Raw genomic sequence first — 56,964 nt, forward strand, 5'->3', positions numbered from 1 at the left:
CGATGCGCCGCGCCGCGACCGGCAGCGCCTCGATCTTCAGCAGTACGGCGTCGCGCAACGCCGGCGGTGTCCCGGAGCTCCGGCCTTCGGCCAGCATGCGGGCCAGTTCCTCGATCGCGAACGGCACCCCGAGCGTCAGCGGCCACAGATCCGGCGGGTCGGGCAGCAGATGCTTGGCCAGCAGCGCGGTCTCCTCGGCGTCCAGCGGCGCGAGGGACAGCTGGGAGTGCCGGATGTGCGGCGGCAGGTGCGAGCGGAACGCGGCGACGGGGAAGGTGGCGTCCTCCGGGCGGAAGGTCAGCAGGAGGTTGGCCTCGGCGGGCAGGCAGCGGGTGAGGAAGGCCAGCAGTTCGCGGCTGTCGGGATCGATCCAGTGCACGTCCTCGACGACCAGCGTGATCGGCTGGAGCGCCTCGATCAGCGACAGCACAGCCCGGAACAAACGATGCCGCTCGACCTGCGGGTCCTGGACAGGAGGCGGGTCGAGCGGCAGGAGGTGGGAGAACTCCGGTAACAGGGGGCGTAACGCCCCGGTGACCGGGTTGAGGCCGGGCGGGAGTTCGGCGTCGCGCAGGGCTTCCACGATCGGGCCGAACGGGAAGCGCATGGGGTGGCAGTTGCCGACCAGCAGGGGGCTGGACAGTTCGTGGAGCAGGCGCGTCTTGCCCACGCCCGCCTCGCCGTCGATCAGGACGACCGCGGGTGGGCGGGCGAGAACGGCCGACACCTGGTCGAGTTCTCGCTCTCGTCCCACGAAAGGCATCCGCACCCCCAACATCACGGTGTCAGTGGATTTTTCACCATTAGTTGGGGACTGTCCAGATCCGTTTACGTCACCGGGATCCACGCCTTCTCGGCGAGCGTGGCGGCGTCGTTGACCTGGACGCCTTCGTAGGAGACGGTCCAGAGCTCGTCGCCGATCACCATCGCCCGCTGGATGCCGGGCTGGTAGGAGTACTCCTTCTGCGTCTGCTTCGGGTGCTTGACCATGCCGAGCTTGCTGACGCCGCTCTGGTCCACCTTCATCACCATGGCGCCGGTGGTGTTGTCCTTGTAGCCGGACAGCGGGATCACCGTCAGGCCGGTCTTGGGCCAGTACAGGAAGGCGTGCGGGTCCCACTCGGCCTCGGAGCCGGAGTCCTTCTGGAACATCTGCGACAGGCGGCGCGGGCTCGCCGGGTCGCTGACGTCGAACAACGACAACTGGGTGCCCAGCGTGCGGCCCTTGTCGCTGGCCTCCTGGCCGACGCCGATGAGCCGGCCGTCGCCCGCCGGGTGCAGGTAGGCGGAGTAGCCGGTGATCTTCAGCTCGCCCGTCACGCGCGGGGCGGCCGGGTCGCGCAGGTCCAGGGTGTAGAGCGGGTCGACCTGGCGGAAGGTGACCACGTAGCCGACCGGGCCGATGAAGCGCACCGAGTAGATGCGCTCGCCCTTGCCCAGGCCGCCGACCTCGCCGACCTTGGCCAGGGTGTCGGCCTTGAGCACGTAGACGCTGCTGGAGCTGGTCTTCTGGTCGGACTGCGTGGTGGCCACGCGCAGGTTGCCCTCGAACTCCGACAGCGAGTACTGGTTCAGCAGGCGGCCGGGCACCTTGCCGGAGGAGACGTACCTGGGCGCGCCGGCCTGGCCGACGTCGAAGCGGTGGAGTTCGGTCTCCTCGGGCGGGATCACCGGGGTGGGCCGGGCCGACACGGTGGGGTCTACGGGCGGCGCGTCGCTGGGGGTGGCGCTGGGAGTGGCGGTGGGGGTGGGCTCGGTCGGGGAGGGCTCCTCGGCGGGCGCCTGGGCGGTCGAGGCGGTGTCCGGGGAGGCGGCCGGGGTGGGTGGCGGCTCGACCGGGGTGTCCTCCAGCATCACCGGTCCGCTCGGCCACCACCAGCGCGGGTTGCTCGCCACGTACAGCGACTGGCCGGTGCCGTAGACGGTGTCGCCGTCGGCGGCCAGGCTGATCGGGTCGGTCCCGGCGGCCGTCACGCCCTGGGCCAGGTCGAGGCTGTGCACGGTCAGCAGCGAGGTGCCGGTGTAGTCGGCCGGGTGGCTGACCCGCTCGCAGGCCACCGAGTCCTTCTTGACCGTGCCGTTCTCGTCGGTGATCTCGATCTTGGGCAGCCAGGCTTCGACGGGGGCCTGCCGTACGACCTCTTGGTTGATCTTCTTGAGCTGTTCCTCGCCGATGCGGTCCTTCGGCTGCGGGAACTTGATGTCCGGCTGGCTGCGGGTCACGATGCGGACCGTCGAGCCGACCATGCGGGCGTCCACGTGCTCACCCTGGGGGCGTACGGTGCTGAGCACCTTGGGCTTGCCGGACAGGTCGACCAGGATGTACGCGGTCTGCATCTGGGGGGCGAAGCTCTTTTCCAGCATCGCCATGCCGCCGCGGTAGATCACCAGCACGCGGTCGCCGGAGATGAGCAGGTCGCCGCTCATGAAGCCGCCCGGCTGGTCCTGCTTGACCAGTTCGAGCTCGGCGGTCACCTTCTTGGTCGCGGTGTCGATCACGCGCAGCTTGCCGTTCGTGACCGTGAAGACGCGGTTGCCGTCGGTCTTGACCAGGTCGGGCTCGTCCACGCCGGCCTCGTGCACGTTCGTCGTGGAGTGCTCGGGCGTGGCCTTGGCGGTCATGGCGGTGTCCGACTGCATCATCTCGCGCGCGCCGAACGGCTGGATCCCCGGGCCGAACCCCCACGGGCCGACGTTCTCCGCCGCCTTCTGGCGCAGCCCGGCGAGCATGTCGTCGCAGCTGGAGTAGGCGACCAGGCGCACGTCCTTGCTCAGATCCAGCGGCGCCGGCTCCGGCGTCTGGGCGGTGGAGGTGCAGGCGGCGGTGGCCGTCGCCAGGGCGGCGACGGTCAGTGCCGTGCGGATCAGCGTCTTCATGTCCTCCATGACGGATGACCGGGCGAAGCGGTTCAGGAGCCTCGTGTCGGATTGATGGTGAAACTCGGGCTGAACTCCACGTCGTCGGAGACGTCCAGCAGCTTGCGGCTGAGTTTGCCGTCGAAGCCGACCACCTGGATCTCGTCGCGCGGCGCGTCGTCCTGCTCCCAGCAGAACAGGTTCGTGTTGTCGTACCAGCCGAGCACCTTGTCGCAGGCGGAGGTGAACCTGCGTACCTGCTTGCCGGTGTCCGCGTTCCACAGGCAGTGGTCACCGTCGTCGCCGCCCGGGCAGTTGGTGACGAACGTGCCGCCGTCGGGGGAGAAGACGTCCTGCGTGCCCGAGGGCAGCTCGCCCACCCCGGCGAAGTCGCGCACGGCCTTGCCCGAAGGGCCGAAGAGGCGCAGCCCGGCGTCCTTGCCGTAGACGGCGATCACGCCCTTCTCCTGGGCGTCCCATCCGTAGCCGGACTCGCGGACCTGCGTGTCGCTGACCTTGCTCATGCGGGCCTTGCCGCTCGCCACGTCGACGATCGCGAAGCCGAGGTAGATCCAGTCGCCGCCGATCTTCTTCTCGAGGTTGAGCAGGATCCGCTTGCTGTCCTTCGACCAGCTCGCGATGCTGCTGATCTCGGGGCGGCGCACGGTCTTGACCGTGGTCCTGCCACCGCCGGCCCGGTCGGTGATCACGATGTAGTCGTAGCCGTCGGAGGTGTAGTTCTGGCCCCGGCTGGCCATCATCGTGCCGTCGGGCGACAGCAGGGTCTCCTCGTTGTCGCCGTACTTCTGGAATCTGCCGTCGAGGCCGTCCCTGGCGTAGTCGACCCAGTTCTTGGCGCCCTTGTCGTAGATCTCGTAGGAGGTCAGCGTGATCGGGTCGGTGGTGCTCTCGTACAGGTAGAGGCTGGCGCCGGGCAGCTTCGCCCGCTTGATCTCGGCGGGGGGCGTGCTCTTGGTGCTCGGGCGCTTCTTGGCGCTCGGCGTCGGTGACGGCGAGGACGCGGTCGTCCCGCCCTGACTCCACGGTACGGCCAGCGCCACGCCCCCCAGAAGCAGGAGCGCCACGCCGATGGAGATCCCGATGAGCAGCGGCGCCCGCCGCTTCCGCCTGGACTCGTTGGTCGGCGCCGCCCCCCAGTGCGGCGGTCCGCCCATGCCCGGGGCGCCCAAGTTCTGGGCGGCCTGGCCCGGCGCCGACTGGCTCGGCGCCGCCCAGCTCTGTCCAGGACTTCCCGGCCCGGTGGCGAAAGGCCCCTGGCTTCCGGAAACCTGGCTGCCGTGACCCTGGCTTCCTGGACCCGTCGGGTAGGGCGGCTGCTGGGGGTGGATGGTGGCCGCCGCCGCGCCCTGCGCCAGCATGCCCCCGGCCGACGGCACCGGATGTTGCAGCAGCCGCATCATGACCTGCTCGGCGGTGGGCCGCAGCGCGGGGTCTTTCTGCAGGCAGGCGCCCACCACCTCACGCAGCGCCCCGTCCAGCGCCCCGAGGTCGGGCGGCTGGTTGAGCACCCGGTTGATGACCGCAGGCATCGTGTCGTTGCCGAACGGCGGCCGGCCCGTGGCGGCGTAGACCATCGTCGCGCCCCACGCGAACAGGTCGGCGGAAGGCCCGACGGGCTGCCCCATGAACTGCTCGGGCGGCATGTACGACGGCGTCCCCACCGCCATGCTGGTCAGGGTCGAGGTGGCGTTCAACGCGCGGGCGATGCCGAAGTCGATCACCCGCGGCCCGTCCGAGCCGATGATGACGTTGGCCGGTTTGAAGTCGCGGTGGACGATCCCGGCCTGGTGGATGGCGGCAAGCGCGGTGGCGGTGCCGATGGCCAGGCGGTGCAGCGCCGACCCGGCGCGCGGTCCCTGCTCCTGGACGATCCGGTGCAGCGACGGCCCGTCGATGAACTCGCTGACGATGTAGGGCCGCTCGTTCTCGACGCCCTTGGCCAGGACCGTGGCGGTGCAGAAGGGGGCGACCTGCTCGGCGACCTGCACCTCGCGCATGAACCGCTCGATGCTGACGGAGTCGCCGGCCAGCTCGGAGCGTAACCACTTGACGGCCACGTGCGTGCCGGCCGGGTCGTTGGCGAGGTAGACGACACCCTGCCCGCCCTCGCCCAACCGGCCCAGCAACCGGTACGGTCCCAACCCTTCTGGGTCCCCTGGTCTGAGCGGCGAGAAAGACGGCATGATTCGAATTCTGGCCTCATATGGGGATGGACGACAAAACTACCGGCCAGTAGCTATCCGGAATATCATTCGGTCATGCATGTGACCCGGCAGATCACCGCCCCTTTCACCGGCGAGCAGATCGCCGAACTTCCCATCTCCGACGGCGACCACGTACGCGCCGCCTACGAGAAGGCGAGGCAGGCGCAGACGGCGTGGGCCGCGCTGCCGGTCGCCGAGCGCGCCCGCCCGTTCCTGCGCCTGCACGACGAGATACTCAACCGCCGCGACGAGATCCTCGACATCGTCCAGAACGAGACGGGCAAGGCCAGGAAGCACGCGTTCGAGGAGGTCCTCGACGTGGCCGGCTGCGCGCTGCACTACGCCCGCCGCGCCGCCCGCCTGCTGGCGCCCAAGAGCCGCAAGGGCATCTTCCCCGTGGCCACCCAGGTCACCGAGCTGCGCCAGCCCAAGGGCGTCGTCGCCCTGATCACCCCGTGGAACTACCCGCTCTCGCTGGGCGTGACCGATGCCGTCCCGGCGCTGCTGGCCGGCAACGCGCTCGTCCACAAGCCCGACACCCAGACCGCGCTGTCCACGCTGTGGACCGTCGACCTGCTGGCCGAGCTCGGCATGCCGCGCGAGATCTGGCAGATCGTGCTCGGCGAGCCGGCCGACATCGGCGACGCGTTGCTCGACGGCGCCGACTACGTGGCGTTCACCGGCTCCACCCGCGGTGGCCGCAAGATCGCCGAGGAGGCGGCCAAGCGGCTCATCGGCTGCTCGCTGGAGCTCGGCGGCAAGAACCCCATGATCGTGCTCGACGACGCCGACCTCGACGTGGCCGCGCACGGCGCGGTCCGCGCCTGCTTCACCAACGCGGGCCAGCTCTGCCTGTCGATCGAACGCCTCTACGTGCACGAGTCGCGCTTCGACGACTTCGCCGGGCGCTTCGCCAAGCAGACCAAGAACCTCAAGCTCGGCGCCGGCTTCGACTGGTCGGTCCAGATGGGCTCGCTCACCTCCCGCCGCCAGCTCGACACGGTCAGCGCGCACGTGGACGACGCGATCGTCAAGGGCGCGACCCTCCTGGCCGGCGGCAGGGCCCGTCCCGACCTGGGCCCGTTCTTCTACGAGCCGACCATCCTCACCGGCGTCAGCGAGAAGATGGAGCTGTGCGCCAACGAGACCTTCGGCCCCGTCGTCGCCCTCTACCCGTTCACGAGTGACGAGCACGCCGTGGCCCTGGCCAACGACACCGTCTACGGGCTCAACGCGTCCGTCTGGACCCGCGACCTGGCCAGGGGCCGATCGGTCGCCGCCCGGCTGAAGGCCGGCACGGTCAACATCAACGAGGGCTACGCCTCCGCGTACGCCTCCTACGACGCGCCCATGGGCGGCATGAAGACCTCCGGCCTCGGCCGCAGGCACGGCGCCGAGGGCCTGCTGCGCTACACCGAGGCGCAGACCGTGGCCTCCCAGAGCACGCTGCTGGGTTTCGAGGCGCCCTTCGGCCTCGGCAACGACACCTGGGCCGAGATCATGGCCACCGCGCTCAAGACCATGCGGAGGCTGCGGCTCAAATGAGCGACTTCGACGTCCTGGTCATCGGCTCCGGCTTCGGCGGCAGCGTCTCGGCGCTGCGGCTCACCGAGAAGGGCTACACGGTCGGCGTGCTGGAGGCGGGCCGCCGCTTCACCGCTGCCACGCTGCCCAAGACCTCCTGGCGGGTACGCGACTTCCTGTGGGCGCCGTGGCTCGGGCTCAAGGGCATCCAGCGCATCCACGTACTCGGCGGCGACCGGGGCAACCGCGTGATGGTGCTGGCCGGGGCGGGGGTGGGCGGCGGTTCGCTGGTCTACGCCAACACCCTCTACGAGCCGCTCGGCCCTTTCTTCGCCGACGCGCAGTGGGCCGGCATCACCGACTGGAAGGCCGAGCTCGCGCCCCACTACGACCAGGCCAAGCGGATGCTCGGCGTCGTCGTCAATCCGACCACGACCCGCGCCGACGAGATCATGAAGAAGGTCGCCGCCCGGATGGGCGTGGCCGACACCTTCCATCTCGCCCCCGTCGGCGTCTACTTCGGCGAGGACGGCGTCGACCCCTATTTCGGCGGCGCCGGCCCCGCGCGCAACGGCTGCGTGGAGTGCGGCGAGTGCATGACCGGCTGCCGCCACGGCGCCAAGAACATGCTCACCGAGAACTACCTCCACCTCGCCGAGAAGGCCGGGGCCCGGGTCTACCCGGAGTGCACGGTCACCTCCGTCCGTCCGCGCCCCTCCGGCGGTTACGTGGTGGAGGTCCGCAAGACGGGTTCCGTACGGCTCCGCCGTACCTTCACCGCCCGGCAGGTGATCTTCGCGGCCGGTACCTATGGCACCCAGCGGTTGCTTCACAAGCTGCGCGACAACGGCGCGCTGCCCCGGATCTCCGCCCGGCTCGGTGTGCTGACCAGGACGAACTCCGAGGCGCTGCTCGGCTTCGAACGCCTGGCCGCGCACGGCGAGAAGCTCAACGGCGGCGTGGCCATCACCTCCTCGATCCACCCCGACGCCGAGACGCACATCGAGCCGGTGCGCTACGGCAACGGTTCCAACGCCATGGCGCTGCTGCGCACGCTGCTCGTGGACGGCGGCCAGAACCGGTGGCGGGTCTTCGGCCGTGAGCTGGCCGCGCAGCCGCTCAAGGCGCTGCGCCTGCTCAACCTGCGGCGCTGGTCGGAGCGGAGCCTCATCGCCCTGGTCATGCAGGCCAAGGACAACTCGATCTCGGTGACCCGCACCCGCTGGGGGCTGCGCGCCGCGCCGGGACACGGCGAGCCGAACCCCACGTGGATCCCCGCGGGCCACGACGCGGTACGCCACGCGGCCGAGGAGATCGGCGGCCTGCCCGGCGGCTCCTGGCTGGACCTGTTCGACATCCCGGCCACCGCGCACTTCCTGGGCGGCTGCGCGATCGGCACCTCGGCCGAGCACGGTGTGATCGACGCCTACCACCGCCTGTACGGCCACGAGGGGCTGCACGTGATCGACGGCTCCGCCATCTCCGCCAACCCGGGCGTCAACCCGTCGCTGACCATCACCGCCCAGGCCGAGCGGGCGATCGCGCTCTGGCCGAACGCCGGTGAGCCGGACGCCAGGCCGCCTTTGGGCGCGCCGTACACGCGGCTGGAGCCCGTCGCGCCGCGCGCTCCCGCGGTGCCCGCCACCGCCCCGGCCGCGCTGCGCCTGTACGGAATATCCAGGCGGCCCGGCATGTCGTAACGCGGTATGCGGATCCAATACGTGGGCGGCCCGACCGCCATTCTGGAGATCGGCGGGCTGCGCCTGCTGACCGATCCGACCTTCGACCCGCCCGGCCACTATCCCGTCGGTAGCGGGCTGACCAAGACAGACGGTCCCGGCGTGGCGGTCGCGGAGATCGGCGCGATCGACGCCGTCCTGCTCTCCCACGATCAGCATCCCGACAATCTCGACACCTCCGGACGCGAGCTGCTCGCGTCGGCGCCGCTCGTGCTGTCCACGCCGAGCGCCGCCACGCGGATCGCCGCCCAGGCGCTGCCCAACTGGAGCGAGGTGGAGCTGGGGCCGCTGACGATCACCGGCGTGCCCGCCCAGCACGGGCCCGACGGCACCGAGCACCTGGTCGGCGAGGTCACCGGGTTCGTACTCAGGGGCGACGGCCTGCCCACCGTCTACGTCAGCGGCGACAACGCCTCACTCGACGTCGTACGAGAGATCGCCGGGCGGATCGGCGAGGTGGACGTGGCGGTGCTGTTCGCCGGAGCCGCGCGCACCCCGCTCATCCCCGACGCCGACCTCACCCTCGGCAGCCGCGACGCCGCCGAGGCCGCCCGCATCCTGGGCGCGAAGCACGTGGTGCCGCTGCACTTCGAGCACTGGGCGCACTTCTCGCAGGGGCGGGCGACGCTGGCCGGGGCGTTCGCGGACGTGGACGGCGTGCAAGTGCTCGCCCCCGGAGAGTGGGCCGTCACAGGATCGTCTTGAGCAGCCCCAGCGGCGGCGAACCGAGGTCGAGCATGGCCTTGTGGAAGCGCTGCAGCGTGAAGGCCGGGCCCCACTCCTTGCGCGCCTGCTCGCGCAGGTCGAGGATGAGCAGCTTGCCCCACGTGTAGCGGCCGTAGGTGGGATCGAAGGACGCGCGGCGGGCCTCCGACAGCGCGGCGGGCCCGGACAGGTGGGTGTCGGCGGCGAAGCGGCGGGCACCCTCCTCCACCGTCATCTGCCCGGTGTGCACGCCGATCGCGCAGGCCAGCCGGGTCACCCGTACCAGAGCCTCCAGCCAGACGCCGATCTCGAAGCGCGGGTCACCGGCCTCGAAACCCTCCTCGACGCAGACCTCCTCGACGTAGTGGGCCCAGCCCTCGGCGAACGCCATCGACTGCAGCAGCCTGCGCACGTCGCCCTTCGCATGACGCAGCGCCCGGCCGTGGGAGAAGTGGCCGGGCGCGACCTCGTGCACGTTGATCGCGGGCAGCGTGGTGTGGCTGAACACCTCCAGCCACTCCTCCTGCTCCTCGACCGGCCACGAGGCGTCGGGCGGGGTGATGTAGTACCAGCTCGGGCCCTCGGGCTCGCCGGGGGAGTTCCAGCACATCATCGCCATCGCCCAGCGGCGCGACTCGGGCGCGAGGCCGACCAGGCACTCGCCGTCGTGGTAGGGCACGAGGTCCTTCTCGCGGGTGAACGCGATGGCCTTCTCGGTGCCGATCCTGGCGGCCTCGATGACGCCGTCGGCGCCGGGGTGCTGCCTGACCAGCTCGCGGGCGACGTCCAGCGGGCTGCCGTTCCCGCCCAGCTTGGCGACGGCCTCGGCCAGCAGCGTGTGGAGGCGGTCGCGCTCGGCGTCGGCGCGCTCGGCCAGCCGTCCCAGGTCGACGTCGATGCCCTCGGTGCTGCCCATCAGCCGGGCCAGCGCGGGTCCACCCAGCGAGGCGTCGGGGTCGCCGACGGCGGCGGCACGCTCGACGTGCGCGACCAGCAGCCGGTGGGCGTCGAGCGCGGCCGCGTCGGTGACGCCCGCGGCCAGGCCCTTGACCGCTCCGGCCAGCGCGGTGGCGACCGGGGCGCTGACCTGGTCGAGCGCGGCGATCGCGCCATGAACCGCCGCCGGCCACTCCGCCAGGTGAGCGGCCCTGGCGGCGGCGCGTTCCGCCTCCGGGGCGTAGTCGCGGTCGTAGCAGGCCAGGTCGAGGTTGGACAGGTGCGGCAGCGGGTTGCGGCGATGGAGCTCAAGCTCGCCGAACTGCACGCGCAGCCCGGTCTCGAAGACCGCGAGGTGTTCGGCGTCGTAGGGGTCGTCGGGCGGCGTGCCCTCGCCCAGGCGGGCCAGGCCGGACCGGACGCCCTCGGGGGAGAGGTCCTGAATCCGGCCGTCGTACTCGTGCCTGCCGCCCATCTCGCGGGCCTCGGCCATGATCAGATCGGTGACAGCGCGGAGCCGGGGATCGAGTTCGGTCATGAACTCGACGCTAACGCACACCCTTGATCTTCAGTACGGCCAGCGAGGCGATCAGCGAGACCACGATCCCGACCAGGAAGAGGGTGGTGTAGCCGCCCATGGTCACCAGGAAGGCGGCGAGGGCGGGGGCGGCGATCTGCGGGCCGGCGTTGGCGATGTTGAGCACGCCCATGTCCTTGCCGACCTCTTCCTTGTTCGGCAGCACCTTGGTCACCAAGGCCATGTCCACGGCCATGAAGATGCCGAAGGCGACGCCGTGCAGGACGTTGTAGACGAGCATGCCCTCGAAGGACGGCATGAGCAGCGGGATGCCCAGCGTGATCGCCGAGGCCAGGCCGGCGATCAGCGCGAACATCCGGAACCTCGCCACCTTGTCCGACAGCGGGCCGATCAGCACCACCGCCAGGAACGTCGCGACCTGGCCGACGAGCATGAGCATGCCCATCTTGGCGACGACCTCGGTCTTCGGGATCTTGATGAAGTCCTCAAGCAGGAAGAGGTTGAAGGTGAAGATCATCATGTAGCCGAGCATGATCCCGAAGCGCCCGACGAACGCCCACAGGAAGTCCCGGTGGCGCAGCGGCCGCACGAACGCCGCGACGAACTCACCCAGGTTGAACGGCTGGCGCGGCAGTTCCGTGGACGAGCGGTCGGGGCTGGCCAGCACGATGAGCAGGGCCGCGGCGACCAGAACCCCCATGACCACGTAGTACGCGCCGCCGTCGGCCAGTTGCGGCATGCTCATGAACATCAGGGCGGCGGCGATCGTGGCCACCGGCGTGCCGAGGCCGAACAACGCGGAGAAGGTGCCGTAGCGGCGGGCCGGGACCCGGTCGGGCAGGATCGCGGTGATCGCGGCCTGGTAGCCGTTCATGATGAGCTGCACGCCGGCCCAGCTGATGCCGAGCATGAGCACGCTGGCCGCGTTGGCCTGCAGCAGCAGCGCGAGGACGCCGATCGCGACGCAGCCGAGGATCCAGGGGGAGCGGCGGCCGAACCGGGAGCGGGTCCGGTCGGAGATCTGGCCGAAGATGGGGTTGGCGATGGTGGCCATGAGCGGGCCGATCGAGTTGGCCAGCCCGAGCGCGGCCACGTCGTTGGTTCCCGTGATCAGCTGGACGTGGCGGGGCAGCAGGAACGCGCCCACTCCGATCCAGAGGAACATGACCGCGACGTTGGCGAGGGGGAGCGTGAGATAGAGCGGGCCGAGACGGAATCCGCGATCCTCATCTGCCGTGGGGGCTTTGCCCTGAACATGGGTCATCGACCAGGACCTTTCCAGCTGTGGTGATACGTATCACCGATGATTGCTCTGGACTGTAGGTCGCCGGTCCCCGCGTGACAAGACGCGCGGCCAAGTTGTTACGAGCTGGATCTGACGATCAGGCGTGGGCCGTAGATGCTGATGACCGTCCCGGGCTCCGCGGTGCGGTCGCCGCGGACCAGTTCGTCGATGTAGGCGGCCATTCCGGCCGGGGTCGCCGTGGTGTCGAAGTGGACGCTCGTCAGGCGGGGGCGTACCAGGGAGGCGAGCAGCAGATCGTCCGCGCCGACGATCGCCACGTCCTCCGGGACCCGCACGCCGGCGTCCTGCAGCGCGCTCATCAGCAGCAGCGCGTACTCGTCGTTGTAGGCGAAGATGCCGTCGGGCAGGTCGTGCCTGGTGGCGACCGCGCGGGCGGCCTCCTCGGTGAAGGCCAGGTCGATGCGCTCGGCGTCAGGCGCCACCTGGCGTACGCCGCGCAGGCGGCCCATGCCCATGAGGTCGACGCCCTCCTCGCGGGGGACGATCGCGGCCAGCCGACCGCGTCCGCGTTCGGCCAGGTGGCGGGCGGCGCAGGCGCCCACCGCCTCGTGGTCCATGACCACCGCGGGCACCAGCGGGGACGGGCCGTCGGCGAAGCCGATCACCGTCCGCGTGCCCGAGGCGCGCAGCAGGTCCACCGAGGCCTTGGTGAGCCGGTCGGCCTCGACGATGACCGCCGTCGGGCGCAGCCCGGCCCACACCTTGGCCGCCGGGACGCCCTTGAGGTGGCGCTCGCCGTACTGGACGAGGGTGTAGCCGCGCGGCCGGAGCTCCTCGCCGAGGTCGTCGAGCAGATCGCGGACGAGCCCGCCCGTGCGGGCGGGGGACAGCGGGACCAGCACGATGCCGCTGCGGCCGGTGCGCAGGGTGCGGGCGCTGGCGTCGGGCACGTACCCGAGCCGGGCGGCGGCGTCGCGCACGCGCTGCCTGGTCTCCTCGCTCACCCGGGCGTTGGGGTTGTCGTTGAGCACGTAGGAGACGGTGGCCTGCGAGACGCCGGCGGCCCTGGCCACGTCCACGCTGGTCGGCGGTCGGTTTGCGGTCACACTCTTGTCCCGTCCATCGGTCGGATGCTATCAAGCGCTTATACGTATAACTATCCGGCGAGGCGAGTATGAAGCTGCACACGCGCGAATGGGGCACCGGCGACCGGGTCGCCCTGTTGATCCATGGCATCATGGCCGACTCCCGGTGCTGGTGGCGAGTCGGGCCAGCGCTGGCCGAGCGCGGGTACCGGGTCGTCGCCGTCGACCTGCCCGGCCACGGCGCCAGCCCCAGGGCCGAGCACTACACGCCCGAGTCGCTGGCCGCCGCCGTCCTGGAATCGGCCCCGCTACGGCCCGCGCTCGCCATCGGCCACTCGCTCGGCGGCCTCACGCTCGGCGCCGCCGTCGAGCGCCTCATGCCCGGCCGGGCGATCTACTCCGACCCCGCCTTCCGGCTGCCCGTGCTGGAGGGCGGTATCCCGATGACCGACCTGATGGCACAGGCGTCCAACGCGACGGCCGAGGAGATCGCGGCCACGCACCCGGGCTTCTCGGTCGAGGAGGTGTCCGTCGAGGTCGAGATGCTCAAGGGCTGGGACCCGCAGACGGCACTGTCCTTGAGCGGGCTCGCCGGTACGGACTTCACGCCTGGGCCGGTGGTGCCGTCGCTGGTGCAGGTGGCTGATCCGTCGTTTTTGGTGTCACCGGAGTTCCAGGAGGAGCTGGTGGGGAAGGGATTCGAGGTGAGGGTGGTCAAGGGCGCCGAACACACGATCCACCGGCACCTGTTCGAGGACTTCTTGACGGGGTTGGACGGCTGGCTCTGAAACTCCCGGCAGCGCGGAACCCGGAGCCCGCGCTGCCGGGCCCCGCTCCGCCATCCGCACCACGTCGTATCTCCCGGGCCGCACGGTCTCAGCCTCCGCCACCCGCCCACCCCGCTTCCACCGCGCCGCACTTCCCGGGCCGCACGGTCTTTCGGGGAGTCGCCCTCACGTGGCCCTTCCCGTCGCCGGTTCCGGTTTGTGGTCCCGCTCCCGTGGGTCTCACCCCGCTTCGGCTGCCGCTTAGTCCTGCGCGTTGGGTGGGGTTAGGCGGGTGATCTCGTCCAGGAGGTGTTCCAGGTGGCTGTCGTCGGTGGCCGGGTTCATGACGGTGACGCGGAGGTGGCGGATGCCGTTCAGGATGGTTGAGGTCAGGTAGAAGGTGCCGTCGGCCATCATGCGTTCGCGGATCTCGGCCGGGTCGGCCGTGCCGTACCGGAAGCAGACGATGTTGCTTTCCGGCTCGTACGGCAGGGCGAACCCCGGTCGGCGGCGAGCCAGCTCCCAGAAGCGGTGGGCGGTGGCGTAGCGGCCGGCCACGAAGTCGCCGAGGCCGCGCTCGCCCCGCCAGGCGAGGTTCAGGAAGATCTTGAGGCCGAGCTCGGCCTTGGTGCACTCGACGGTCCTGCCGATCAGGTCGAAGCCCTGGTCGCCGTAGAAGATGTAGCTGGCGTCCTGCTGGAAGGCGGCGTCCAGGGCGCCTTCGCGGCGGACCAGGACGGCGGCGGCCAGGGAGGACGTGCGGAGCATTTTGTGGGCGTCCCAGATGAGGGAGTCGGCCAGTTCGACGCCGTCGAGCAGGTGGCGGTGGGCGGGGCTGAGGAGGGCGGAGGCGCCGTGGGCGCCGTCCACGTGGAACCAGATGTCCCGGTCGCGGCACCATTGTCCGACCGCGCGCAGGTCGTCGTGCAGGCCGGTGCTTGTGGCGCAGGCGGACGCCACCAGTGCGATCGGCCGTTGTCCGGATATTTCGGGGAATCGCCCTACGGCCAGGCGGCCCAACTCGTCGGTCGGGAGCTCCACCACCGCCTTCTGGCCCAGGCCCATGATCGAGGCGGCCCGCGAGACCGAGTAGTGCGCCGACGGCGGAGCCAGGATCACCAGGTCGGCGGGGGTACCGCTCGCCCACGCCTCGGGTGCGGCGTGCGCGCGGGCGGCCAGCAGGGCGGTGAGGTTGGCCAGTGAGCCTCCGTGGGTCAGCACGCCGGCGCCGCGCGGGAAGCCGGCCTTCTCCAGCATCCACCGGACCACCTCGAACTCCACCGTGGCCGCCGCCGCGCCCATCTCGTAGATGGCCATGGGGTTGTTCGTGGCGCCGTGGATGAAATCGGCCAGCGCGGCGGGAAAGTCGGGAGAGGCGACCTGATGGGCGAGATAGGCGGGGTGGTGGAGTCGTGTCCCCTCGCTCAGGAAGGCGTGAAGGAAGTCCTGGTACGTCTCCGTGCTCAGCCCGCCCTCCCGGATGAGCTCGGCCAGGCGGAGCTTCCCGGCGATCTCCGCCGGCGGCCGCTGCCGGACCACGGGCACCTGGCCGCGCTGGCTCTCTTCGACGTAGGCGGCGAGTTCACTCACGGTGACGGCGGCAGCTTTGGTAAAAGCCTCAACATCCCACATAACTCGAAATATCCGCGCTCAGCAGGACGTGTGGCTAGATTTACCGAATATGAGGGATCAATCGGGGCATGCAGCCGAACTCGATTCGATCGACCTGGCCATTCTGGCCGAGTTGCAGAACGACGCTCGGCTGCCCAACAAGGACCTGGCCGAAAAGCTCGGCGTGGCACCCTCCACAGCCCTGGAGCGGGTACGCGCGCTGCGCCGCCGTGGCGTGATCACCGCCTTCCGCGCCGACGTCGACATCGCCCGCCTCGGCCGCCCGCTTGAGGCCCTGCTGGCGCTGCGCGTACGCCCGCACACCGCCCAGCTCGCCGACCCGCTGCGCCGGTTCGTCCTGAGCCTGCCGGAGACCATCACGCTGTTCAACGTCGCCGGCCCCGAGGACTTCCTCGTGCACGTGGCGGTCGCCGACGCCACCAGCCTGCACCGGCTCGTCCTGGAGAAGTTCCTGGTCCGGCCGGAGATCGTGCACCTGCAGACAACCTTGATCTTCAAGACCGAAAAACAGGCGGTGCAACGGCCCTCCGAACTGTGAGAATGTCCGCCATGTCCCTCCGGATCACCACGCTGGCCGAGCGTCCCGAGTTCGCCGAGTCGTTGTGGGACATGGACACGGCCTGGCCGGAGTTCATGTTCAACGACCCGATCGCGGACCTCTTCTACGCGGTCGCCACCACCCACTACGCCGAGTACATCCTGGTCGCCGACGACTCCGACGAGCCCGGCCGGATGGTGGCGCGCGGCTGCATGATCCCGTTCAACTCCCGCGACGGCGAACTGCCCGACGACGGCTGGGACGCGGTCATCAGGCGCGGCTGGCTGACCAGGGACAGGGGCACGAAGCCCGACGCCGTCTCCGCCCTGGAGATCACGATCAGAAAGGACCTGCTCGGCGCGGGGCTGTCCCGTCACATGGTCGCCGCGATGCGCGAGCGGGCCGCGCGCCTGGGCTACTCCGAACTGCTCGCGCCGGTCAGGCCCAGCCAGAAGCACCTGGAACCGCGCACCCCCGCCACCGAGTACGCCTTCCGCACCCGCGAGGACGGCCTGCCGTACGACGCCTGGCTGCGCGTGCACGTCCGCGCCGGCGCGACGGTGGAGAAGGTCGCCCACCGCTCGATGACGATCTCCGGCACACTCGGCGAGTGGCGGGATTGGACCGGCCTGCCGTTCGACGCCGAAGGCCCGGTCGAGGTGCCGGGGGCGCTCGTTCCGGTGCACTGCGATGTCACCCACGATCACGCGGTTTACGTCGAACCGAACATCTGGGTGCGCCATTCGCTCTGATAACGTTCTTGGTGCCAAGCGAGCGCTCGGGAGGCTGGCGTGCGGGAACTCTCCGGCAAGGTCGCAGTGGTCACCGGCGCGGCGAGCGGCATCGGTCGCGCCCTCGCCGTCCGCCTGGCCGAAGAGGGCATGAGCCTGATGCTCGCCGACGTCGACCCGGGCGGGCTGGCCGAGACCGCCGCGCTGGCCGGGCGCGGCAGGGTGCTCACGCAGATCACCGACGTCTCCGACGACGCCGCCGTCCAGCACCTGGCCGCGCGCACGTTCGGCGAACTCGGCGCCGTCCACGTGCTGTGCAACAACGCCGGTGTCTTCCAGGGCGGCCACATCTGGAACCGCACCACCGAGGACTTCGCCTGGCTCCTGGGCGTGAACCTCTGGGGAGTGCTCCACGGCATCCAGGCCTTCGTCCCCCGCATGATCGAACAGGACACCGAAGGCCACATCGTCAACACCGTCTCGGTGGCGGGGTTGTTCGCCGCGCCGTACACGGCGGGCTATGCCGTCAGCAAGTACGCGGCGTTCGCCGCGTCGCAGACCCTCGCCCAGGACCTCGCGATCACCGGCTCCAAGCTGAAGGTGACCGCGCTGTGCCCCGGCGCGGTGCGCACCCAGATCAACACCTCCGAGCGGGTACGGCCCGCCGACCTCCTCGTCGGCCGCACCCGCGACGACTACGCCGCCCAGGGCATCATCGACGCCATCATGGAGCGGGGCATCGACCCCGCGGACGTGGCCAGGCAGGTGGTCGAGGCGATCCGCGAGGAGCGTTTCCTCCTGCTGACGCACCCCGAGTACGCCAAGGGGCTGCGTGACCAGCTCGAAGCCCTGCTCGACGGTGCCCTTCCGCCGCTGCCCGGCTACGAGTGACCGCCGCGCCGTCCGCAGCGGGGCGGGGTGTGGGGGCCGATACACTGGGTGTACCGCATTCGCTGTTGGAGGGTCTGTCTCGTGTCTGAGTTCGACACTGTGCTCGTGGTCGACTTCGGTGCGCAGTATGCGCAGCTCATCGCCCGCCGCGTGCGCGAATGCCACGTCTACTCGGAAATCGTCCCCTCGTCGATGCCTGTCGAGGAGATGCTGGCCAAGAAGCCCAAGGCGATCATCCTGTCGGGCGGGCCTTCTTCGGTCTATGCCGACGGGGCGCCGGCCGTACCGGATGGGCTGTTTGAGACGGGTGTGCCGACGTTCGGCATTTGCTATGGCTTCCAGGCGATGGCACGTTCCCTCGGCGGCGACGTCGCCCGCACGGGCGTGGCCGAATACGGCGGCACCGCGCTCGACGTGCTCAGGGAGGGCGTGCTCTTCGCGGGCCTGCCCGACAAGCAGAAGGTGTGGATGTCCCACGGCGACAGCGTGGCCGCCGCGCCCGCCGGCTTCGTGGTGACCGCCTCGACGTCCGAGACCCCCGTCGCCGCGTTCGAGGACACCCTCCGCGGCCTGTACGGCGTGCAGTTCCACCCCGAGGTCCTCCACTCCGAGCACGGGCAGGCGGTGCTCAAGCACTTCCTCGACGCGGCCGGATGCCGTCCGAGCTGGACCATGCTCAACATCGTCGAAGACGCCGTCGAAGCGGTACGCCAGCAGGTCGGCGAGGGCCGCGCCATCTGCGCGCTGTCCGGCGGCGTCGACTCCGCCGTGGCGGCCGCCATCGTGCAGCGCGCCATCGGCGACCGGCTGACCTGCGTCTTCGTTGACCACGGCCTGCTGCGCAAGGGCGAGGCCGAGCAGGTGGAACGCGACTTCGTGGCCGTCACCGGGGTGAAGCTGCGCGTGGTGGACGCCGCCGACCGCTTCCTGAAGGCGCTGGACGGCGTGACCGACCCGGAGGAGAAGCGCAAGATCATCGGCCGCGAGTTCATCCGCGTCTTCGAGGACGAGCAGCGGGCCATCATGGCGGACGGTCCCGTTGACTTCCTGGTGCAGGGGACGCTCTACCCGGACGTGGTCGAGTCGGGCGGCGGCACCGGCACCGCCAACATCAAGTCGCACCACAACGTCGGCGGGCTCCCCGACGACCTGCAGTTCCAGCTCGTGGAGCCGCTGCGGACCCTGTTCAAGGACGAGGTACGGCGGGCGGGCGAAGAGCTCGGACTGCCGTCGGCGATGGTGTGGCGGCAGCCGTTCCCGGGGCCCGGGCTGGGGATCCGGATCATCGGGGCGGTGACCAAGGAGCGGCTGGACCTTCTGCGCGAGGCCGACGCGATCGCCCGCGAAGAGCTGTCGCGGGCTGGGCTGGATCGGGAGATCTGGCAGTGCCCGGTGGTGCTGCTGGCCGACGTACGGTCGGTGGGGGTGCAGGGGGACGGGCGCACCTACGGCCACCCGGTGGTGCTGCGACCGGTCACCTCCGAGGACGCGATGACCGCGGACTGGGCCAAGGTGCCTTACGACGTGCTGTCGCGTATTTCTACCCGGATCACGAACGAGGTCCGCGAGGTCAACCGGGTGGTGGTCGACGTGACCAGCAAGCCCCCGGGCACCATCGAGTGGGAGTAAGGGCCAAAAGCGAGGTGCTCGCGTAGCTCGCGCGCTTGTCCAAAAGCATGGTGCTCGCGTGGCTCGCGCGTCTGGTCAAGGGCGAGGTGCTCGCTGCGCTCGCGCGTTTTCCTGAGGCCCCACCCGTTGCCCAGTTGGGGTGTTGACCGGCTGGACCCCACCCTGGCCAGAGGTGCTCGCTCCGCTCGCCCGCCTTCCTAAGAGGTCCTAACAAAATGATCTAGACCCGTGTCCGGTCGCGACGCCCACTTGCCGCAGGGATCACCTACTGGCGTCGTCTCTTCGGCTGATCTAACGTGACTGGCTATGGTCAGGGCCTGGTGGGTGCTCGGCGTGGTCATGGTGGTAAGCGGCGTTGCGCTCGGCTTCTTCTTCCCCAACCCTTGGGGCTGGGACGGCCACAGTTCACTGACCTGTGGAAGCGCCTTTCTCGGCGATGGCTATCAACCAAGTGACCCCCGGTGCCCAACTCGCCGGTTGCTATCAGGGGGCCTTGCAGCGTTCCTCATCCTTGCAGGCGCGATCCTGGCCTGGACAAACTTCCGAGCACGGCATCGGGCAGTGAGGACTGGCCTCTAGCCCCCTTGGCAGGAAGATCAGCGGACAAGACGTCGCCAGCAGATGATCGCGGCGGCGAGGGCCATGAAGGCCTCGTGGATGTCGTCGCGGATCTCCCAGCGGATGCGCAGGCGGCGGAACCAGTGCAGCAGCGCGATCGTCTGCTCGATTACCCACCGGTGGACGCCCAGGCCGGAGCCGTGTTCGGTACCCCGGCGGGCGATGACCGGCTTGACGCCGGTGGCCCAGACCAGCCGCCGGTACGTGTCGTGGTCGTATCCCCGGTCGGCGTACAGCACCTTGGGGCGTCGGTGGGGTCGGCCGCGCCGCCCGCGCACCGGTGGGATCGACCGCAGCAGCGGCATGACCTGGGTGACGTCGTTGCGGTTGCCGCCGGTCAGGCTGAGGGCCAGGGGGATGCCGTTGCCGTCGGCGATGACGTGGTGCTTGGAGCCCGTCTTGGCGCGGTCGACCGGGCTCGGACCGGTTTTGGGCCGCCCTTCAGCGCTCGGACGTGGGAACTGTCGATCACCGCCTTGGACCAGTCCAGCCGACCGGCGGCGTGCAACTCCGCCAGCAGCAGTTCGTGCAGCTTCTGCCACACCCCGGCGGCATGCCAGTCCCGCAACCGGCGCCAGCAGGTCATCCCCGAACCGAATCCCAGCTCCTGCGGCAGGAACTCCCAGGCGATCCCGGTGTAGAGCACGAACAAGATGCCCGACAGCACCTTGCGGTCGTCAAGACGCCTACGCCCGGGGTGATCAGCCCGGCGGGGCACCACCGGCAACAGCGGCTGGATCCGCGCCCACAACTCATCCGGCACGATCCACAGCGGCTGAGTGCCCTTCTTCACACCGTGATCAATTTCGAGACGATCACCAGTATTCCTAGATCATTTTGTTGGTAGTTCTAAGGCCCCACCCGTTACCCAGCCAAGTGGTTGGGCAGCTGAAGCCCACCCAACCAGCGGAACCCTTCCAGCGGAGGCGGAGGACTGGTTGAAGGGCAACTTCCTCAAGACCGAACTCGAACTCGGTCACTGCCTGCGTCCGCCGGCGAGTGCGACCTCTACCTGACCTGCGCCAAAGTTTCGTCACCACTCCCGACCACACCCCACGCTTACGGGCCCGGTTGGACGCCGACAAGCGGGGCTGGGCTCGCGAGGTCGAATGGCATCAGGCCGTGGTTCGGCGGCTCGAAGCGCTCCTTGCTGGCCTCGTACAAGGCCCTCATCCTGACGATACCTTCGCCGCCTGCCGTAAACGGTGATCGAGAAGGGGGTTTGTCGGGGTCGAATGCGAGACTCCGCGCATGAATCTCCTGCTATCAGGCGGCCAACGTGAATACGTCTGAGCGGTTCACCCTCCAGCCGACCAATGAAGGGTGGCGAAGCGCGCGGATCGCTCGCGGAGAGCTCAGTGACCAGCGGTTCCAGCTGCCGGCCGGTGTGACCGATGTGATCTTCGACCGCGCACGGCTGGTGAACGTGGACTTCACCGAGACGCGGTTCCCCTGCTTCATCGCCAATGGCAGCGCGTTCGACGGATGCGACTTCTCCGGTGCCGCCTTCGAACAGCTGTTGATGGGCAGCACCAGCACGGGCATCGGCGGACAAGAGTGGGACGGCGCCATGTGGCCGCAGACCACCTTCCGCAACTGCACCTTCCGTCGCACCCGCCTCGCGGAGCGAACCTTCTTCGGCAACGTGCGGTTTGAGCGGTGCGTGTTCGACCGATCTCGGCTGCGAGATCATACGGCCACTTTCGAGGCCGAGTTCGTCGATTGCGTCTTTCTCGGCCGCGTGCGAAACATGAACTTCTGGGGCCGCCCGGCCGATCGCGACCAGGCCGTACTCGGCAGGGGCCACAATGACTTCACCGGCAACGACTTCACCGGCGCCGAGCTCGACAACGTTTCCTTCCGCCACATCGACCTGCGGGCCCAGCGCTTCCCCGGTCTGCCCAGCTACGCGCTCCTCGACCGGATCGCCGAGCGGGCGAGTTCGGTGCTGCCGCTGGTCGACAGCTGGCCGGACGAGAAGCACCGCCAGGAGGCCCGTTCCGCACTGGAGTTCCTCGCCGACACGGCGCGCGCATGGACCGACGATCAGGCTCTGGTAAGCCCGGCGAGTCTGGGCCGCAAGCTCCCGCCCGCCCTCCGCGAAGAGCTGTTCGCCGCGTTCAGACGCACATCCAGCGATACATCCCGTGGCTGAGCCGCACCGCCTCGCGGGCCAGGTCCCGCAAGGCGGTGATGCGTTCGATCTCGTACTCGTTGAGCAGTTCGTCCTCGGCATACTCACGCAGCCGAGCATCTTCTATGGCGGCGAGCGCGGCGGCCGTCTCCGGCATCACCCGGTCCACGCCCGATTCCTCACCGTCGTCCACGACGACCTCGCTGTCGCCGAACTCGCTGACGTCGCGCCCGCTGAGCTCGGCCACCAGGTCGCCAAGTTCGTCGATCCAGCCCTTGCAGTCGACATACGGCAGCTTCACATACCCCGGCCCGCTGGACAGAGCCCGCTCGGCCGACTCATCGGAGTCCGCCGTGAAGTAGTCAACCAAGACGCCCATGGTCGAACACCTTATCGATCAAGCCAACCTGAGGACAGAGACCGCCTCAGGATCGCTTGGCGTGCAGGTCCTGCACGACGGCGGCTGCCGCCGCATGGTCGGCGTCCAGCTGAACATGCAGGAGGCCTGGCACCGGCCAGCCCGCAAGATCGCTTTCGGCAACTGCGCCAGCGCTACCGCGAGGGCACAAAGGACCAGCTCGGCGCGCTCGGGCCGGCGCTCAACGCGGTCATTTGGCGACATCGACGCGCCGTCCAGCTGCGTGAGCAGGGCTTCCCGGTAACCGAACAGACGTGCGCCAGGTTGTCGCCGATCGCTTGGTACCACTTCGCCGCGCCTTAACTCGCGCTGAGATCACCGCCACCCTGCGCGTCTTCCACGAGGGGCGAGCAGCCCGCCCGAACGCCATGAGGGAGAACCTGCAGCGGCTGTTCAGCAGCAGTGCTGCAGGTAGGCCTGGAGTTCGGCCAGGGCGGCGGTGCTGGTCTGTTTGTCGGCCCGGTAGAGCACGGTCTTGCCGTCTTTGCGCGAGGTGAGGATGCCTCCGCGGCGGAGTTCGGCGAGTTGTTCGCTGGCGCGGGGCTGGGCCAGGCCGGTGGTCTCGGCGACCTGGCCGACGGTGAGTTCGGCGCCGTGGGCGAACAGCAGCATGACACGCTGGCGGACGGGGCTGGCCAGGGCTTTGAGGAAGGCGTGCACGGCCGGGCTGAGCTCGGCCACCTCCTGCCCGAGCGCGGCGCCGTCAGCGGGGGCCGGGCAGCAGGACGCGCCGCTCGTCTCCGGGCCGGGGGTGTCCGGCACGGTGTCCTGTGTGGCGTTCTGCTGCGTCATGCTCCTCCTCGTCCGATCAGATCCCACCATCATATCGCTGCTTTGACATATCTGAAATTAGCGATATATGTTCCGGTGTCATGACTCAAACCCCTGAACCCGTCGTGATCGTCGGCGGCGGTCAGTCCGGCCTGGCCGCCGCCCGTGCCGCCCTTCAGACCGGGTTGCGCCCGTTGATCCTGGAAGCCTCCGACGCGGCGGAAGGCTCCTGGCCGCGCTATTACGACAGCCTCACCGCGTTCTCACCGGCCCGCTTCAGCGCGATGCCGGGCCTGGACTTCGACGGCGACCCCGACCGCTACCCGCATCGCGACGAGGTCGCCGGCTACCTGCGCCACTACGCCGCCCTGCTGGACGCCGAGATCCGTACCGGCACCCGGGTGCGGGCCGTTGAGAACGCCGGCGACCGGCGCCCGGGTGCATTCGTGGTGCGTACCGAGAACGGAGAGGAGATCGAGGCCGCGGCAGTGGTGGCGGCGTCCGGCTCCTTCGCCCGTCCGGTCCGCCCCGACCTGCCCGGCGCCGGCACCTTCGCCGGCCGGGTGCTGCACGCGGCCGACTACCGCGACGCGAACGATCTGGCCGGGCAGCGGGTGGTGGTGGTCGGTGGCGGCAACTCCGCCGTGCAGATCGCGTACGAGCTCACCGGGACGGTGGAGCGGGTGAGCCTCGCCTCGCGGGCCCCGCTGACCTTCCTGCCACAGCGGCGGGACGGCCGGGATGTGCATCACCGGCTGGTCTCCAGCGGCTTCGACGACCTGCCGCCCGCCTGGCTGATCCACCATGTGCGGTCGCGGCTGGTGATGGACGTCGGCGACTATGCCAGTGCCGTACGGGACGGCCGTCTGGTGCGCCGGCCGATGTTCACCGCGCTGGACGGCGAGCACGTGGTGTGGGCCGACGGGCAGCGGGAGCGGGCGGACGTGCTGCTGCTGGCCACCGGCTACCTGCCCGACCTGGACTACCTGGCCCCGCTCGGCGCGCTGGACGAACACGGCCTGCCCGTGCATCAGGGCGGGCTGTCCCTCATCCGGCCGGGCCTGGCCTATCTGGGGCTGGAGTTTCAGCGTTCGTTCGCCTCCAACACCCTGCGCGGGGTTGCGGCCGACGCCGCGCACATCATGGGCCCGCTGGCCGCGCACGCCCGCCACGCCCCGGCCCAGATCGGCCTCTGAGCGCGGCCCTCGGCACCGTCGCTGATTCGACGGCCAGCTAATTTGACATTCCTCTAATTAGAGGCGCACTATGGGCACTGCTTCGACAATCATCTAAACAACCCCCCTTCGCACCCTGAGGAGAGTCCTGCCATGAGCAACAGCTGCTGCGGCACCACCACCGCGCTCGAACTCGAGCAGATCGTGCACAGCCCCGACCCGGCAGGTCTGCCGGTCGTGGTCATCGGCGCCGGCCCGGTCGGCCTGGCAGCCGCCGCCCACCTGGCCGAACGCGGCCAGCCGTTCCTGGTGCTGGAGGCAGGTGAGCGGATCGCCGCCTCCGTCGCCCGGTGGGGACACGTGCGGGTGTTCAGCCCGTGGAAGTACAACATCGACGCCGCCGCCCGCCGCCTCCTTCGCGCCGACGGCTGGAGCGCCCCGGACGACGAATGGCTGCCCACCGGCGCCGAACTCATCGACGACTACCTCGCCCCGCTGGCCAAGCTCTTCGGCGAGCGCGTACGGCTCGGCGCCAAGGTCGAGGCGATCAGCCGTGAAGGCTACGACCGGGTCCGCACCAACGGCCGCGACGGCGTGCCGTTCCTCATCCGCCTGGAAAGCGGCGAAGAGCTCCAGGCCCGCGCGATCATCGACGCCTCCGGCACCTACGAGACCCCGAACGTCCTGGGCGCCAGCGGCCTGCCCGCCCACGGCGAGCAGCAGGCCGTCACTGATCAACGGATCGACCACGCCCTGCCCGACGTGCTCGGCGCGGACCGCGAGCGCTACGAGGGCAAGCACATCCTGGTCGTCGGTGCCGGCCACTCGGCCGCCACCACCCTGCTCGCCCTCGCCCAGCTCTCGGCCGGCACCCGCATCACCTGGGCCATCCGCGCAGGCGGCGCGAGCCGTACCTACGGTGGCGGCGACGCCGACGCCCTCCCGGCCCGCGGCGCACTCGGCACCCGCCTGCGCTCCCACGTCGACTCCGGCCGTATCCAGCTCGTCACCGGCTTCTTCACCCACCGCGTCGAGCGCGACGGCGACGAGATCACGGTGATCAGCCGTGACGCGTCGGGCCACGAGCGGAACCTGGTCGCCGACCGGGTCGTCGCGGCGACCGGCTACCGCCCCGACCACACCATCGCCAGCGAACTCCGCCTCGACCTGGACCCGATCCTGGGCTCCACCCGGCGGCTCGCCCCGCTGATCGACCCCAACCAGCACTCCTGCGGCACCGTCCCCGCGCACGGCGTCGACGAACTCGCCCACCCCGAACCCGGCTACTACGCCGTCGGCGTCAAGTCCTACGGCCGCGCCCCGACCTTCCTCATGGCCACCGGCTACGAGCAGGTCCGCTCCGTCATCGCCGCCCTGGCAGGCGACTGGGCGGCCGCCCGGGACGTTCAGCTCGACCTGCCCGAGACCGGCGTGTGCTCCTCCAACCTGGCCGAAGCCCAGGAACAGCGGGTGGGCCTGGCCACCGGCATCAGCGGCGGCCTGCTCAGCACTCCGCTCCCCCTCGCTGTTTCGGCCGAGAGCGGCGGGAACTGCTGCGGCTGACCACCGCCTATAGTTAGATTGACGTCGAACCAAGGAGTCGTGCCATGGCCGCCCCCGCAAGCGTCGCCTGCTGCGCGCCGATCGCCCGCGAGCCGATCTCCGAGAGCGACGCGGCCGAGGCGGCAGTGCTGCTCAAAGCGGTCGCCGATCCGGTACGGCTGCGCCTGCTGTCGATGATCGGCTCCCACGCGGGCGGCGAAGCGTGCGTATGCGACCTGACACCCGTCTTCGACCTGACCGCCCCCACGATCTCCCACCACCTGAAGATCCTGCGCACCGCCGGACTCATCGACGGCGAACGCCGCGGCACCTGGGTCTACTACCGCATCATCCCCGAGACCGTGAACAAACTCGGCGCCCTGTTCGCGCCCCTGGGCGAGGTCGCGCCCGCTTCCAGCGGCGCCGTCGACATGGAGTTCGTCTCGCTCTGATCAGGCGGGGGCGGATCTCCGGCGCGCTCCTGGAGCGGGTCGAGGAGGTGGTCGTCAGGCCGGCAGCAGGTCGGCCAGGAGTTTCTCGACGCGGTTCTTGATCTCGTCGCGGATCGCCCGCACGGCATCGATACCCTGGCCGGCGGGGTCGGAGAGTTTCCAGTCCTCGTAGCGTTTGCCGGGGAAGATGGGGCAGGCGTCGCCGCAGCCCATGGTGATCACGACGTCGGACGCCGCGACCACGTCCGTGGTGAGGACTTTGGGCTGGACGCCGGTGATTTCGATGCCGGCCTCGCGCATGGCCTCGACGGCGACCGGGTTGATCTGGTCGGCGGGCGCGGATCCGGCCGAGCGGACCTCGATCTGGTCTCCGGCCAGTTCGCGGAGCCATCCGGCGGCCATCTGGGAACGTCCGGCGTTGTGCACACAGACGAACAGCACGCTAGGCACGGTTGAGCTCCTCGCTGAACAGGCGCCGGCCCCACAGGCTGACGTAGACCAGGGCGACCAGGACGGGCACCTCGATGAGCGGTCCCACCACCCCCGCGAGGGCCTGGCCGGAGGTGACGCCGAACACGCCTACCGCGACCGCGATGGCCAGCTCGAAGTTGTTGCCCGCCGCGGTGAAGGCGAGTGTCGTGGTGCGCTCGTACGGCAGGCCGATCGCCCGGCCGGCCAGGAACGAGCCGCCCCACATCAGCGCGAAGTAGGCCAGCAGCGGCAGCGCGATCCGGGCCACGTCCCACGGGCGCTCGCTGATCGTGTGGCCTTGGAGGGCGAACAGGATGACGATGGTGAACAGCAGGCCGTACAGCGCGATGGGGCCGATCTTTGGCAGGAACCGCCGCTCGTACCAGTCGCGGCCTCGGGTGCGCTCGCCGAGCTTGCGGGAGGCGTACCCGGCGGCCAGCGGAATGCCGAGGAAGATGAGGACGTACTGCGCGATGTCCCAGGCGGAGACGTCCAGGGTGCTGCCCGCCAGGCCGAGCCAGCCGGGCAGCAGTTCCAGGTAGAACCAGCCCAGGGCGCCGAAGGCGATCACCTGGAAGACCGAGTTCAGGGCGACCAGGACGGCGGCGGCTTCGCGGTCGCCGCAGGCCAGGTCGTTCCAGATGAGGACCATGGCGATGCAGCGGGCCAGGCCGACGATGATCAGGCCGGTGCGGTATTCGGGCAGGTCCGGCAGCAGCGCCCAGGCCAGCGCGAACATCAGCGCGGGCCCGAGTACCCAGTTGAGCACCAGCGAGGACAGCAGCAGGCGGCGGTCGCCGGTGACGGTGCCGAGGCGGTCGTAGCGGACCTTGGCCAGCACCGGGTACATCATCAGCAGCAGACCCAGCGCGATCGGCAGCGAGATCTCGCCGATCTTCACTGCTTCCAGGGCGCCGTCCAGGCCAGGGAGCAGGCGGCCGAGCAGCAGTCCGGCGGCCATCGCGGCGCCGATCCACACCGGCAGGAATCGGTCCAGCGTGGACAGGCCGGCGATCACACCCGGGCTCGGTCCAGGCGTCATGGTGCTACGCCGCAGCCGGGGCGCCGAGGATCGCCGACAGCTCGCCCAGCGTCTCGGGGACGAGGCGATAGTAGACCCAGGAGGCGCGCCGCTCGGAGGTGAGCAGGCCGACGTCCTTGAGGACCTTGAGGTGGTGGCTGATGGTCGGCTGGGACAGCTCGAAGGCGCCGGTGATGTCGCACACGCACACCTCGCCGCCCTCGCGGCTGGCCACGATCGACAGGATGCGTAGCCGTACCGGATCACCCAGCGCCTTGAACACCCGCGCGACACCCGCGGCCTGCTCGGCGTCCAGCGGCTCGCGCGCCAGCGGCGGGCTGCACTCCAAGATCTGCAGCAGCTCCATGCGCTCTTCCTTATAGATGACCATCGATATTGATCAATGTCTATGCTACAGGTCGGCCAGCAGGGCGCGCACCCGGCCGGCATTTCGGGACGCCCGCTGTCACATTTATGCACGGGCGGGTGAACAGCCCTCTCCTGCTCGGGGGCAAGAGTGGCGCGGGCGGGACGCGGTGCGGAAGACTGCGTCGATGGCCGCTGAGTACACCCAGAGCGATCAGTTCCGTGGTGCCCGCATCCACCTGTGCGACCTTGCCGGTCTCGAGATCCGCGACTGCGAGGTCACCGGCCTGAAGATCGTCGACTGTTATGGGAGCGACGTCTACCTCGGTGGCGCCTTCGAGCGTCTCGTCGTCAACGACGTCGACGTGACCGCCTACGTCGAGGCCGAGCTCGACCGGCGGAACCCCGCGCGGGTGCTGGCGCGTGACGCCGCGTCCCCCGGCGACTACCGGGCCGCGTGGGACGCCATCGAGGCGCTGTGGACGGCGACGCTCGACCGCGCCAGGCTGTTGCCCGAGGCAAAGCTGCACGAGCGGGTCGACGGCGAGTGGTCGCTGGTCGAGACCCAGCGGCACCTGCTGTTCGCCGCCGATGCCTGGCTCGGCAATGCCGTTCTGGAGGAGGAGGCGCCGTACCACCCGCTGGGCTTCCCCTACAGCGGGATGCCGGCCGACGCGACGGCGCAGCTCGGTCTCACTCTCGAAGCCACCCCGACGCTCGACGAGGTGCTCGCGCCGCGGCTGGCCCGCATGGCCACGATGCGGCGGGTCGTCGACGGGCTCACCGAGGCCGAACTCGACCGGGTATGCGGTCGCAAACCGGCGGACCCGTATCCCGACCAGGAGTACGTCGTGCGCCGCTGTCTCAAGGTGGTGCTGAAGGAGGAGGCCGAGCATCACCGTTACGCGGTGCGCGACCTGGCCGTGATCGAGGCCGGCTCGATCGGCTGACGTTCGAGGCGGGGATGGCGAAGGCCCCGGCGTCCTGCGACGGCCGGGGCCTTCCACGTGTGCGTACCGGTGTGCGTGTCGCCTCTCGGCGAAAGGCTCAACGCGGCTCCAGCCGAACGGTAGTCCGCGAAGGCGAAAGGTGAGGCCCGGGGACACTGGGCACACCGGCCACGAGAGATGTAACCACCTGGCGCCTGCCGATGTTCCCTGACCCGGGATTCAGGTTCCGGTCACGGTGCTGCGGCGTTCGATCAGCAGCACGTCCCGCCACAGGCCGTGGTGGCGGCCGACGCGTTCGCGGGTGCCCACGACGCGGAAGCCGAGCGCCTGGTGCAGCGACAGGCTGGCGGCGTTGTCCGGGAAGACGCCCGACTGGATCGTCCACACGCCCGCGTCCTCGGCCGCGGCGATGAACGCGGTCAGCAGGGCCCGGCCGATGCCGTGGGCCTGGCAGCCCGGGTGCACGTACACGCTGTGCTCGACCACGCCGGCGTACACCGGCCTGCTCGACACCGCGGAAGCCGCGACCCAGCCGACGACCTCGCCGGTCTCGGTGTCGACGGCGACGAAGCGCGGGTGCGGCAGCTTGCCCGCCTCGAACCCCTCCCACGAGGGCGCCACCGTCTCGAAGCTCGCCTGGCCGGTGTCGAGCCCGGCCTGGTAGATGGCCAGCACCTGGGCCGCGTCGCCGGCGCGCATCGGCCGGATCTCCAGGCCGGGCCCGACGGCCGGCTTGACCGCCTGGACGATCGCCGAGTGCACGCCGTCGCCGTGGCCGGCCGTGAGCGTGATGGCCACCCGCACGAACCCGGCCGCCGCGAGCAGGGCGCGGTAGGTGCCGATGCCGAGCGCTCCGGCGGCGCAGCCGATCCGCTGCTCGGCCGCCGCCTGCCGTACCGGATCGGCGGTGTTGTCGACGACCACGTCGCTCACCCCGAACAGGCCGCCGGGGCGCAGCACCCGGAAGGCCTCGGCCAGCACCGCGGCCTTGTCGTCGGACAGGTTGATCACGCAGTTGGAGATGACCACGTCCACGCTGTGGCCGGGCAACGGGATCCGCTCGATGCCGCCGTGCAGGAACTCCACGTTCTCCATTCCGGCCTGCTCGGCGTTGCCGCGCGACAGCTCGACCATGTCCGCGCTGGCATCCAGCCCGTACGCCTTGCCGTACGGGCCGACGCGGCGGGCCGACAGCAGTACGTCGATGCCGCCACCAGAGCCCAGGTCCAGCACCGTCTGCCCGGCGCGCAGCTCGGCGACCGCGACCGGGTTGCCGCAGCCCAGGCTCGCCAGCAGCGCGCCGTCCGGCAGGCCGGCCAGGTCGTCGTAGCCGGCGGTGCCGAAGCCGCCGTCGGCGAAGGCCCGCGGGCCGCAGTCGAGGGCGGGCTCACCGTTCATGGCCTGGCGGGCCAGGCCGGAGTAGCGCTGAACGATCTCCTCGTCGGCCATCATCAGCTCCTTCACTCGCACATGGGTGGTTCGGGGACGGGCTTGCCCATGACCACGTCGGCCGCGGTCGGGAAACAGCTCACGCAGTTCTCGTTGATCCGGTACAGGCCGGCGGTGCCCCGACGCTCCACCAGCACGAAGCGCACCTCGGCCAGGATCTTCAGGTGGTGGGAGACCGTCGACTGGCCCACCCCGGACGCCTCGACGATCTCGCCGACCGTCATCGGCTCCCGCCGCCGGGCCAGCAACGACACGAGCTGGATCCGGGTGGCGTCGGCGAGCGCCTTGAACCAGCTCGCGTACTCCTCGGCCTCGGCCCGGCCCAAGGGCTTCTCATTCATCGTTAATCGACGATAGTCGATTATTCAAGCCTTCGCCAGCCTGCCGCGCGCGAGGGTGTCCACTGGGCCCTATTGCGGCAGGAAACTGGCCGCGATCGTCTCTAGCCTCGCCGCATGGAGATGACCAAGCAAGATCCCGAACCCCAGGGCGAGAACACCGTCAACGGGTTCGTCGTCGTTGACGGAGCCGCGCCGTTCATCGACTTCCTCGTCGCCGTCTTCGATGCGACCGAGCGGACCGAAGCCCGCACCCCCGACTTCTACGCCGGAGACGGAACGCTGATCCACGCCGAAGTCAAAATCGGCAACTCGTTGCTCATGGTCGCTGACCGTAAGGCCGGCTGGCCGTTCACTCCGGCCCTGACCCAGGTGTACGTCGCCGACCCCGAGGAGACGATGCGCAGGGCCGTCGAACGCGGTGCGACCGTCGTCACCCCGGTGTCTCCCTTCTACGGCGGGTACGGCATCGCCCGGTTCCTCGACCCGTGGCGCAACCTGTGGTGGCTGTTCTTCCCGGCGGCCGGGGAAGAGCCGGACTGGGAGGAATCCGCTGAACCCAGCCCCGTGTACACGACGCTGCTCGACACGATGGTCACGCTGGCCGACCCCAAGGGCTGAGGCACAGACGCACAAATCCCGGACGGGTGCGTTCAGGCTCCTTCGCCAACGCGGGTCAGGCGGGGGCGAATCCAACGTGTGGTGTGCGGACGTATTACGGGCAGGTGCCGCCCACGAAGGGAAACCAGAGATGATCAAGCGCCTGTCCAGGTTCGCCGCCATCCTCGCCGCCGTGGCGGTGGCCGCGGTGATGTCGTCCCCTCCGAGCACGGCGGCCGTCGCCCTGTCCGCGCCGGAGCCGCTGCGGGTCGACACCGTCTCCGCGACGCAGATCTCCTTCCACTGGTCGCAGAACACGTCGGGGAGCGTGGGCATCCTTCGCGGCCGGGTCTATCAGAACGGGGCCCTGGTCGCGACCACGCGGCTGCAGCGCTACACCGCTTCCGGGCTGGTTCCGGGCGCCACGTACTCCTTCCAGGTGATCGCCGCCGATGACGCCGGGAACACCTCGCCGCCGAGCCGTACCCTCACGATCACCACGCGCGGACCGGGTGTGGTTCCGCCAGGACCGGCGAACCTGCGGGCCACCGAGGTGGCCTCCGCGCGGGTCGGGCTCGCCTTCGAACAGCCCGACGACAGCTGGGACATCAGCTATTACGAGGTTCTCGACGGGGGCGCGGTCGTCGCCACCATCCCCGCCGGGCCCTTCGACGGGATCGAGACGATCGGCCTGGCGGTGCGGGGGCTCACCGCGCAGTCGTCGCACGCGTACGTGGCGCGGGCGGTTCGCGGGGCCATAGGCGTGTCGCCCTCGTCGAACACCCTGACGCTCGACACGCTTCCGCGTACGGACCTGGCCGCGCCGTCGGCTCCCACCGGGCTGGTGGCGAAGACGGCCAGGTACGCCTGCTTCACCGTCGATCTGACCTGGAACCAGTCGAGCGACAACGCCGATCCGCAGCCGGCGATCGACTACGAGGTCCTGGTCAACGGCACGCACGACGGCTGGGTGCGCGGTGCAGGCGCGTACACCATCGGCATCGTGCCCGTGGGGGACAACACGATCGCGGTCCGGGCCGTGGACAGCTCCGGCAACGCCTCCGCCGCCGCCACGACCACGTTCGTGCGTTCGCCCAGTTGCGGCGACGACGCCTGACACCAACCGTGGGCTGCTCCCTACGTCGTAGTGCCTGGCGGGAATCTGCGTTGAACGTGGTAGCCGGACGAGCGCCCGCAGGGCGATGATCGCGGGCGGCGCCGCGGCGATGATTTCCCCACATGTACGACTTTCGTGAGGAGACATCCATTGCGTGTCCTGTCCCGAAGAATCGCATCCACGCTGGCCCTCGTGCTCGCCGCGGTGACAGCCGGTTCCGGAGCGGCGCTGGCCGAGTCCGCGGCGGGCGGCCCTCGCGGCTGGGCCGCCACCTGGGCCGCCTCGCCGCAGCGGCCGGGCGTGAACTACACGCCGAACTGGTCGCGGGAGGGCTTCTCCCAGCAGACGGTCCGCCAGGTGGTCCGGGTCAGCGTGGGCGGGGTGGCGGCGCGGGTGCGGCTGTCCAACGTCTACGGGACCACGCCGCTGAAGGTCGCGGGGGCCACGGTCGCGCGTACCGCGGACGGCGCCGCCGTCCGGCGTGGGTCGCTCCGGCATCTCACCGTGAACGGGGCGAGGGCCTTCACGGTCCCGGCCGGGGCCGAGATCGCGAGTGATCTGGTGCCGCTGCCCGTGGAGGCCTTGGGTTCGCTGACGGTCACGCTCTATCTCGCGGAGCCGACCGGTCCGGCGACCTACCACGCCCAGGCCATCGCGCCCAGCTACCGCGCGAGCGGCGACCACCGGGCCGACGTGGGCGGCGCGGCGTTCACCGAGACGACCGTGTCCTGGTACTACCTGAGCGGCGTTGACGTCATCGGCGGTACGCATCGCCGTGGCGTGGTCGCCTTCGGAGACTCGCTGACCGACGGCTACGGGTCCACGCCGGGCGCCGACAACCGCTATCCCGACGAGCTGGCCGAGCGACTGGCCGCCGTGGGCCGGCCGCGTGCCGTACTGAACCAGGGGATCGGCGGGAACCGGGTGACGGTCGACTCGGCGCAGCTCGGTGACAAGGGCACGTCCCGGTTCCGGCGCGATGCCCTGGGCCAGCCCGGCGTGGGCACGGTCATCGTCCTTGAGGGCATCAACGACATCGGGATGAGCCGGACGTCCACCGACGTCTCCGCGCGGCAGGTCATCGCCGGGCACCGTGAGCTGATCCGGCAGGCGCGGGCCGGGGGTGTGCGGGTCATCGGCGCGACGCTGCCGCCGATGAAGGGTTCGCAGTACTACGACGCGGTCAGCGAGGCCAAGCGGGACGAGGTCAACGCCTGGATCCGCACGTCGGGTGAGTACGACGCGGTGGTCGACCTCGACCGGGTCCTCGCCTCGTCCTCCGACGGGGACCAGCTCGACCCCGCCTACGACTCCGGTGACCATCTGCACCTCAACGACGCCGGGTATCGCGCGGTGGCGTACGCCGTCGATCCCGCCGACCTGCGCTGACGCGACCCCCGCCGGGGGCGCGCGGTCGCTCGTGGAGACTCAGCGGAGCCGGTTGCGGTCGGCCCAGGCGGCGATCGCCGCCGCGATCCGCTCCGGCTGGTCTTCTGCGGCGTGGTGGCCCGCGGCGCCGGCGTACTCGATCTCCAGCGCCGCCACCGCGGACCTGCTCCACTCGGCCACCTCGGGCGTGATGAGCAGGACGGGCGAGCCGTCGAAGGTGAGCAGAAGCTTGGGGGTCTCGTGGCTGGCCGTGAGCCACTTCCCGTAGTCGGCGATGCGGCCGGCCACGTCGGCGGGCTCGCCGTCCAGCGGGATGGACCGGGCCCAGGCCAGGATCGGGCGGCGGCTCTCGGGGGTGGGGAACGGCGCGAGGTAGGCCGCCTTCTCCTCCTCGCTCACCGGGGTGAGTACGCCGCCGGTGTAGGCGGTCTGGATGAAGTAGTCGGTGCTCAGCACCAGTTCTTCGCCCTTGGGGGAGCGGATGGCCTCGGAGCGGGCGCGTGGGCCCTCGCCCAGTTCGGCCCAGGACAGGGGGCGCAGGAAGGTTTCGAAGACGGCGACGCCGCGTACCTTGCCGGGGTGGCGGGCGGCCCGGTCGAGGGCGAGCGCGCCGCCCCAGTCGTGGCCGACGAGCACGACGTCCTCCAGGCCGAGCGCGTCGAACCAGGCGTCCAGGTAGCGCGCGTGGTCGGCGAAGGTGTAGCCGATGCCGGGCTTGCCCGAGCGGCCCATGCCGATCAGGTCGGGCGCCAGCAACCGGCCCTCGCCGACCAGCGGGAGCACCTTGCGCCACATGTGGGAGGAGGCGGGGTTGCCGTGGAGGAAGACGATCGGGGTGCCGGAGCCGGTTTCTTCGTAGTGGATGGTCGAGCCGAGAACCTCGATGGTGGGCATCGCGTACTCCGTTAGTCAGATAAACGTTAGTGACACGAACGAAATTACATCGTTAGTGCCACTAACGCAATAGCCTTGGCTCATGGAGAACACCCCGGCCCGCCTCAGAAGGGTGCCGAGCAGACTGCTGGGCCTGGCCGCCGCCCAAGCCGACCGGGTGGTGACCTCCAGGTTCGCCGAGCTGGGCGCGCGCAAGTGGCACTACAGCGCCCTGGTCGCCCTGCACGACTCCGGGCCGGCCAGCCAGGCCGAGCTGAGCGACCGGACCGGGATCTATCGCAGCGATCTGGTCGCCGTCATCAACGAGCTGGCCGAGCGTGGGCTGGTCGAGCGTACGCCGGACCCGGACGACCGGCGGCGCAACGTCATCTCGCTGACGGAGGCGGGGCGGGAGCAGTTCGTCCGGCTGGAGGCCGCGCTTGCCATCATGCACGAGGAGTTCCTCGCCCCGCTGACCGAGTCCGAGCGAGAGCAGCTCATCGACCTGCTGGTCAAGCTCGTGTTCCCGCAGTAGGTCGCGCCGCCGTTCCCTTCGGGGCCCGGCGCGGCAGCATCACGATCGCCGCCAGCAGACCCACCACCCCGATCCCCGCCGAAGCCATGATCGCCGCCTGGTATCCGGAGGTCAGCGCCTCCGGTGAGGGGTTGGGGCCGGAGACGGTGGTGGCCAGGGAGACGAGGGCGGCGACGCCGATGGAGATGCCCACCTGCGGGGTCACGTTGAACAGGCCGGAGGCCAGCCCCGCCTCCTCCGGAGTGGCCTCCGCCGTGGCGGCGATGGTGACGGCCACCACCAGCAGGCCGAAGCCGATGCCGGTCAGCAGCTCGGGGGCGAGGAGCGCGCCGAGGAAGGTGCTGGTGGGGGTGATGCGGAGGTACGCGACGGCTCCGGCGGTGATCAACGCCATCCCGGTGACGGCGGTGGCGCGGATGCCGAACCGGCTGACGAAGCGGCCGCCCACGGTCGAGGCGGTCAGGGCGATCGCGATGGAGATGGCGACGACCGACAGGCCGGCTTCGGTGGCGGAGTAGCCGAGGACGTACTGCGTGTAGAGGGTGAGGATGACGAACAACGGCTGGGCGGCGGCGGCGACCAGGAACATGATCGCGTTGCCCGCGCGCAGCAACGGCTTGCGGAAGATCGAGAGCGGCATCAGCGGGTTCTTGGAGCGCGACTCGACGACCAGGAACAACGCCAGGACGACGACGGCCAGCCCGCCCAGGGGCAGGGACGACTCCACGACCGCGTACATGAGCAGGCCGAGGCCGGCCGTCGAGGTGACCGCGCCCAGCACGTCGAAGCCGCGGGCGCCGGAGGGCGCGACCTGGGGGAGCAGGCTGAGCGCGAGGACGGCGACGACCACGCCCACCGGGACGTTGACGTAGAAGACCGAGCGCCAGCCGAGCCAGTCGGTCAGCACGCCGCCGAGCACGACGCCGGTCGAGGCGCCCACGCCGCCGACCGCGCCCCACAGGCCCATGGCCCGGTCGCGGTCGGGGTCGCCGTCGAAGATGGTCATCACCAGCGACAGCGCGGCGGGCGCGACAAGAGCCGCGGCCATCCCCTGTACGGCCCGCATCGCCACGACCAGCACCCCGCCGGAGGCGAGCCCGCCGAGCAACGAGGCGAGCGCGAACAACAACATCCCGGCGACGAACACCCGCCGCCGGCCGAAGAAGTCGGAAAGGCGCCCGCCGAGCAGCAGCAGGCCGCCGAACACGAGCGAGTAGGCCGTGTGCACCCACGACAACTGCTCCTGGCCCATGCGCAGGTCCTGGCCGAGGAGCGGCAGCGCGATGCCGACGATGGTGGAGTCAAGGATGAGGACGAACTGGGTGGTGGTGAGGAGGGCGAGGGCTGTCCACTTGTTCTTCACGATGCTTCCTTAGGGAACGACTTGTAACAGTGGACATCGTGTGTGACTATCAGGGTCCTACGGAAGAAGGCACTTTCATGTCCCAGGGGAACACCGCTGTACCAGACCAGCTCAAGACGCTGGCGGACGCTCAGGCGCTCATCGACTCGGGCCAGTGCCCGATCCCGCCGCGCGAGATCCTCGACCGGATCGCCGGAAAGTGGGCGATCCAGATCATCGTGGTCGCCTCACGGGGCCCGGTCCGTTTCACGGAGCTGGAGCGCACGGTCGAGGGCGTGAGCCGGCGCATGCTGACGCTGACCCTGCGCAACCTGGAGCGCGACGGCATGCTGGAGCGCACGGTGTATCCGACGGTGCCGCCGAAGGTGGAGTACCAGACCACGCCGATGGCTTTGGAGCTGTATGAGGCGCTGCTGACGGTGACCAACTGGTCGCGCAAGCACAGCGCCTGCGTCGCGCGGGCGCGCGAGAACTACGACCGGCGCCTGAACGAAGAGGCCAGCAGTGGCAACAGCATGACGCCGACGAAGATCGGCGTGGCCATGTAGCGGAAGTCCTGGGCGGAGATGTTGGCCAGGATGGCCAGTTGCTGGCCGAGGACGATGGCGGCGACGCCGAGCACGTACCGGTTGCGCAGCGACCAGGCGGCCAGCGCGAGCGCGAGGTAGGACAGGTACGACCAGAGGGCGCCCCGCCACAACATCCAGTCGACGGCCTTGTCGAGCGTGACGTCCAGCCAGGTGCCGGCAAGCGTGTTCAGGCCCTCGTTGAGCGGGCGCAGGGTGAAGACCTCGCGGCCCCGGTAGTCGGGCACCTGGTCCTCGCCGATGTAGGAGTCGGCGTTGGGGCGGCGGGAGAAGCGGTAGGTGTCGCCGCCGGTCTCCTCGTCGTCGGCCCAGAGCTGCCAGGCGATCGCGCCCCTGCACAGGCGGGTGTCCACGACCAGGCCGGGCTCCTTGATCAGCAGCCGCTTCCACAGGTCGAGCAGTTCGGTGGCGTGGGCGTCGGCCTGCGGCCAGCTGAAGTCGCCGCGCCAGATCAGCGGGTTGATCGTGTGGCAGGTGCCGCCCTTGTCCCAGCGTTTGAGCGGCGCGATCGTGGCGAGCATGGCCCGGTCGCTGTTGTCGAACAGGTCGGGACGCTCGTGGAAGGCGACCGCGATGTCGCCGAAGGCGGTGTGGTAGACGTACGTCTTGCTCGGCGCCGAGATCCCGACCAGCGGGAAGATCAGGTTGCTGAGCAGCAGGGGGATGGCGGCCGCCGCGGTGCCGAGCAGCGCCAGCCGTACCCTCAGAAGGGGCACGACCAGCAGGAGCGCGGCCACGGCGATCGCCACGACCAGGAAGCCGTTGGCGCGGAAGAGGCCCAGCAGCGTGAACAGGGCCGACAGCGCGGCCAGGCGGCCGTTGGTGAGGTCGCGGTCGGCGGCCACGCGCGCGCAGACGCCGGCGATCGCGACCGCGCAGATCGTGAACGGCACGTCCTTCCACAGCGCGACGGAGAACGCGCCGAGCGGCGGCAGGAACGCCAGCAGGATCGCCATGGCGTTGGTCCAGCGCGGCGGCGCCCCGAGCGCGATCAGCGCCCGCGCGAGGAACGTGAGCGTGAGGGCCATCGCGGTCGTCTGCAGCAGCGTCACCGCGCCGAGATCGCCGGTGAGCCGCATGCTGAGCCACAGCACGGAGTCGTAGAGGACCGAGTGGTCGCTGATCCACGGTCCGGCCAGGGTGTGGCTCAGATAGAGGACGGAGTCACGGCTGAACAGGCCGGGGTAGAAGGCCGCCCACCAGCAGAGCAGCACGATCTGGATGGGCAGAAACGTGGAACGGAGAACGCGCATGAGTCCTGAGGCCGGGGAGGGTGCACCTTGGGGGCACACCCTACCCGCCCATTACGGATATACCATTCCCGGCGCCAGTTTCTTGGCCCCGGCAAGCTGGGGCACGGTGACGAGCGTGTAGCCGCGCTTCTTGAGCTCCTTGATGATCTCCGGCATCGCCCGCACGGTCTGCGGGACGGTCTCGTGCATCAGGATGACCCCGTCGCGCCTGGCCAGCCGCAGCACCGCCGCCTTGATCTTCTTGACGTCGCGCGACTGCCAGTCGAGTGTGGTGCCGGTCCACATGACCTGCGACATGCCCTCCTGCGCGGCCAGCTCCACGATGCGCTCGTCGGTGTGCCCGTACGGCGGGCGGAACATCTTCGGCGTGATCCCCGCCACCCGCTCGACGATTTCCTGCGTGAGCCGCAGCTCGGTCGTGACCTGCTCGTCCATGAGCGAGGGCAGCGACGGGTGCCCGTAGGTGTGGTTGCCGATCGCGTGCCCGTCAGCGACGGTCTTCTTCAATACGGCCGGCCGCCGCTCCACCTGCTTGCCCATGACGAAGAACGTCGCCTTGACCTTCGCCTTCTTGAGCACCTTGAGCAGCTCGGGCGTCGTCTTGCCCGGTCCGTCGTCGAACGTCAGGGCCAGGCACTTGGCCTTCGCGCAGTTGACCTTCGCCGCCTGCGCGGGGATCGCCGGAAGGACCGTTCCCGCCACGAGTCCCGCCACGAGCCCTGCCAGCACCGCCACTCCACGCCCGACCACCGGGCACCACCTCCCCTTCGCGAACCCCCGGCAAGTGTGGCATATCCGCGATATCCATCTTTCGCATCGTGCGACGGAATCACCTCCGGGGGAATTGATTGCCCCACCATTGGTATGTCGGGAGGTCAATCCGCGGCGCACCGGCGCCGATCGGCGAGAGGGTCGAGGGCGTGCGCCTGCTCACTCCTCGCATCTTGCCGGTCGCAACCGCCGCGGAGCCCGCGGTCCGGGCAGGGAGGGCGGCGCTGGTCGCCTTCGGCGTGTACACGGTGCTCCTGCCGCCGGCGCTCCTGGTGCCCGCTCTGGCCGGCGCCGACCCGTTCACGCTGCGCGGCACCCTGTTCCCGCTGGCCGTGGGCTTCATGCTGGCCGTACCGCTGCTCGCGGTGGCGCTCATGTGGCGGCGCCCGGCCGTCTACGACGTGGCCGCCGCCGCGTTCGCCGCGTGGACGGCGCTGGCCATGCGCGTGGCCCTGCACGGCACGCCGTTCGGCTTCGACGGGCTGTCCGGCGACATGGCCAGGATGGCCTCGATGGCCACCAGGTTCAGCGTGGTCACGGCCAGCAGCGACGGCATCGTGGAGGGCGTCGCCGCCGAGTACCCGCCGCTCTACCCCTGGCTGATCGGCCGCGCCGCCGCGCTCACCGGCATCCCCGCCTGGCAACTGCTGGCGGAAGCGGAGATCGTCTGGACCTCCGCCGCCGTCGTCGCCGCCTACGCCCTGTGGCGCCGCACCACCACCGCCCCCGTCGCGCTGGCGCTCGCCGTCTTCAGCCTGGTCGCGTTCTCCTACCCGTGGAAGGCCTACGAGGTCTTCGCGCTGGCCGTCTTCATCCCCTGGGCGCTCGGCACGCTGGCCGCCCGCCCGGGCGGGCGGATGCACTGGCTCGGCTCCGGGCTGCTGCTCGGCCTCATCGTCCAGCTCTACCTGGGTTTCTTCCTGTACGGCATAGCCGGCCTGCTGGCCCTGGTCGGCTACGCCTTCTGGCAGAGCGCCGACCGGTGGGGCCTGCTGTGGTACTTCACCAGGGTCGTGGCCATCGGACTGGCCGTCTCGGCCTGGTACGTGGCGCCGTACCTGGTCACCCTGGCCACGACCGGCGGCCAGAACGTCGCGGACCTGTACGCGACCCCGGCCGTCGCCGCCTCCTCCTTCCCGTTCATGCAGCCGTCCTTCCTGGGCGCGGTCGAGGCCGCCGGCCTGGTCGGCACGGTCGCGCTGCGCAACCGGACCTGGTGGGGCCTGCCGATGGCGCTGCTCATCGCCGGCACCTACGCCTACCAGGGCGCCTACGCCGTCGGCTTCGTGTTCACCGGGCACACCGGGATGGCGCACCACTCCATGCACCTGCTGCACGGCCTGCTGCTCGCCTCCGGCGTGCTGTCGCTGACCTGGCTCGTGCCGAAGCTGCCGGTGAAGCCATGGGCGCAGGTCGCGCTGGCCGTCTGCGTCGTCTGGTCCGGCAGCTACCTGTGGCGCGCCTGGTCGCCGGTGCCGGTGGGCTCGGCCGCCGCCTCGCACGCCGAGGGCGTGCACGCCGCGAGGGCGCACGCCGAGCCGTTGCCCGACGGCAGGATGCCCGCCACCGGCGCGGCCGGGCAGGAGGAACTGCGCCAGCTCGGCGCGGCCCAGCCCTGGGCCTTCCCCGTCGCCGAGATCCGCCGCGCCGTCCGCGAGCACTACGGCCCGCACGCCCGCCCGCGCACGCTGGCCGTCGACGAACGCCTCTACTCCTACCTGCCCTGGCCCGGCTACCTGCCCGTGGTCAGGACCGCCGCCCTCAGCGTCGTGCGCTGGGACGACAGGTACGCCGAGCTCCAGCGGCTGGCCGCCATCACCGACCCGGAGCGGTTCGCCGCGGCCACGCGGGCGAGCAGGTTCGGCGGGATCGACGTCTTCGTGCTGTGGGCGCGCAAGGCCGCCTGGACGTGGCGGCCCGTGCTGGCCGACGGCAGCACGGCGCAGTTCTCCCCGGTCCAGTTCTCGCCCCGGCACTTCGCGGTCGTGCGCGACCTGCCCGGCGGGATCGTCGTCGCGATCAGGCTGCCCGATCGTCAAGTCTCGGCAAGGAGTGAGCCAGGACCCTGCCGAGGCGCAGCGTGTGCGGCCCTGGACGCCCATGCTTCCTGACAGGGAGGGGGAAGCGATGCGGGTACTGATCATCATTCCTGCGTACAACGAGGAACAGTCGATCCGGCTGGTCATCGACGAGCTGGAATCGGCCTGCGGGTACGCCGACATCCTGGTCGTGGACGACGGGTCCGCGGACTCCACCGCGGCGCTGGCCGAAGCGAGCGGCGTGGCCGTGCTCCGCCTTCCCTACAACCTCGGCGTCGGCGGCGCCATGCGCGCGGGCTACCGCTACGCGCTGGACCGCGGCTACGACGTGGCGCTTCAGGTCGACGCCGACGGCCAGCACGACACGCGCTACATTGGCAAGCTGGTCGCCGCCGTGGAGTCGGCGGACATCGTGATCGGATCGCGCTTCGCGGGGGCGGGCACGTACACGAGCGCGAAGTTCGCCAGGCGCCTGGCGATGCGGCTGCTGGCCATGGTCGTCTCCGGCCTGGCCAGGACCAGGCTGACCGACGTGACCAGCGGTTTCAGGGCCGCCAACCGGAAGGCGATGGCGATCTTCGCCGTCCACTACCCGGTGGAGTACCTGGGCGACACCGTGGAGTCGCTGGTCATCGCGGTCCGCAGCGGCTGCGTGATCAGGCAGATCCCGGTCAAGATGCGGCCCCGCGAGTACGGCACGGCCAGCCAGTCGAGCCTTCGCGCGCTCGTCTACCTGGTCAGGGCCGGTGTGGCGCTGGGCCTGGCGCTGATCAGGCGCTGGGAACCGGTCGCCGCGGCCGAGGTTCCGGAGAGGGCCGGAGTATGAGCGTCTACATGCTGGGCCTGGTCGGCGCCATCGTCACGGTCTCGATCGTCTTCGAGATGCTGCGCCGCAGGAAACTGCGCGAGAAGTACGCCACGTTCTGGGTGCTGCTCGCCGGGGTGATCGTGGTGATCGCGTTGTTCCCCGACGTCCTGGCCGGCGCCGCCGCGATGCTCGGCGTGCAGGTGCCGGCGAACCTGCTGTTCTTCCTCGGCAGCCTCGTGCTGCTCGGGGTGAACGTGCAGCTCAGCTCGGAGCTCGGCCGCCTGGAGGAGCGTACGCGGACGCTGGCCGAGGAGGTCGCCCTGCTGCGACTGTCCAGCCGCGAGCACCGCTGAGCATGACCACGCTCAGGAGCCTGCTGCGCTTCCTGCTGGTCGGCGGGCTGAGCTACACCGTCGACCTCGGCGCCCTGTACCTGCTGCACAGCGTCCTGGCCGTCGGCCTGGCCCCGGCCACCCTCCTGGCGTTCCTGCTCGCGCTCGTCGTCAACTTCGCGCTCAACCGGTCGGTGTCCTTCGCCGCCGTGCCCGGCCGGATGCGCCGCCAGTTTCTGCGCTACTGCACGCTGTGCGCCGTCAACTACGGTCTCACCCTGGTCGGCGTGCTCGGGCTGGTCGAGCTCGGCACGCACTACCTGGTCGCGAAGACCGCCATGGTCGGCGTGGGCGTGGCCGTCAATTTCGTCCTCTGCCGCTACTGGGTCTTCCCCGCGGTGAGCCATCGGAGTGAGCGACCTGACTACCATCCAAGCGTCCCCGTCTGAGCGGACCACGATCGCGGCGAAGCCGTACCGGATCGACCGGCTGCCCGCCCTCGTCTTCACCGGCTGCCTGGCCGTCTACCTGCTGTGGTGGGCGGCCTTCTATCCCGGCCTGATGAGCTGGGACTCCATCACCTACGTGTGGCAGGTGACGACCGGCAACTGGCGCGCCGACCACTCGGTCCTCTACGACGCGCTGGTGTGGCTGTCGCTGGCCGCGACCGGCGACCTGGCCGCGCTCACCCTCGTCCAGGCCGCCGCCGCCGCGCTCACGCTGGCCGTGCTCGCGTGCGTGGTGCGCGACTTCGGCGTCCCGTGGGCGTGGTGCCTGGCCGCCGCCCTCGCGGTGGCCGCGCTGCCCGCCACCGGCACGTTCGTGGTCACGGTGTGGAAGGACGTGCCGTTCGCGCTGGTCCTGGTGCTCATGACGGCGACGCTGGGCCGCCTGGCGCTGCGCCGCCGCTCGTGGCCGCTCATCGCCGCGCTGGGCGGGGAAGTGCTGGTGCTGTGCCTGCTGCGCAACAACGGCTTCCTGTTCGCCGCCATCGCGATCGCCCTCGCCGTCATCCTGCTTCCGGGGACGCGGGTACGGCTGGCCGGCGCCGCCGCTGTCCCCCTGGCGACCGTCTACCTGGTCACCGCCTACGCCTACCCCGCGATGAGCGTGGACCCGGTCCGCCCCTGGCTGAGCTACGCCACGGCCTACTCCGACATCGCCGTCACCTACGCCCGCCGTCCCGGCGCCTTCCAGGAACGCGACCTGACGCTGATGGCGCGGATCGCGCCCCTGGAACACTGGAAGTCCAACGCCAACTGCCTCAACGCCGACACCACCCTCAGCGCTGGCTTCGACGTCGCCCGCGCCGACCGGCACTACAAGAAGCTCGTCGGCCTGTGGGTGCGGCTGATCAAGCGCGCCCCCGATGTGGTCACCGCCGCCCGGCTCTGCCGCGGCTCCGTGGCCTGGGTGGCCTTCCCCGCCCAGCCGGGCGAGCGCGTGCTCGTCGGCATGCCCAACGTCCCCGAAGACCTGTACGGCTGGCGCGCCTCCGGCCAGACGATGGCGGCCAGCCCGTACCGGCCGATCCTGGCCACGCGCCCCCTCTCGCAGACGCTGCACGACGCCGCGGTCTTCGTCAGGGGCCTGTCGCTGACCGAGCAGTTCGAGTGGCTGCTGTGGCGCGGCGCGACCTGGTGTTACCTCGTCTACGCCGCGGCGGCCGCGCTGGCCTGGGCCGGACGGCGGCAGGCGGCGCTCGTGCTGGCGGCGGTCGTGGCGGGGCACCAGCTCGCGGTGACGGCGGCCATCCCGGCGCAGCTGTTCAGGTACATGGCCGCGCCCATCATGATCGGGATCATGTTGCTGCCGATCCTGGTGGCGGTGCTGTCCAAGCGGCTGCGGAGACCGGCCGGCGAAGGTCAATAGATCGCCTGGTTTTCCTCTGCTCCCCACCAAGCGACCCGGTGATCGTGTCGCTTTTGGCCATGCTGACATGCGGTTTGCACGTCGATCGGGAGGAAGCTTCGTGACGCCTGTGCTCAGCGTCGTCGTACCGTTCCACAACGTCGAGCCCTACCTGGAGCACTGCCTGTCCTCGCTGGCGGCCCAGGAGTTCCCGGATCTCGAGGTGATCTGCGTCGACGACGGGTCGAGCGACCTCAGCCCGGTGATCGCCAAGGACTTCGCCGGCCGCGACCGCCGCTTCACGCTGCTCCAGCAGCAGCACAGCGGCCCCGGCCCTGCCCGCAACGCCGGGATCGCGCTGGCCTCGGGCCGCCTGCTGGCCTTCGCCGACGGCGACGACTACGTGCCGCCGGAGGCGTACGCCACGCTGATCGAGAGCCTCGAACGCACCGGCTCCGACCTGGCCTGCGGCAACGTCTGCTGCTTCGACTCGGTGACCACGTGGCGCTCGCCGCTGCACGCCGACATGTTCGCCGCGACCGTCGAGCGCACCCACGTCAGCCGCATGCCCGTGCTCATGACCGACAGGACCGTGTGGAACAAGGTCTACCGGCGCGCGTTCTGGGACGCCGCCGAGCTGGCCTTCCCCGCCGGCTACTACGAGGACACGCCGGTCGCGGTCCCCGCGCACGTGCTGGCCGACACGGTCGACGTCCTGAGCACCGTGGTCTACCACTGGCGCCAGCGCGACTCCGGCACCCGCTCGATCACGCAGAGCCGGCGCGAGCGCGGCCATCTGGAGGACCGCGTCTCCACGATCGAGACCATGCGCGACTTCCTGCGCCGCGACCACCCGGCGCTGCTGCCGCTCTACGACGAGCACGTGCTGCGCAGCGACCTCGTGCCGTTCCTGAAGGCGTTCGAGTTCACCGACGGCGGCCGCGACGACTACCGGCGGCGCTTCTTCGACCGGCTGGAGCCGCTGCTGGCCGCGATCCCGCGCGACGTCTCCATGTCCCTGCCGTGGCTGGAGCGGCTCGCCTACCACCTGGTGCGTACGCGCGAGGCGGACGAGCTGACCCGGCTGCTGACCGACCGCCGCACGGGCCGGGCGTTCGCCGTCCGGCGGCGCTGGCCCAACTTCTACGTCGACCATCCGCTGCGCCGTAAGGGCGGGGTGCCAGCGCGGCTGTTCCGCGTACGGCCGGCCGAGGTGACCCTGCTCGCGCAGGCCGACCGGGTCATCGAGGCGGGCGCCGGATTCCGGGTCGGCGGGCACGCGTACTTCGAGGGGCTGGACGCCGCGGGCTCCAAGATCCGGATGTGGCTGCAGCCCGGTGAAGGCCGCCGCGTGGAGGTGCCGGTCCGCAGGGTGAGCAGGCCGGACGTCAGCGAGGCCCACGGCTGCGAGCCAGGCGTCTACGACGACTCGGGTTTCGAGGCCGACCTCGACGTGACCGGCCTCTGGACGCCGGCGAGCTCGGCCACCACCTGGGAGGTACTGGTCGAGGTGCGCAACGGCCGCGCGCACGCCGAACTGCCGCTGCCCCTGCCCGCCCGCGTGCTGCCCGCCCAGTCGCTCAACCGCTGGCTGTCGCGCTCGGCCAAGGTCGAGACCATCAGGAGCAAGGGCCACCTGGTGGTGCGGGCCAGGTCGGTGCGGGTCGTGGCCGAGTCCTGCGCGGACCTGCCCGGCGGGCTCGAACTGCGGGGCCGCGTCTTCACCGCCGTCCGTACCGGGGAGCTGACCTCGGCAGACACTACGACCCGGCTGCCGGTGGAGTTCCTGCGCGGCAAGGACGGGACCGCCTTCCGCGTCCTCATCCCGCACGACGCCGGATTCTCCGGCGCGGTGTGGCTGGAGAGCGGCAAGGAACGCTTCAAGATCTACACCGCCGAGCACTGGGCCGACGGCTCCGGCGCCACCCCCGGCGGCGAACGCTGGCTGAGCGCCACCCGGACCGGCGCGCTCACCGCGACGAGCAGGGAGCGGCGGCCCGCCGTACTGTCGGCTGAATGGACCGACGCGCGCTCGCTCACGCTGCGCGGCCACGACCGGGGTACGGCCAGGCCCGCCTCCTTCCGGCTGGAGCGCTCCGGCGGTGGCGGCGTCCACGAACTGCCGGTGACGTGGGAGGGCCAGAACTTCACCGTGGAGCTCGACCCGGCCGCCATGCCGGTCTTCGGGCAGAGCCTCCCGCTGGCCCCGGGAACCTGGCAGCTCACGGCGGCGACGGACGCCGGACGGGCCGCGATCGGGCTCACCAACAGCGCGCTGCGCGAGGCGGGGGCCGAGATCACCGTGGGCGCGCACGACCTGCGCCTGCAGTCGGACGCGGAGGACGTCGCCGAGCTGCGGGTCCGCGCCCTCGCGGCCACGGGCAGGGCCGCGCTGCGGCGCGCCCTGGACAAGGACTATCCGCGCCTGCGCGCCATGCCCGCCCTCGACCTGGCCGTCTTCGAATCCTGGGAGGGCCGCCAGTACTCCGACAACCCCCGCGCGATCTTCGAGGAGCTGCGCCGCAGGGGCGACGCGCGCGAGTGCGTCTGGGTCACCGCGGACGGCCGGTTCGAGCCGCCCGCCGGCGTGCGCACGGTGCTCAGCGGCAGCGCCGCGCATGTCGACGCGCTGGCCAGGGCGGCGCTCATCGTCTCCAACGACTGCGCGCCCGAGTGGTACGTCGCCCGCGAGGGCCAGAAATACGTCCAGACCTGGCACGGGACCCCGCTGAAGACGATCGGGCACGACGCCAGGCGGCACCCGTTCCCCGCCGCCATCGACTACGCCAGGCGCCTGGCCGGCGACGTCGCCAGGTGGGACCTGCTGCTGTCGCCCAGCCCGTACTGCAGCGAGATCTTCCGCCGCGCCTTCGGCTACCGGGGCGAGATCGCCGAGGTCGGCCAGCCCCGCAACGACGTGCTGCGCCGCCCGCCCGCCGAGGGCCTGCGCGAGCGGCTCGGCATCCCGCCGGGCAAGAAGACCGTCCTGTACGCGCCCACGTGGCGCGACGACGAGATCGGCCGGGGCGACCTTTACCGGATGAACCTCATGCTGGACCTGGCCGAGCTGCGTGAAGGGCTGGGCGAGGACCACGTGCTCCTGGTCCGCGCCCACTCCAGGGCCGCGGGCGCCATGCAGCCGCTCGGCGAGCCCGGCTTCGCGATCGACGTCAGCGCCTACCCGGAGATGGCCCACCTGCTGGGCCTGGCCGACGTGTTCGTGACCGACTACTCGGCCGCCCTGTTCGACTTCGCGGTGACCGGCAGGCCCATGGTCTTCTTCGCGCCCGACCTGGCCAACTACCGCGACCACGTACGCGGCCTCTACCTCGACTACGCCGCGGGGACGCCGGGCCCGGTGGCCGCCACCACACGGGAACTGGTCGCGGCGGTCAGGGCGGCCGAGATCGGATACGACGCCGCCTTCCTGGAGAAGTACTGCCCCCTGGATGACGGCCACGCCGCGGCCAGGGCGGTGGACCGGATTCTCGGCTGAGACGCCAAATCTCGGCAACGGGAGCCCCGGCTGATCGCGATGCCGGCGCCACGCCCGGGACGTCCTCAGGATGCTGGATCCATGGGTTGCCCGAAGATCAGTATTGTCGTCCCCTTCTACAACGTGGAGCGATACCTCAGGCCCTGCCTGGACTCGCTCGCCCGGCAGACGCTGACCGACGTCGAGGTCGTCATGGTCGACGACGGCTCGCCCGACGGCAGCGCCGTCATCGCCAAGGAGTACGCCGCCCGCGACCCCCGCTTCCGCCTCATCCAGCAGGAGAACCAGGGGCTCGGGCCGGCGCGCAACGCCGGGGCGCGCCAGGCGCGCGGTCAGTACCTCGCCTTCGCCGACAGCGACGACCTCCTGCCGCCCCAGGCCTACGACCTGCTGGTCGGCTCGCTGGAGAGCACCGGCTCCGACCTGGCCTCCGGCGACGTGCGCACGTTCGGCACGACCGGCGTGCACCGCTCGTGGCTGCCACGCGGGCTGTTCCACGCCGACCGCCCCCGCACCCACGTGCGCAGGGACAACCGCCTGCTGTGGGACCGCTCGGCCTGGAACAAGGTGTTCCGCCGGACCTTCTGGGACGCCGGCGGCTTCGCCTTCCCGCCGGGCCTGTACGAGGACGTGCCGGTCACCATGCGCGCCCACGTCGCGGCCGGGACCGCCGACGTGGTCAGGGACGTCGTCTACTACTACCGTCAGCGCGACGGGGCCGGCGCGCCGTCCATCACCCAGCGTGACGGCGAACTGGCCAACCTGCGCAGCCGCGTCGGCGGCCTGCACGAGGTGGCCGGCTTCTTCGCCGCCGAGGCGCCCGAGCTGAAGAACGCCTTCGACCGGACCGTCCTCATCGGCGACGTCCGCCGGGTGATCGAGGCGCTGCCCGCCGCCTCGCCCGAGGACCGCGGCACCTTGCTGGACCTCGCCACCGGATACCTGAACCAGGTGGACGACGCCGTCATCGCCGAGCTCAGCCCCACCCACCGGCTGAAGTACTCGCTGGCCGCCGACGGTGACCTGGACGCGCTGCTCAGGGCGCTGGAGGCCGAGCGCCGCGCCAAGGAGCCCGCCGGCATCGTACGCCGGGGCCTGCTGCGCCGCCGCCTGCTCCACGACCTGCCCGAGGCCGGCGGACGGGTGCCCGAGCCGCTCCTGCGCGCCGAGCGCGACCTGTCACTGCGCGCCAAGGTCGACGCGGCCGCCTGGCACGGCGAGACCCTTTGCATCCGCGGCCACGCCTACATCGAGCGGCTGGAGATGGCCGAGCGCGACGGGCTGCGCGCGTGGCTGCAGGACACCCGCTCCGGCACCCGGGTCACGCTCAAGCTCACGCGTGAGCGGCGGCCCGACGTCACCGCCGCCTCCGGGCAGTCGCACGTCTGCCTCGACTGGGCGGGCTTCACGGCCGAGGTGCCCGCCGGCGTACTGAAGACGGGGGAGCGCTGGGCTCCCGGCACGTGGGAGCTGCGCGTCGCCGTCACCGCCAGGGGACAGGCCAGGGAGGGCCTGGCCGGTCTGTCACCCGACGTCGCCGAGCGCCGCCCGGCCGCCCGCGCGGTGGGCGATCGCTGCTGGGTACGCCCGCTGTTCACCGAGGCGGGACGCTTCCAGATCCGGGTCCGCAAGCCGAAGGCGGTCGTCACCGCCTGCCGTCCGGCCGAGGACGGGCTGCTCGTCGAAGGCTGGATCAGGCGCCTGGCCAGCGCGCAGCCGCCGGTCCTCGTGGCCACCAGGCGGCGCGACGGGGCCGAGGTGCGCCGCCCGGCCGCCTTCACCCCCGAGGACGACCGCCACCAGGCCTTCACCGTGACGATCCCCGCCGCCGAGTTCGCCGACCCGCCGAGGAGCCCGCTCGCCGACCCCATGTTGTGGGAGGGCGAGGACAGCCGCTGGAGCCTGTCCTTCGAGGCGGGCGAGGAACAACTCCCGCTCGCCGCCGACGACCTGCCGCCCGTCCGCGTGCGCGCCGGCGAGCAGGAAGCGGTCCTCACCCAGACCGGGTACGGCTCCGCCGACCTCGTCCTGCGCCCCCACCGCCCCGTCCTGGCCGAAGCCCACTGGACGGCCGCCGGCGAACTGGTCGTCACCGGACACCACTTCGGCGGCCCCACCGGGCTGCGGGCCGGCCGGCGGATCGAGGGCGACGCCCACCCGTTCGAGGTCACCTGGGACGAGGACCGCTTCCGCGCCGTGCTGAACCCGGCCGGGATGCTGCCCGGCGCCTGGGAACTCCTCGACGACCACGGCGGCCCGGTCGTCACGGACGGGGCCGCGCCCCTGCCCGCCGCCCGGGTGCACGACGACCTGGAGTTCGCGCCGCGCTCGTCCGGCACCGGCGCGCTCCTGCTCAACGTCAGGCAGGCGCTCGCCGACGACGAACGCGGCCGGTACGCCCGCCGCCTCCTGGAGCAGGACGTCTACCCGGCGCTGCGCCGCGAGCCGGTGCGCGAGTGCGTCGTGTTCGACAGCTGGGAGGGCAAGCAGTGCTCCGACAGCCCGCGGGCCGTCTTCGAGGCGCTGGCCGGGAGCGGTCTCGACCTCGTCTGGGTGCGCAGGGAGGGGCGCTTCGCCGTACCGGTGGGGGCGCGGTCCGTGGTGCGTAACAGCAGGGAGCACGTCGAGGCGCTGGCCACGGCCCGCTACATCGTGGCCAACAGCACGATGCCCGGCTGGTTCCGCAAACGGCCGGGACAGATCTACGCGCAGACCTGGCACGGGACGCCGCTCAAGCGCATCGGCTTCGACATGGACGCCGTGCTCAGCGCGGAGGGCGCCGCCTATCTGGAGCGCTTCGCCGCCGACGTGCGCCAGTGGGACCTGCTGGTCTCGCCCAACGCCTTCAGCACGCCCATCATGCGCAGGGCCTTCCGCTTCGAGGGCGAGGTCGTCGAGTCCGGCTACCCGCGCAACGACGCGCTGCTCGCGCCCGGCGCCGACGAGCGCGGCAGGGCGGTGCGCAGGGCGCTCGGCGTGCCCGACGGCAAGCGGGCCGTGCTCTACGCGCCGACCTGGCGCGACGACGAGCACGCGCACGGCCGCTACCGCTTCGACCTGCGCATCGACCTCGACCGGGCCAGGGCGGAGCTGGGCGCGGACACGGTGCTGCTGGTGCGCGGGCACAGTAACGTCACCGCCGGCATCCCGGCCGGCGACGGGTTCGTGGTGGACGTGACCCGCCACCCCGACGTCGCCGAGCTCTACCTGGCCGCCGACGCGCTGGTCACCGACTACTCCTCGGTGATGTTCGACTTCGCCGTCACCGGCAAGCCCATGGTCTTCTTCACCTACGACCTGGAGCGTTACCGGGACGAGCTGCGCGGGTTCTACTTCGACCTGGAAGCCGGTGCGCCGGGGCCGCTGGTGCGCGACTCCGAGGCGCTGATCGGGGCGCTGGCCGACCTCGACGGCGTCGCGGCCGGGTACGCGGCGGCGTACCGGGGCTTCCGTGAGCGGTTCTGCGAACTCGACGACGGCGGCGCGACGGCGCGCGTGGTGAGCCGGATCTTCGGCCGAGTCCTCCGGGATGGTCAAGAAGCGGCATGGACATTCTCCAGTAGTTCCAGAGAGTAATCGGTTCCCGACCCTGGGTCGCCATGCTGGAATCCATGAGGACCTATTCGCTCGATGACGTCTACGCGACACGCAAGCGGAGAGACTCCTGGTGGACCGTGTACTTCGTGGACCCGGTCGCCTGCCGGGTCGCGCTGATCGTCGCCAACCGCACGAGCGTCACACCCAACGCGCTCACGGTCTTCTCGCTGGTCCTCGGCCTGGTGTCGGCGGCCTGCTTCGCGGTTGACGAACTGGCCGCGGGGGCGGTCGTGTTCTACCTCAGCTTCATGATCGACTGCGTCGACGGGAAGATCGCCCGGCTGAAGGGCACGGGGACGCCGTTCGGCCTGTGGCTCGACTACGTGGGGGACCGGGTCCGGGTGGTGTTCTGCGCCACCGGGCTGGCCATCGGGCAGTACATGCTCACGCACAACGTCGAGTTCATCGTGCTGGGGGCGGCGGTGGCCGTCCTGGATCTGTTCAGGTACGTGAACGCGCCGCAGATGAAGCGAGTCCGTGAGGCGATCAGGGAGGGCATGCCGCCCAAGCCCACGGTTTCCGAGGAGGTTGTCGTCCGGCCCGCGCGCCACCCGTCGTTCATGCGCAGGCTCAACAAGTACCTGGCGCGCAGGCGGGTGCGCTCCCATCTCATCAGCGGAATCGAGTTCCACGCCGCCGTGTTCGTGGTCGCGCCCCTCATCGGAGCGGCGGCGCTCATCCCGGTCTCGGCAGCCGCCAGCGTGCTGCTGCTGGTCAACGAGATCTTCCTGGTGTATCGCATGTGGCTCTTCGCGCGGCGCTTCGCCGTCGTGTCCTCCCAGGAGAGCCGAGAGCACGTTCTCGTCTAAGTTTTCGGGGGTAACGAAGCTATGTCGGATCGGCCGATATTCGTCATCGGGTGTCCACGTTCAGGGACCACGATGCTGCAGCTCATGCTGCATTCGCACCCGCGGATCGCGGTGCCGCCGGAGACCCGCTTCCTGGTGCCGGCCTACTACCGGCGCCGCGTTTTCGGGGACCTGCGGGTCGCCTCGGCGCGGCAGGCGCTGGCGCAGTGGATCGCGACCGACAAGAACACCAAGTTCCGCGAGCTGAAGATCGACAAGGACGACTACGTCCGGGAGTCCGCCGACGGGCCCGGCTCGCTCGGCTCGGTCATCGGCACCGCCTTCCGCATGTATGCCGACCGGTTCGGCAAGGCCCGCTGGGGCGACAAGCGGCCCAGCTACGTCAAGCAGGTCGACCTGCTCCTGCGTCTCTTCCCCGACGCCCAGTTCGTCCACCTCATCAGGGACGGCCGCGACTGCGTGTCGTCGCTGAAGGAGATGCCCTGGTACACGCTGGACTCCTTCCACGCCATCTCCACCTGGGCCGAGGCCATGGACGCCGGGGTCAAGCTGCGCAAGTCGATGCCCGAGGACAGCTACTACGAGCTGCGCTACGAGGACCTCACCGAGGACCCCACCACCGAGATGAAGAAGCTCTGCCACTTCCTCGAGGAGGACTTCGACCAGGCGATGCTCTCGCCGCGCGAGGCCGCCCAGGTGGCGGTTCCCGTCCACAAGGTGTGGCACAGCAACACGCACGGCGAGGTCACCAAGTCCCGCGTGGGCAGTTGGTCCACGCGCCTGGAGGACTGGGAGATCGCGCTGTGCGAGCAGGTGCTCGGCGAGCGCCTGGAGTCCATGGGTTACGAGCTCAGCGGCACCGAGAAGGCGGCCAAGGAGCACGTGCTGGCCTTCCAGAAGACCATGCAGAAGCGCCGGGCCTCGCGCATGCGCAAGGGCATGCGCGACCGCATCAACCGCCTGCGCGAGCCCAGCCCGGTCGCCGCCCTGCTCACCTCGGGCCAGCGCGCCCTGGCCGGCATCCCACAGCAGCGCGCCGAAACCCCACTGACCGAACGCGTCTGACCTTCTCGCCGGTACGGCGGAGCCTCTCCGCCGTACCGGTCAGCCGATGGGCGCGATGTCGAGCTGCAACCAGTCGATGCCGAGAACGAACGGCGTCGTCATGCTCAGCGCCAGCGCGTCGATATCGCGATGTGCCACCTTGCTCCTGCTGTACTCACCGCCGCCGAGCAGCGCATAGCGCTCGATGGAGACGGCACCCTGCGTGTCTATCTGGACGATCAAGTAGTGCGGGATGCCCGCCTTTGCATACTCGCCCGCCTTGTGGATCCGGTCACGGGCCCCGGATCGGGGCGAGAGCACCTCGACAGCGATGATGACGTCGTCCGCCCAGAGCCACTCGCCAGGTTTCGGACATGCGTACACCACCACGTCAGGCTTTCTGAGGTGGAGCGGGACGTCCCACAGGATGACCTCGATCTCCGTGTTCACTTCCACGGAAGGCGCGTTCTCCGGCCGTGAGCATGAGCGGCGATGTCTCTCGATGCCCCTCTCCAAAGCGTTGGCCAGTCTGCGTCCGGTCTTCTGGTGCTCGCGGGTTCGCTGCTCGCGGGGCGTGACCACGCCCTCGACAACCTCGATGTCGCGGCGAGTTTCCTCGTCCAAGGCCAGATAGGCGTCGAGCGTGTCCAGCTCTGCGGCGCGGCTTGGTCCAACACTCATCGGCGTAAGCCTAGCCAGATCACCGGGTCATGTGGGCGAAGAGGGTTTCCCAGCCGTCCAGGATGGGGTCGAGGCGGAAGGCGGCGGCTCGGGTGCGGGCGGCGGCGCCCAGGCGGCGGCGTTCGTCCGGGGAGGACATGAGGTCGGACAGGGCGGCGGCGAACTTCCGCACGTCTCCCGCCGGGACCAGCTCCGGGCCGGTGGAGCGGACGCCGCCGGAGACGTCGAAGGCCACCGACGGCACCCCGTGCGCGGCCGCCTCCAGCAGGACGACGGGCAGGCCCTCGTGCTCGCTGGTCAGGGCCAGGATGGCGGCGTTCATGTACTCGGCGGGCATCTGCGCGGCCGGGACCCTGCCGCGGAAGACGACGCGGCCGGCCACGCCCTCGCGTTCGGCGTGGGCGCGCAGGCGTGACTCCTCGGCGCCGTCGCCCAGCAGGTGGAGTTCCCACTCAGGGTGGCCGGTCCGGGCGAACGCGCTGATCAGGCGGTCGAAGCGCTTGACGCCCTCCAGCCGGCCCACGCCCAGGACCCTGGGGTTGGTCAGCGGAGAGGTACGCGCCGGCCAGGCGGCCAGCGGGTTGGGCAGGGACCAGGTGTTCGGCAGCAGCGCGTGCTCGGAGAACAGCCAGGCGTCGTCCTCGCTCAGGAAGACGGCCTGGTCGAGTTGGGGGTAATGCCGGCGGATGGAACCCAGGTGCCAGGAGCCGCGGGCGTGCTCGTACGAGCCGTGGTACTGGCCGATCGGGCGCAGGCGGCGGGGCAGCATCGGGACCAGGCGGGTGACCACGCCGGGCGAGGTCAGTACGGCGAAGCCGGGCGTCATCGACTCGAGGACGGCGCGCAGCCGGCGGTCGGCGGCCCGGCGGGCCAGGCGGCCCTCGCCTCCCATGGGGCGCCGGCCGACGACGTGCTTGCGGTAGCGCGGCTCGGCCACGTAGCGGAAGGGCGTGGTCGAGCGGTGCAGGCCGATGACGTGCACGTCGTGGCCGCGCACCGCCAGGCCCTGCGCCAGCGTGTGGGTGACCTGCTGGATGCCGCCGAGCGTGTCGGCGTCCATGCACGCGAAGACGATGCTCACCGCGTCCCCCAGACCACGGACCGGTCGGTGACGGGCTGCTCCAGCGGCACCGCGAAGAAGTCCTGGACGACCCGGGCCGAGGCGTTGCCGCGCTCGTCGGCGCACCACAACTCGCGGAAGGCCGCGTACTTCTCCGAGAACGACGTGTGTACGGCGGGCAGCGCCCGAAGGCAGGTGATGACGTCCTCGGTGCTGGTCAGGCAGGGCCCGGGGGCGATCGACGGCAGGTCGTGGTAGACGCCGCGCTCGGCCAGGCGGTATTGGTCCCAGTCGTCGATGTAGAACAACATCGGCCGGCCGGTCACCGCGTAGTCGCACATGACGGAGGAGTAGTCGGTCAGCAACGCGTCGGAGGCCAGCATCAGGTCGTTGATCTCCGGGTAGGAGCCGGCCGGGCGGACGAAGTGGCGTACGTGCTGGGGGACGTGGTAGCGCTCCACCGGGTGGGTGCGCAGGATCATCACCCAGTCGCCGGCCAGCTCCTCCGCCATCGCCTCCAGGTCGACGCGGACGGACTTGCCGCTGCTCTTGGCGGTGTCGCGGTAGGTCGGGGCGTAGAGCAGGATCTTCTTGTCAGGGGGTAGTTCGAGCTCCTCCCAGACGCGGGGCACCGGTTCGCCGCGGACCAGGGCGTCGCAGCGGGGCGTGCCGTACCGGAGGAGCGGGCCGGTGTGGCCGAGGGACGGGACGAAGACCCGCGTGAACTCGGCGCTCGGCGCGACCAGCGCGTCCCAGCGGGCGACGGCGGCCCGCCACTGGTCGCGGGGGCCGGCGAAGTCGGCGCGCAGGTCGGGCGCGTCGAAGCCGATCGACTTGATGCCCTGGCCGTGCCAGGTCTGCAGGTAGCGGGTGCCGCGCGGCTTGGGGTAGTCGAGGGGGAAGCCGTGGCTGTCCACCCAGATGCCCGCGCGGGCCATGATCCAGATGTAGCGCCAGCTCATCCGGCGGACCAGGCCGGCGTCCTCGGGGAAGTTCTTCCTGCCGCGGGCCACCGACCAGATCACCCCGATCGGCAGCTCCCGGCGGCGCAGTTCCTCGTAGATGGCGCGGGGGGAGCCGGTGTAGCCCTTGCCGCAGTCGGACTCGAAGAGCGCCAGGTCCTTACGCCGCGGCACGACCTTGATCAGCGCCTTGTAGACGCGCAGCTTCATGGCCGGGGTGCTCACCCGGGACAGGACCTCGCGTTTGATCTTGCCGGCCAGCCTGCGACGGACCGACGGGGCGGTGACGCGCAGGAAGGCGGACGAGCCCGCGGCCTGGACGGTGTAGCCGTTGAGCGGGATCGGCTTCATGTTCGGGTCGACCAGCAGCCGGTCGGTGGTGACGTGGCCGTCGCGCTCGCGGGTGAAGCCGATGCGCGGCTCGCCCTTGCCCTCGGGGGTGAAGACGATCTCGCTGACGTAGCCGTCGCCGCTGGGATGCGGGTGGATGGGGAAGCGGTGCCCGCCGTAGGTCAGGAAGGCGCTCCATTCGGTGGGCAGCGCGCCGAAAGGGTCGTAGGTGTGGACGGTCATCGCGACCCTGCCGGCGTCCGCGGCGATCTCGGTGACCTCGTGGCGCAGCCGTGCGGCGCTGAAGGGCAGTTCGGCCAGGCGCAGGCGGGTGATGTCCATGCCGGGGGTGAGCGTGGTGCCCCAGTAGGTGCGGCCCTCGTGCCGGATCGCGGCGCGCGGCGGCGCGGCGGCACCGGTGAGCGAGCGGACCGCGACCCGCAGGTCGTCTATGCGGTCGTCGAGGATCAGGTGGCAGCAGACCCTGGCCATCGGCTCGATCCGGTCGATGACCTCGTGCGGGATCGTCGCCAGGTAGGGGCGGACGACCGCGGCGAACTCCTTGACCCACACCAGGTCGCGGGCGGGCAGCGGGTTGAGGTAGACGCGCAGGTCCTGGCGCAGGAAGCGGTGCTGGCGCTCGGGGAGCAGGTCTTCGCGCCCGTGGTCGCGCAGGATCTTGTCGCTGCGCTGGGCGGCGATCATGCGGTGCCGTACGTT

General features: G+C 70.6%; 49 protein-coding genes (2 of these 49 running past the window's edge). 27 read left to right on the top strand and 22 right to left on the bottom strand.

Annotated elements, in window-relative coordinates:
* The 3 genes from ACFWY5_RS04715 to ACFWY5_RS04725 form a co-directional block, all read right to left on the bottom strand.
* Positions 1-763, bottom strand: partial view of an AAA family ATPase gene (locus ACFWY5_RS04715; RefSeq protein WP_379614397.1) — the 5' portion only. It extends 422 nt beyond the left edge of the window; only the first 763 of its 1,185 coding nucleotides appear in the window; the start codon lies at positions 761-763; its stop codon lies off the left edge, out of view.
* A 65-nt stretch (positions 764-828) separates the two neighbouring features.
* Entirely contained in the window at positions 829-2,877 is a 2,049-nt protein-coding gene (locus ACFWY5_RS04720; RefSeq protein ID WP_379630527.1) for a beta-propeller domain-containing protein, read from the bottom strand.
* 32 nt (positions 2,878-2,909) lie between these two features.
* The gene (locus tag ACFWY5_RS04725; RefSeq protein ID WP_379630528.1) at positions 2,910-5,003 is read right to left on the bottom strand and encodes a protein kinase; all 2,094 of its coding nucleotides are present in this window, start codon (positions 5,001-5,003) and stop codon (positions 2,910-2,912) included.
* A gap of 132 nt (positions 5,004-5,135) precedes the next feature.
* On the opposite strand from ACFWY5_RS04725, the gene ACFWY5_RS04730 reads away from it, so the two are divergent.
* The 3 genes from ACFWY5_RS04730 to ACFWY5_RS04740 are packed head-to-tail and all read left to right on the top strand — an operon-like array spanning position 5,136 to position 9,049.
* Positions 5,136-6,626, top strand: a complete 1,491-nt coding sequence (locus ACFWY5_RS04730; protein ID WP_379614391.1) for a succinic semialdehyde dehydrogenase — start codon at positions 5,136-5,138, stop codon at positions 6,624-6,626.
* Positions 6,623-8,305, top strand: a complete 1,683-nt coding sequence (locus ACFWY5_RS04735) for an FAD-dependent oxidoreductase (protein WP_379630529.1) — start codon at positions 6,623-6,625, stop codon at positions 8,303-8,305. Before ACFWY5_RS04730 ends, ACFWY5_RS04735 begins: the two co-directional genes overlap by 4 nt.
* Positions 8,306-8,311: 6 nt before the next feature.
* On the top strand, positions 8,312-9,049 hold the full coding sequence (locus ACFWY5_RS04740) for an MBL fold metallo-hydrolase (protein ID WP_379630530.1): 738 nt from the start codon (positions 8,312-8,314) through the stop codon (positions 9,047-9,049).
* Here ACFWY5_RS04740 and ACFWY5_RS04745 read toward each other — a convergent pair.
* The 3 genes from ACFWY5_RS04745 to ACFWY5_RS04755 form a co-directional block, all read right to left on the bottom strand.
* Complete coding sequence (locus ACFWY5_RS04745) at positions 9,033-10,523, bottom strand: DUF885 family protein (protein WP_379630531.1); 1,491 nt, start codon at positions 10,521-10,523, stop codon at positions 9,033-9,035. The two genes, ACFWY5_RS04740 and ACFWY5_RS04745, sit on opposite strands and share 17 nt — an antisense overlap.
* A 10-nt stretch (positions 10,524-10,533) precedes the next feature.
* Complete coding sequence (locus ACFWY5_RS04750) at positions 10,534-11,787, bottom strand: MFS transporter (RefSeq protein ID WP_379630532.1); 1,254 nt, start codon at positions 11,785-11,787, stop codon at positions 10,534-10,536.
* Between the two features lie 98 nt (positions 11,788-11,885).
* The gene (locus ACFWY5_RS04755; protein WP_379630533.1) at positions 11,886-12,875 is read right to left on the bottom strand and encodes a LacI family DNA-binding transcriptional regulator; all 990 of its coding nucleotides are present in this window, start codon (positions 12,873-12,875) and stop codon (positions 11,886-11,888) included.
* 68 nt (positions 12,876-12,943) lie between these two features.
* Between ACFWY5_RS04755 and ACFWY5_RS04760 the strand changes: the two genes are divergently transcribed.
* Complete coding sequence (locus ACFWY5_RS04760) at positions 12,944-13,642, top strand: alpha/beta fold hydrolase (protein WP_379630534.1); 699 nt, start codon at positions 12,944-12,946, stop codon at positions 13,640-13,642.
* A 240-nt stretch (positions 13,643-13,882) separates the two neighbouring features.
* On the opposite strand, the gene ACFWY5_RS04765 is transcribed toward ACFWY5_RS04760, so the two are convergent.
* Complete coding sequence (locus ACFWY5_RS04765) at positions 13,883-15,211, bottom strand: pyridoxal phosphate-dependent decarboxylase family protein (protein ID WP_379630535.1); 1,329 nt, start codon at positions 15,209-15,211, stop codon at positions 13,883-13,885.
* A 91-nt stretch (positions 15,212-15,302) separates the two neighbouring features.
* Between ACFWY5_RS04765 and ACFWY5_RS04770 the strand changes: the two genes are divergently transcribed.
* The 4 genes from ACFWY5_RS04770 to guaA all read left to right on the top strand — a co-directional run bounded on the left by ACFWY5_RS04770 (position 15,303) and on the right by guaA (position 19,042).
* The gene (locus ACFWY5_RS04770) at positions 15,303-15,791 is read left to right on the top strand and encodes an Lrp/AsnC family transcriptional regulator (protein WP_379630536.1); all 489 of its coding nucleotides are present in this window, start codon (positions 15,303-15,305) and stop codon (positions 15,789-15,791) included.
* Between the two features lie 11 nt (positions 15,792-15,802).
* Positions 15,803-16,543, top strand: coding sequence for an N-acetyltransferase (locus ACFWY5_RS04775; RefSeq protein WP_379630537.1), 741 nt, complete (start codon positions 15,803-15,805; stop codon positions 16,541-16,543).
* Positions 16,544-16,582: 39 nt separating this feature from the next.
* Positions 16,583-17,413, top strand: a complete 831-nt coding sequence (locus tag ACFWY5_RS04780; protein WP_379614371.1) for an SDR family NAD(P)-dependent oxidoreductase — start codon at positions 16,583-16,585, stop codon at positions 17,411-17,413.
* Positions 17,414-17,494: 81 nt separating this feature from the next.
* Positions 17,495-19,042, top strand: coding sequence for a glutamine-hydrolyzing GMP synthase (guaA, locus tag ACFWY5_RS04785; protein WP_379614369.1), 1,548 nt, complete (start codon positions 17,495-17,497; stop codon positions 19,040-19,042).
* A gap of 596 nt (positions 19,043-19,638) precedes the next feature.
* Here guaA and ACFWY5_RS04790 read toward each other — a convergent pair.
* Positions 19,639-20,432, bottom strand: a protein-coding gene (locus ACFWY5_RS04790) for an IS5 family transposase (protein ID WP_379630597.1) whose coding sequence is annotated in 2 segments (ribosomal slippage) — positions 19,639-20,093 and positions 20,093-20,432 — 795 coding nt in all. Because the reading frame shifts where the segments join, the coding sequence is not laid out codon by codon here.
* A gap of 507 nt (positions 20,433-20,939) precedes the next feature.
* Here ACFWY5_RS04790 and ACFWY5_RS04795 point away from each other — a divergent pair.
* On the top strand, positions 20,940-21,815 hold the full coding sequence (locus tag ACFWY5_RS04795) for a pentapeptide repeat-containing protein (protein WP_379630538.1): 876 nt from the start codon (positions 20,940-20,942) through the stop codon (positions 21,813-21,815).
* Here the strand turns inward: ACFWY5_RS04795 and ACFWY5_RS04800 are convergent.
* Together ACFWY5_RS04800 and ACFWY5_RS04805 are read right to left on the bottom strand one after the other, a co-directional pair.
* A complete protein-coding gene (locus ACFWY5_RS04800; protein ID WP_379630539.1) occupies positions 21,781-22,173 on the bottom strand; it encodes a hypothetical protein in 393 nt (130 codons plus the stop codon). The genes ACFWY5_RS04795 and ACFWY5_RS04800 overlap by 35 nt on opposite strands.
* Before the next feature lie 432 nt (positions 22,174-22,605).
* Positions 22,606-23,004, bottom strand: a complete 399-nt coding sequence (locus ACFWY5_RS04805; RefSeq protein ID WP_379630540.1) for a metalloregulator ArsR/SmtB family transcription factor — start codon at positions 23,002-23,004, stop codon at positions 22,606-22,608.
* 80 nt (positions 23,005-23,084) lie between these two features.
* Between ACFWY5_RS04805 and ACFWY5_RS04810 the strand changes: the two genes are divergently transcribed.
* The 3 genes from ACFWY5_RS04810 (at position 23,085) to ACFWY5_RS04820 (ending at position 26,152) form a co-directional block, all read left to right on the top strand.
* Complete coding sequence (locus tag ACFWY5_RS04810; RefSeq protein ID WP_379630541.1) at positions 23,085-24,179, top strand: flavin-containing monooxygenase; 1,095 nt, start codon at positions 23,085-23,087, stop codon at positions 24,177-24,179.
* Positions 24,180-24,311: 132 nt separating this feature from the next.
* On the top strand, positions 24,312-25,721 hold the full coding sequence (locus ACFWY5_RS04815) for an FAD-dependent oxidoreductase (RefSeq protein WP_379630542.1): 1,410 nt from the start codon (positions 24,312-24,314) through the stop codon (positions 25,719-25,721).
* Positions 25,722-25,765: 44 nt separating this feature from the next.
* Positions 25,766-26,152, top strand: coding sequence for a metalloregulator ArsR/SmtB family transcription factor (locus ACFWY5_RS04820; RefSeq protein ID WP_379630543.1), 387 nt, complete (start codon positions 25,766-25,768; stop codon positions 26,150-26,152).
* A 54-nt stretch (positions 26,153-26,206) separates the two neighbouring features.
* On the opposite strand, the gene ACFWY5_RS04825 is transcribed toward ACFWY5_RS04820, so the two are convergent.
* Genes ACFWY5_RS04825 through ACFWY5_RS04835 form a run of 3 tightly spaced genes read right to left on the bottom strand, consistent with a single transcriptional unit; the run spans position 26,207 to position 28,011 of the window.
* Complete coding sequence (locus tag ACFWY5_RS04825; RefSeq protein ID WP_379630544.1) at positions 26,207-26,602, bottom strand: arsenate reductase ArsC; 396 nt, start codon at positions 26,600-26,602, stop codon at positions 26,207-26,209.
* The gene (gene arsB / locus ACFWY5_RS04830; protein ID WP_379630545.1) at positions 26,595-27,665 is read right to left on the bottom strand and encodes an ACR3 family arsenite efflux transporter; all 1,071 of its coding nucleotides are present in this window, start codon (positions 27,663-27,665) and stop codon (positions 26,595-26,597) included. The genes ACFWY5_RS04825 and arsB overlap by 8 nt, the downstream gene beginning before the upstream one ends.
* Before the next feature lie 4 nt (positions 27,666-27,669).
* A complete protein-coding gene (locus ACFWY5_RS04835) occupies positions 27,670-28,011 on the bottom strand; it encodes an ArsR/SmtB family transcription factor (protein WP_379614357.1) in 342 nt (113 codons plus the stop codon).
* A gap of 187 nt (positions 28,012-28,198) precedes the next feature.
* On the opposite strand from ACFWY5_RS04835, the gene ACFWY5_RS04840 reads away from it, so the two are divergent.
* Entirely contained in the window at positions 28,199-28,960 is a 762-nt protein-coding gene (locus ACFWY5_RS04840; protein WP_379630546.1) for a DinB family protein, read from the top strand.
* A gap of 219 nt (positions 28,961-29,179) precedes the next feature.
* Here ACFWY5_RS04840 and ACFWY5_RS04845 read toward each other — a convergent pair whose 3' ends face one another.
* Together ACFWY5_RS04845 and ACFWY5_RS04850 are read right to left on the bottom strand one after the other, a co-directional pair.
* Positions 29,180-30,424, bottom strand: coding sequence for a GNAT family N-acetyltransferase (locus ACFWY5_RS04845; protein WP_379630547.1), 1,245 nt, complete (start codon positions 30,422-30,424; stop codon positions 29,180-29,182).
* Complete coding sequence (locus tag ACFWY5_RS04850) at positions 30,421-30,750, bottom strand: ArsR/SmtB family transcription factor (RefSeq protein WP_379614353.1); 330 nt, start codon at positions 30,748-30,750, stop codon at positions 30,421-30,423. The genes ACFWY5_RS04845 and ACFWY5_RS04850 overlap by 4 nt, the downstream gene beginning before the upstream one ends.
* A gap of 114 nt (positions 30,751-30,864) precedes the next feature.
* Here ACFWY5_RS04850 and ACFWY5_RS04855 point away from each other — a divergent pair, with 114 nt between their 5' ends.
* From ACFWY5_RS04855 to ACFWY5_RS04865, 3 genes are all read left to right on the top strand, one after another.
* Entirely contained in the window at positions 30,865-31,368 is a 504-nt protein-coding gene (locus ACFWY5_RS04855) for a VOC family protein (protein WP_379630548.1), read from the top strand.
* Positions 31,369-31,498: 130 nt separating this feature from the next.
* Positions 31,499-32,464, top strand: a complete 966-nt coding sequence (locus tag ACFWY5_RS04860; protein WP_379630549.1) for a fibronectin type III domain-containing protein — start codon at positions 31,499-31,501, stop codon at positions 32,462-32,464.
* Between the two features lie 150 nt (positions 32,465-32,614).
* Positions 32,615-33,853, top strand: coding sequence for an SGNH/GDSL hydrolase family protein (locus tag ACFWY5_RS04865; RefSeq protein WP_379630550.1), 1,239 nt, complete (start codon positions 32,615-32,617; stop codon positions 33,851-33,853).
* Between the two features lie 39 nt (positions 33,854-33,892).
* Here the strand turns inward: ACFWY5_RS04865 and ACFWY5_RS04870 are convergent, their stop codons facing one another.
* A complete protein-coding gene (locus tag ACFWY5_RS04870) occupies positions 33,893-34,747 on the bottom strand; it encodes a haloalkane dehalogenase (protein ID WP_379630551.1) in 855 nt (284 codons plus the stop codon).
* 82 nt (positions 34,748-34,829) lie between these two features.
* Between ACFWY5_RS04870 and ACFWY5_RS04875 the strand changes: the two genes are divergently transcribed.
* Positions 34,830-35,261, top strand: coding sequence for a MarR family winged helix-turn-helix transcriptional regulator (locus tag ACFWY5_RS04875; RefSeq protein ID WP_379630552.1), 432 nt, complete (start codon positions 34,830-34,832; stop codon positions 35,259-35,261).
* Here ACFWY5_RS04875 and ACFWY5_RS04880 read toward each other — a convergent pair.
* Positions 35,239-36,624 carry an MFS transporter gene (locus ACFWY5_RS04880; RefSeq protein ID WP_379630553.1) on the bottom strand — a complete coding sequence of 462 codons (1,386 nt, stop codon included), beginning with the start codon at positions 36,622-36,624 and terminating at the stop codon, positions 35,239-35,241. The genes ACFWY5_RS04875 and ACFWY5_RS04880 overlap by 23 nt on opposite strands.
* 77 nt (positions 36,625-36,701) lie before the next feature.
* Here ACFWY5_RS04880 and ACFWY5_RS04885 point away from each other — a divergent pair, with 77 nt between their 5' ends.
* On the top strand, positions 36,702-37,172 hold the full coding sequence (locus ACFWY5_RS04885; RefSeq protein ID WP_379630554.1) for a winged helix-turn-helix transcriptional regulator: 471 nt from the start codon (positions 36,702-36,704) through the stop codon (positions 37,170-37,172).
* Here the strand turns inward: ACFWY5_RS04885 and ACFWY5_RS04890 are convergent.
* Positions 37,097-38,464, bottom strand: coding sequence for a hypothetical protein (locus tag ACFWY5_RS04890; protein ID WP_379625152.1), 1,368 nt, complete (start codon positions 38,462-38,464; stop codon positions 37,097-37,099). The genes ACFWY5_RS04885 and ACFWY5_RS04890 overlap by 76 nt on opposite strands.
* Positions 38,465-38,515: 51 nt before the next feature.
* Positions 38,516-39,214 (bottom strand): polysaccharide deacetylase family protein, encoded by a 699-nt coding sequence (locus ACFWY5_RS04895; protein WP_379625150.1) that lies wholly within the window; start codon positions 39,212-39,214, stop codon positions 38,516-38,518.
* A gap of 194 nt (positions 39,215-39,408) precedes the next feature.
* Between ACFWY5_RS04895 and ACFWY5_RS04900 the strand changes: the two genes are divergently transcribed.
* The 9 genes from ACFWY5_RS04900 (at position 39,409) to ACFWY5_RS04940 (ending at position 53,232) form a co-directional block, all read left to right on the top strand.
* The gene (locus ACFWY5_RS04900; RefSeq protein WP_379630555.1) at positions 39,409-41,346 is read left to right on the top strand and encodes an arabinofuranosyltransferase; all 1,938 of its coding nucleotides are present in this window, start codon (positions 39,409-39,411) and stop codon (positions 41,344-41,346) included.
* A gap of 16 nt (positions 41,347-41,362) precedes the next feature.
* Positions 41,363-42,100: a glycosyltransferase family 2 protein gene (locus tag ACFWY5_RS04905; protein WP_379625146.1), complete on the top strand. Its 738-nt coding sequence runs from the start codon at positions 41,363-41,365 to the stop codon at positions 42,098-42,100.
* On the top strand, positions 42,097-42,435 hold the full coding sequence (locus tag ACFWY5_RS04910; protein WP_379630556.1) for a DUF2304 domain-containing protein: 339 nt from the start codon (positions 42,097-42,099) through the stop codon (positions 42,433-42,435). Before ACFWY5_RS04905 ends, ACFWY5_RS04910 begins: the two co-directional genes overlap by 4 nt.
* 2 nt (positions 42,436-42,437) lie before the next feature.
* Positions 42,438-42,863, top strand: a complete 426-nt coding sequence (locus ACFWY5_RS04915; protein WP_379630557.1) for a GtrA family protein — start codon at positions 42,438-42,440, stop codon at positions 42,861-42,863.
* Entirely contained in the window at positions 42,826-44,286 is a 1,461-nt protein-coding gene (locus ACFWY5_RS04920; protein WP_379630558.1) for a hypothetical protein, read from the top strand. The genes ACFWY5_RS04915 and ACFWY5_RS04920 overlap by 38 nt, the downstream gene beginning before the upstream one ends.
* Before the next feature lie 100 nt (positions 44,287-44,386).
* A complete protein-coding gene (locus ACFWY5_RS04925; RefSeq protein WP_379625138.1) occupies positions 44,387-47,761 on the top strand; it encodes a CDP-glycerol glycerophosphotransferase family protein in 3,375 nt (1,124 codons plus the stop codon).
* 81 nt (positions 47,762-47,842) lie between these two features.
* The gene (locus ACFWY5_RS04930; protein WP_379630559.1) at positions 47,843-51,337 is read left to right on the top strand and encodes a CDP-glycerol glycerophosphotransferase family protein; all 3,495 of its coding nucleotides are present in this window, start codon (positions 47,843-47,845) and stop codon (positions 51,335-51,337) included.
* 35 nt (positions 51,338-51,372) lie between these two features.
* Entirely contained in the window at positions 51,373-52,167 is a 795-nt protein-coding gene (locus ACFWY5_RS04935) for a CDP-alcohol phosphatidyltransferase family protein (RefSeq protein WP_379625134.1), read from the top strand.
* A gap of 21 nt (positions 52,168-52,188) precedes the next feature.
* Positions 52,189-53,232: a sulfotransferase family protein gene (locus tag ACFWY5_RS04940; protein ID WP_379625132.1), complete on the top strand. Its 1,044-nt coding sequence runs from the start codon at positions 52,189-52,191 to the stop codon at positions 53,230-53,232.
* Positions 53,233-53,271: 39 nt separating this feature from the next.
* Here the strand turns inward: ACFWY5_RS04940 and ACFWY5_RS04945 are convergent, their stop codons facing one another.
* The 3 genes in view from ACFWY5_RS04945 to ACFWY5_RS04955 are tightly spaced (at most 19 nt apart) and all read right to left on the bottom strand, a layout consistent with a single transcriptional unit that may run on beyond the window.
* Complete coding sequence (locus ACFWY5_RS04945) at positions 53,272-53,892, bottom strand: Uma2 family endonuclease (RefSeq protein WP_379630560.1); 621 nt, start codon at positions 53,890-53,892, stop codon at positions 53,272-53,274.
* Positions 53,893-53,911: 19 nt separating this feature from the next.
* Positions 53,912-54,973, bottom strand: a complete 1,062-nt coding sequence (locus ACFWY5_RS04950; protein ID WP_379630561.1) for a glycosyltransferase — start codon at positions 54,971-54,973, stop codon at positions 53,912-53,914.
* Positions 54,970-56,964: the 3' portion of a CDP-glycerol glycerophosphotransferase family protein gene (locus ACFWY5_RS04955; RefSeq protein ID WP_379630562.1), read on the bottom strand. The gene runs 675 nt beyond the window's last position; only the last 1,995 of its 2,670 coding nucleotides appear in the window; its start codon lies beyond the right edge, outside the window — the gene reads right to left on this strand; it ends in the stop codon at positions 54,970-54,972. The genes ACFWY5_RS04950 and ACFWY5_RS04955 overlap by 4 nt, the downstream gene beginning before the upstream one ends.

The sequence above is a fragment of the Nonomuraea sp. NPDC059007 genome (genome assembly GCF_042740555.1).
In the GTDB taxonomy this organism is placed as follows: Bacteria; Actinomycetota; Actinomycetes; order Streptosporangiales; family Streptosporangiaceae; genus Nonomuraea.

Coding starts and splice junctions, on each gene's coding strand:
- ACFWY5_RS04860 (WP_379630549.1), top strand. CDS start 31,499: ATGATCAAGCGCCTGTCCAGGTTCGCCGCCATCCTCGCCGCCGTGGCG.
- ACFWY5_RS04835 (WP_379614357.1), bottom strand. CDS start 28,011: ATGGAGCTGCTGCAGATCTTGGAGTGCAGCCCGCCGCTGGCGCGCGAG.
- ACFWY5_RS04870 (WP_379630551.1), bottom strand. CDS start 34,747: ATGCCCACCATCGAGGTTCTCGGCTCGACCATCCACTACGAAGAAACC.
- ACFWY5_RS04915 (WP_379630557.1), top strand. CDS start 42,438: ATGACCACGCTCAGGAGCCTGCTGCGCTTCCTGCTGGTCGGCGGGCTG.
- ACFWY5_RS04905 (WP_379625146.1), top strand. CDS start 41,363: ATGCGGGTACTGATCATCATTCCTGCGTACAACGAGGAACAGTCGATC.
- ACFWY5_RS04945 (WP_379630560.1), bottom strand. CDS start 53,892: ATGAGTGTTGGACCAAGCCGCGCCGCAGAGCTGGACACGCTCGACGCC.
- arsB (WP_379630545.1), bottom strand. CDS start 27,665: ATGACGCCTGGACCGAGCCCGGGTGTGATCGCCGGCCTGTCCACGCTG.
- ACFWY5_RS04750 (WP_379630532.1), bottom strand. CDS start 11,787: ATGACCCATGTTCAGGGCAAAGCCCCCACGGCAGATGAGGATCGCGGA.
- ACFWY5_RS04770 (WP_379630536.1), top strand. CDS start 15,303: ATGAGGGATCAATCGGGGCATGCAGCCGAACTCGATTCGATCGACCTG.
- ACFWY5_RS04740 (WP_379630530.1), top strand. CDS start 8,312: ATGCGGATCCAATACGTGGGCGGCCCGACCGCCATTCTGGAGATCGGC.
- ACFWY5_RS04875 (WP_379630552.1), top strand. CDS start 34,830: ATGGAGAACACCCCGGCCCGCCTCAGAAGGGTGCCGAGCAGACTGCTG.
- ACFWY5_RS04805 (WP_379630540.1), bottom strand. CDS start 23,004: ATGACGCAGCAGAACGCCACACAGGACACCGTGCCGGACACCCCCGGC.
- ACFWY5_RS04720 (WP_379630527.1), bottom strand. CDS start 2,877: ATGAAGACGCTGATCCGCACGGCACTGACCGTCGCCGCCCTGGCGACG.
- ACFWY5_RS04940 (WP_379625132.1), top strand. CDS start 52,189: ATGTCGGATCGGCCGATATTCGTCATCGGGTGTCCACGTTCAGGGACC.
- ACFWY5_RS04930 (WP_379630559.1), top strand. CDS start 47,843: ATGGGTTGCCCGAAGATCAGTATTGTCGTCCCCTTCTACAACGTGGAG.
- ACFWY5_RS04910 (WP_379630556.1), top strand. CDS start 42,097: ATGAGCGTCTACATGCTGGGCCTGGTCGGCGCCATCGTCACGGTCTCG.
- ACFWY5_RS04735 (WP_379630529.1), top strand. CDS start 6,623: ATGAGCGACTTCGACGTCCTGGTCATCGGCTCCGGCTTCGGCGGCAGC.
- ACFWY5_RS04810 (WP_379630541.1), top strand. CDS start 23,085: ATGACTCAAACCCCTGAACCCGTCGTGATCGTCGGCGGCGGTCAGTCC.
- ACFWY5_RS04800 (WP_379630539.1), bottom strand. CDS start 22,173: ATGGGCGTCTTGGTTGACTACTTCACGGCGGACTCCGATGAGTCGGCC.
- ACFWY5_RS04850 (WP_379614353.1), bottom strand. CDS start 30,750: ATGAATGAGAAGCCCTTGGGCCGGGCCGAGGCCGAGGAGTACGCGAGC.
- ACFWY5_RS04885 (WP_379630554.1), top strand. CDS start 36,702: ATGTCCCAGGGGAACACCGCTGTACCAGACCAGCTCAAGACGCTGGCG.
- ACFWY5_RS04840 (WP_379630546.1), top strand. CDS start 28,199: ATGGCCGCTGAGTACACCCAGAGCGATCAGTTCCGTGGTGCCCGCATC.
- ACFWY5_RS04760 (WP_379630534.1), top strand. CDS start 12,944: ATGAAGCTGCACACGCGCGAATGGGGCACCGGCGACCGGGTCGCCCTG.
- ACFWY5_RS04815 (WP_379630542.1), top strand. CDS start 24,312: ATGAGCAACAGCTGCTGCGGCACCACCACCGCGCTCGAACTCGAGCAG.
- ACFWY5_RS04890 (WP_379625152.1), bottom strand. CDS start 38,464: ATGCGCGTTCTCCGTTCCACGTTTCTGCCCATCCAGATCGTGCTGCTC.
- ACFWY5_RS04935 (WP_379625134.1), top strand. CDS start 51,373: ATGAGGACCTATTCGCTCGATGACGTCTACGCGACACGCAAGCGGAGA.
- ACFWY5_RS04855 (WP_379630548.1), top strand. CDS start 30,865: ATGGAGATGACCAAGCAAGATCCCGAACCCCAGGGCGAGAACACCGTC.
- ACFWY5_RS04775 (WP_379630537.1), top strand. CDS start 15,803: ATGTCCCTCCGGATCACCACGCTGGCCGAGCGTCCCGAGTTCGCCGAG.
- ACFWY5_RS04730 (WP_379614391.1), top strand. CDS start 5,136: ATGCATGTGACCCGGCAGATCACCGCCCCTTTCACCGGCGAGCAGATC.
- ACFWY5_RS04745 (WP_379630531.1), bottom strand. CDS start 10,523: ATGACCGAACTCGATCCCCGGCTCCGCGCTGTCACCGATCTGATCATG.
- ACFWY5_RS04820 (WP_379630543.1), top strand. CDS start 25,766: ATGGCCGCCCCCGCAAGCGTCGCCTGCTGCGCGCCGATCGCCCGCGAG.